Below are 57671 nucleotides of genomic sequence, written 5' to 3' on the forward strand. Positions count from 1 at the left end.
TAGCCGTTCACTTTGTACCGGCACCTCTCTTATAATAGAGGCCACACCGGCAACCGGTGGTGGTGGTAATATTCGTTATAAATGGCAAAGCAGCCCCGACAATATTAATTTTACTGATCTTACTCCTAATTACAGTGTAAACAACCAGAATTATCTTTATAGCCCAGGAGATTTTGTAGGCGAAGTATATTTTCGGCGGGTAGTAAACTCTGGTGATGGTTGTATTGATATCAGCAGCGTATCGGTAAAAATAACGGTGCAAAAAACCTCTACTTATACGCTGATATTGAATGCTAATCCTTTCCCGGTATGCGGCGAAACTGTTTATACGGCTAAGGTTTACCGGGATGTTACAAGCGTAACGTACCCTACTGAACCGCAGTACGGAGAAGCCACAGTGGTTGGTGGTACTGATGTAACCGATCAGTTTACTTTTGACTGGTGGAAAAACGACACTGAGTTAGTTCCAAGTAATAATTCTAGCCAAATAACAATAATAGCTCCGCAATCGCGGGATTATTATACTGTACGGGCAAGACCTAGTACTGTAGCCCCGGTTTGTTTCTTATATAACAACCGTCCGGATCTGGTACCAAGTAATAGAGGAATCAATGAGCTATTTTCTAACCGGATTTACCGGGGCACTCCGATTGGGTATGCCGTATCAATCGCGACTAATGTGCAGCCTTCTAATGTTGTTTGCGCGGGTGTTCCAGTTACATTCACAGCCACGCCTAGCAAAGCTAACTTTGTTAACCCAACGTATCAATGGCAGGTAAACGGTCAAAATATTCAAGGCGCAACTGGCAGTACTTTTACCAGTTCTACGCTTAACAGTGGAGATATAGTAACTGCTACCTTTACTTCTGCCGAGAACCGTTGCGACCCAATTACCTCCAACGCTATTACCATGCTGGTAGCCTCACCACAAGTGCTTTCCGGCGGTGGCAGCTATTGTGCCACAGACCAGGTAGGCGGCGTAGCTATTCAGTTAGAAGGTTCGCAATTGGGTGTAAACTACCAGTTAATGCTGGGTACTACTAAAGTATTTTTACCGATTCCAGGCGATGGTGGTCCAATTTCTTTTGGCTACCATAAATATGCCCCCGGCACTTACTCGGTACAGGCTATTACTGCTGCCGGCACCTGTGCTCCTTTTGGTTCAGTTACCGTATCGCACACTCCTGCACTTAACCACACGGTAACTATACAGGAGCCTGAGGAAACAATAATTGGTGAACCAGCCACATTTATAGCAACATCTTCAATTGCTAGCGCTGGCCCTACTTATAGATGGTACGTTATCAACTACAACGATCCAAATCCAACCTTTGTGCTGCAACCAAATGCAAAAACTAATGTGTTTACAATAAACGCAGTGCCGGAAGGAGACATAGAAGTACGGGTTGAAGTAGTAGCACCAATTGGCCTTTGTACCAATGATGCAGATGGTATAGCCTTTGCTCTTACAGGACCAATTGCCCCTTTACCAGTAGAGTTGCTGTATCTGAAAGCTACCAAACAAAACAACGATGTAGTGGCAGTAGAATGGGCTACGGCTATGGAACAAAACAGCGAAGGCTTTGAAGTACAAGTATCACAGGATGCTAAAAATTACCGTACCTTGGCCTTTGTAGCTTCTAAAGCCGGTGGCAACACCAACCAAAAGCAGGTATACACTTTCCACGACAAAGAAAACGGTAAATACGGCATTCGCTACTACCGCTTAATGCAACGCGACATAAACGGCGATGCGGAATATTTTGGTCCTAAAGCTGTGCAGATTGGGGAAGCCACTGAAAGCTTAAGTGTTTACCCGAATCCGTTCAGCAGCGAAGTAAGCTTAGAACTGAACGCTGAAGAAGCCGGTATCATGCACGTGCTGGTAACCAACGCTATTGGGGCCAAAGTACTGGAACGTACCTTAACCATTCAGAAAGGCAATAACAAACAAAGCTTGCAGTTTAAGGCTGATTTACCACTGGGCATGTACCACATTACTACCCGCCTGAACGGTAAAACCAGACACATTAAACTCATGAAACAATAACCTTAATTAAGTTTAAAACGGAAAAGGGCAGGTAAATTACCTGCCCTTTTTTTTTTCCACTCTTAATCAGCCCATTAAGATTAAACTACCCAATATTACTAAGAGCAGTAAAAAATACTACGCCCGACTTTTCTTAAAAAGTTAAATATTCATTAAACTCCTAACTGATAAGCTAGTGAAATATTCAAGCCCAAATACTTGCAAAATTTATAGAAAAGTTTAATTTTACTATATGTTAGAACAGGCTGCACAGCGACCGGTAGATGCGTATTTTGATAAGTACGCCGAAAGCCACCAAAACCCAACGAATAAACTTATTCACTGGATTTGTGTGCCCTTAATTGTCTTTAGTCTGCTGGGGTTGGTCTGGGCCATTCCGTTTCCACACTTGTCTTTTCTGGGTGAATATACCCGCTACCTGAACTGGGCTACTTTTCTTATTATTTTTGCCATTATTTATTATTTCCGGCTATCGCCGCCTTTAGCTTTTGCAATGCTGTTTGTAATTGCCATTTTTGGAGCCGTAATTGTTACCCTCGAAAAAATGCACAACGAGCAAGGTTGGCCCGAAATGTGGCAGGTGTGTTTGTTTATCTTTTTTATTTCCTGGGTTGGCCAGTTTATCGGGCACAAAATAGAAGGCAAAAAACCTTCTTTCCTCGACGATTTACGGTTTCTGCTGATTGGCCCTATCTGGCTTTGGCATTTTATTTTCCGGAAACTAGGTATTCCTTATTAACCTCCTGCCAACAAATGCACAAGATACTTAAATGCAATATTTGCGTGGATACCGTTTACCAGACGATGGTATTTACACCTGTTATTCTGGGAATACAAGTATTCTGGCCGGAACCTATTTGGTTATCTGCAAAATAGGTTCCTCCTGAATGACAGGTGTGGATTCTAAAACTAATATTTCGAACCTTAGCGTAACATCAGGCAACTAATCCAGGGCTTTTGTTCCTAAAATAATGCCTTTTTATACAAGTCTTTCGGGTTAGAATATTAAATCCGGGGTTTGGCGCGCTCGTATTGTACCGGCCAGGTTACCTGCTGCCGCAATTCGGTAGCGGCAGTTAACCCAAAGTACGGGTCGCGTAAAAATTCGCGGGCAATAAAAACCATATCGGCTTGTCCGGTCCGAATAATATGGTCGGCTTGTTGCGCCGAACTGATCAGGCCAACGGCGGCCGTCAGCATATTGGCACCATCGCGAATGGCTTGGGCAAAAGGCGTTTGGTAACCGGGGCCGGGCGTAATTTGCTGCACCGGAACATTACCACCAGAAGAACAATCTATTAAATCGACGCCAAGTGCTTTTAAGTGCCGGGCCAGTTCTACGCTTTGCGGCAAGGTCCAGGCATCATCTGCATCGCTCACCCAATCGGTAGCCGAAACCCGTACCACAAAAGGTAAATTTGCGGGCCAAACTGTTTTTACGGCTTGCACTACTTCCAGTAAAAGCCTTATCCGGTTCTCGAACGAACCGCCGTAATTATCGGTGCGCTGGTTGGTAAGCGGCGATAAAAATTCGTGGAGCAGGTAACCATGAGCCGCATGAATTTCTACTACTTTAAACCCGCAAGTTAATGCCCGCTGGGCAGCTACCTTAAAATCCGAAATAACTTTCTCGATACCGGCTAAGGTTAGTTCTACCGGCGGTGGCACATCGGTGGCTAAAGGTACAGGGCTTGGCGCGTAAACTTCTTCCCAACCCCGTTCCTCCGGACTTAAATGTTTATTACCTAACCACGGGGCACTTTTACTGGCTTTGCGGCCGGCATGGGCTAACTGAATGCCCGCTACAGCTTGTTGCTGATGAATAAAATCGACGATACGTTTCAGAAACGGTATATGCTCGTCTTTCCAGATACCCAAATCGTCGGGCGTAATCCGGCCTTCCGGCGAAACGGCTGTTGCTTCGGTAAAAACCAGCGCTGCTCCCCCAACTGCCCGGCTCCCCAAATGCACCAGGTGCCAGTCGTTGGCAAAACCATCTACGCTGGAATATTGGCACATGGGCGAAACCGCAATACGGTTCTTTAACTCAACTGATTTTATCTTTAAAGGCGAAAACAAACCGTTCATAAGCATTTTATCTTTATGCAATATATGTTTGTTTTAGTTTCTTTTGGGGGTGAAGGTTGCAGGCAAACAAGATAAATATTCGGATTTATTATATTTCAGGCTAAACGAACCATTAACATGATAAAATCTGGGGCCTGTAGCAATTGCGTTTGACCGTTAAAGCAACGTAGGAATTAAAAAATAAAAAGCTCCCCTGTAGAGAGCTTCTTACCAAAAAACAAAAGGTAATATTAAAAGTAATATTATAAAAATAGCTTTATTTGTTTTTACCAGCCGGACACCCACAACAGCTCGCACCACGTTGGCCGGCATCTGGCTTTTATCAACTTGTTTAAGCCATCAGCTGCCGAAATCCGTTTATTATTAAACCGTATTTCCCAAAATATATTGCCTTACTGCAGACGTAAATACAGGGTAATAATTTAGCTAATTTGGGCGGGTTGTTTTGTTTACACTGTTTTTAAACTGCCTTTCTTTAGATGGGTAATATTTTATCTGATAAATCTATTTACATGACAGCTATTATCCTCCCCGCTAATCTTACTATCCGGCAGGTTACTTTACGTACACGCCAGTTAGCGCAGCTAAATACGTTTTACCAGCAAATGCTGGGTTTGCAGCAAATTAGCAGCACCGTACACGAAGCAAGGTTATCTGCCAGCGGACAGGAACCGGCCCAATTAATTTTATTGCAGGATGAAGCCGCCCCTTTGCATAAACGCCGGCAGCCTGGGTTGTACCATGTAGCCTGGCTGGTTCCTAATCGTTTGGAACTAGCCCGGGCCTTAAACCATTTTATTCAGACCAAATGGCCGTTGCAAGGCTTTGGCGACCATCTGGTAAGCGAGGCTATTTATTTTGCTGACCCGGATGGTAACGGCATTGAAGTATACGCCGACCGGCCCCGCGAAACCTGGCCCATCGTCAACGGGCAAGTACAAATGGATACCTTACCGGTAGATGTACCCGGTCTGCTCGCCCAATTACCTGGCAACTTACCGGAGTGGCAAGGCTTACACCCCGGCACTTTCATTGGCCATATTCATTTACAGGTATCGTCGTTGGCGCAGGCCCGCAGCTTTTACGCCGACACCCTTGGCTTTAACGTTATGCAGGAAAGCTACCCAGGCGCATTGTTTGTTGCAGCCGGGGGTTATCATCACCACATTGGCTTAAATACCTGGCACAGCCAAAATGCAACTCCTGGCCCCGAGAACCAAACCGGCCTGGTTAGTTTTACGGTACACTTGCCCGATATCCAGGTTTTCGCCCAGTTAAAAAACAAACTAATGAATACCCAATATTTTGTTAAAGCAACAAACGAAAACAGCTTGCTGGTGCAAAGCCCGGATATGCTGACTATTAAAATAGATGCCGGGGAAAATACCACGGGAAGCAACTAAACGAAAAACCCCGGCGCAAGAGCCAGGGTTTTAAATGATATTATTAAAGATTAATTATTTAGACAAAGCCGCCTTTACATCTAAACGGCCGCCGGTTACGGTTTTACCGCTTAAAGAAGGAGTTGGTACAACACTACTTAAAATTGCATTTCTGATTTGTGCTACCGTTGCTCCCGGATGCGTAGAAGCATACAAAGCAACAGCACCGGTAACGTGCGGCGTCGCCATAGAGGTGCCATCATAAGCACTATAAGTATTATAAGCCGTTGTTGATATAATGCCTACTCCCGGAGCGCCTAAATCGACGGTTTTAGCACCATATTGCGAGAAACTACCCAATAATCCGCTTTTATCAATTGCTGCTACGGCAATTACATTAGGCAAATCGTAGTTAGACGGATAATTAACTGTTACATCGTTATTGGTACCGTTATTGCCGGCAGCAGCAATAAACATAATACCGGCATTATTGGCCCGGCTAATGGCATCATAAAGCGCCTGCGAATAGCCGCCGCCACCCCAGGAATTGTTAGTGGCCACAATATTTAAGCCGTGCTTCAATTTTAAATTAGTAAAGTAATCGATGGCCTTAATAGCACTGGCCGTAGTACCGCCTTTGCGGCCAATAAACTTACCCGAAATTAAGGTTACATTCCAGTTAACCCCAGCTACCCCAGTGCCATTCGCTTCGCCGCCAATGGTGCCGGCAACGTGGGTACCATGGTCGTCTAAAGTACCTTTGGTACCGCCATCGTAAATAGAATTATCATTCCCATCAAAATCCCAGCCGCGCACATCATCTATGTAGCCGTTGCCATCATTGTCTTTGCCGTCTACGGCATCATAAGGGTTCGTCCAGAATTGTCCGTCTAATTCAGGGTGGTTATACTGCACACCTTCATCAATAATACCAACGTAAACATTTTTAGAACCGGTTGTACCAGCAGCCCAGGCGGCTGCGGCATTACTGCCGTATTGGTTGGCCGGAGTGGTGCCGGCGCCGTACATACCCCAAAGCGAATTATTGGTAAAGTAAGTATCGGTAGCCGTGGCGGTGTGGTAATAAATATAGTTAGGCTCGGCAAATTCTATCTCAGCGCCACCTTTCATTTTATTAATAGCTTCGAAAACAGCCAGCGGCGTACGTACTACCAAGATGCCCTCTTTGTCGCCGAGGCGCTCCATGGTTTTAGTTAATATTTTCTCTGATACTTTACCGCCAATTTTAGCCAGCACCCGGGCTTTCGCTTCTTCCGACTGACCCGCTTTTAATTTTACCAGCAACTCGTTTGGCATGTGCTCCAGGGCTTGCGCTGCTGCATCCGCCGAAGAAGAACTGCTGCCCAGAACAGTAGGCTCCTCCAGGCTGTTGTTGCAACCTGCCATTACCATCATAGATAAGATGCCCGCCGCTATTACCGATTTGGCTGTAAAAGGAGTAATATTTAATTTCATAAAATATTATAGTTTATTTATTCGTGATTTTTTTTTGATACTGGGGAATAAAGCCGGAATGAGTTTATATTCTTAAAGCCTTCTGTTATGGGGAAGTGTTCTTTGGGGAGAGTGTTCTTTCGCCGAAAAATTAAACTGGTAGCCTATCTGTTCGCATCTTCGTTAAAAAGCAATTTCTCTTAATTTTGAGGTGCTACTAGCACAACTGTGTTTAGAACACAAAATGTTGCTATTATTTTTCTCACCATCATACCAGCCTTACCTCCTATCATTCTGCCTTTAACCTTATTGGGTACTGCAATTTATAGACAGAATTTCGTTATCAAAAAAATTAAATTATAATCCCTACACTATTTTTTTATGTACAATAATAATATTAAAATAATACTACAAATAGGCTACTATAAACAACAAAATATATAGCTACTTAAGCCAATATTTACTTTAATCTTGTTGCAATGCTCTAATATTTTAATTTCTTCTTAATCACTTAAATAATAATGCATCAGAACATTACGAAACAATCCAAAAAATCAGAAAAATTATTACGTTTAACCAACCTTTAAATAGGATAATTTTACACACTAATAATTAGCCTGATAGCTCATTCTCTGGCGAAGGCTAATTATAACATAAGGCAGAAATATGCTGTTTAACGGGTAAATATTAATAAGCCGCTTTTTGGTTAATAGCGCACAACTTAAAGGCTTAACTAAGGGCTTAGTTTTAATATTTTTTAAAGCTGATAAAGCAACGTGATAAACCCAATATTTAAAATATTGAAATATAACCACAACACGCCTAAACAGACCGGTTGGTTTAACTACAAGCCGGACTTTAAAATAAATAATATTTTGCCATAACCCTTTGCAAAACCGGCTCTATCTGGGTTCGAAGTTTTGGGTTGGCATAAGCTACCCAATCTACTGGTGAGGTTGTATCGAGCGGCGCATTCAGGGGCTCGCCAGCAGGATTGGTAATAATTACGCCGGCTTCCTGGCCAATGAGCGTCGCGCACAAATCGTAGGGGTGGCAAACGTGGCCGGTTTTCTGACCCGCTTTTCGCATCTTCCGGAAAAGACTTTCCCGAATATCGGCCACAAAGCGGTCGTGCCCGACTAATATTTCGTACAACTGCCCGCCACTGGAAATATATTGGTCTTCGAAAACAATGGCTTTACCTTCGGGCGCATCCGGAAATAAGGTGGCCAGCATTTCGTCTTCAATAGCCGCCAACACATCGCGGCCCGGCGGGAAGAAGCGGGCTATCTGCCCAAAGCCGCCGTACCAGGTCGGCGACTGTGAAGGCCTGATGCTTCGGGTTTCGCGGGTATTATTTTCCAGGTGCCAGGTGTAGCGGTGTGCGCCCTGTTCTTTTATCGCCCACAAAGTATCACTGAGTACACTGCGAGAAGTAGGCAATTCGGTCATTACGGCTACTTCTATATCCTGCAAGCAAGTTAAATTGCCTTTATTGGGGGCGGCTCCGGCCAGAAAAAAAGCCGAGCGCTTGTCGTACATAATGCCCCGGGTACCATCAATCGGGTCCATAATAATCCGGATGGCAGCTTGCCCGGCGGTAATATTTTCCGGCAGCACCAACCCTTCTTCCGAATCTTCGCCAATTCCTTCGGCAATCAGCACCACGCCGCCTAAAGCAGCGGCTTGGGCCCGCAGCAAAGGAACAAGAATATCTTCTACGTCTTTATCAATCTGGTAAATGGTATCATCGGCACCTTCCTGGTGCACGGCTGCCCGTTCTTCTATTGATTGTTCCCTCAACGACTGGTGTACTTTCCGGCAAACAGCCTCGCCAATCTGGCATAATACTTCCCGGATTAATTGGTGATTCATAGCTTTTGCACTTAAGTTAACAAGCCTGCAATATTACCAATCCTAAACCACATAAATTTAGGCAACACAAATTTTTACCATCCCTTTACCATCAGGCTATAAGTAGCAATATTTTAGCTTGAGGAAAAAAATATTGCTAGTTTAAACGAGTTGTTCTGTTAAAAGGCATCAATCCGAAAAAATATTAGCTTACAGGAGCAGCTATTGCGGCTGGCAAACCGGGCAGAAGTAAGTAGTACGGCCACCCACTTTATTTATTTCTAACGGCGATTGGTGTACGGGGCAGACTTGCCGCTCCAAGGGTTTTAAAGCACTATCGTCCCAGCCGCGAGCGTGAATTAAAAAGGATTTTGGGAAGTTGCCGTAGATGGCTTCCTGCTCAATGGCGGTTTTCAGTACATTTTGAATAGCCGCGTGCAAGCGTGCAAATTCGTCTGGCGAAAGTTGGTTAGCCAGTTTAGCCGGGAATATGCCGGCCTGAAATAAAACTTCGTCGGCAATCCAGTTTCCGATACCCGCTAGTATTTTCTGGTCCAGCAATAAAGATTTTATGGGCGCTTTGCGTTTTTCCAGACTAGCCTGTAATTGCGATAAGGTTATATCCAGCGCATCGGGGCCTAAACTTTTCTCCTGCCGGTACGCTTCTACGCTTGCAGCCAATCCTACCCGCCCAAACTTACGCGAATCAATAAACGCCAACCGGAAGCCGTTCTGAAAATAAAATACGATGCGGGCAAAGCGAGGCGTGTCTTCGGCATCGCGGTAGTAAGCTAAATCGCCGGTCATGCCAAAGTGCAGCACCAGGGTTTTGCCAGTGTTTAGGTTTATTAAAAAGTGCTTGCCAATGCGGTGTACTTCGGTAAACTGCGCGCCTTTCAACTCGCGTTGCAGCGTATCAAAATCGGTGGTAAGTTGCCGCTGATCTTCAACTTCCAAACTGGCAACGGTTTGGCCCAGGGCAGTTTCTTCAAAATAGCGGCGGTAGGTTTCTACTTCGGGTAATTCGGGCATAAAACAAAACTTAGTGCTTCTTAAACTACCAAAGCCAGAATAAGTTTACTATTTACCGGCGTGCTTCTCAGATAAGAGCTCTCTGAGTTTTACGAAAGTATTGTACGGCCCGGTAGCAGCGGCCATGTTTACCAACCAGGACGGAATAGTGCCGCCCGGATTTACCCGAAAAACATAATCAATTTTAATTTTATCTTTTGCTACAGGCACTACCTCCCAGGTTGCTAACGAATAAGGTACCCGCACATAGCCTTTTTTGGACGGCACATAGCCTTCTGCACTTTTGGCCTGAATTGCTAAATTTTTGGTGCCGGGAATTTCCTGATAAGAGAATTCTACGACCAGGTCACGGTTGGTAACGGGCCAAGGCATATCGGTGGTAGTGTAATAAACAAATGCGTATTGGTTTATTTTTTTTACCAGCGTCGCTTTTTCGGTGAGGTAAACCCAATCCGCGTGTCCGCTTACGTTTTGCAGCACACTAATTAAGCCTGCGGTAGTGCCGGGTAATTCGCAAACCACCCTAATTTCTTTTAATTTTTCGTTGGCAATGCCGCGCGTATAAACCGCAATGCCGTTCTCATTCTTTTTCAGTTCCCAATTATCCTGGGCAAAAACCTTTGCAATGCCCAGCCAGGTTACGGTCAGTAAAATCAGTAATCGAATGGTTATCATGAAGCTTTAACTGCAAATTTCTCGCCTATTTCCCAGGGCATTTGCGCCAGGTTATTTAAATAATAATTAAGCCCTCCTACCCCCCGCAACCAAGCGGCTATTTGGGGATAAACAGATTTAAAATCATTTTGAGGCTGGTAGCCTAAATTTTCCCGGATGGCGCTAATATCGAGCACGGCGTTTTGGGTAAGCGTATTTAAAACCAAAGGATTTAATTTAGCGCTAAATGGCACAATTTTATTTAAATCGGCCAGTAATTTTAACAAAGAAACCGGAATCGAGCAAACCTTTAATTCCTGTTGGTATACGGCCGCAAGCAATTGTAAAATAGATTGCCTTAAGTTGTAAACCGGTGCATCGGCTACATTATAGATTTGTAAAGCCGGTTGGCTGGTTTGCCGCAAAAATAAATTTATGGCGTAAGCAATATTGTCGACGTGGGTTAGCGAAGTGCTGATTTGAGCCGGAACGGGATGTACTACAATATTTCTCTTTACCATTCCGAGTAAGCGCGGTAATAAAACGCGGTCGCCGATGCCGTAAATAGCTCTCGGGCGCAGAACTATTCTTTTCTGCCCGGCTCGAATATTTTCCGCCACCAGATTATCGGCCAGCAGTTTGGTTTTACCGTAAGGACTCAGGTTGGCCGCCAATGTAGCGCTGGTTTCTTTAGCCGGCACCTGGCCAAACTGGTAAACCGAAGACGACGAAATCTGCACAAAATATTCGCAGTGCCGGGCCGCCGCCAGCACCTGCCGGGTACCTATTACATTATGCTGGTGTAAATCCTGGTAAGTGGCTGTATCGGAGGCCAGAGCCGCTGCATGAATACAAACATCCGCCCGAAATGGCGGCAACGATTGGGTAATATCGGCGGGTAAATATTCGGCAACAGCCGCCAGGTTGGGGTGCGATTTTGCTTGCCGGCCAACGGCCAGAATGGTATGCCCTTGCTCGTAAAAGTACCGGCACAAAGCAGCGCCCACGAAACCGTTCGCCCCCGTTATTACAATTTTCATTTCTTGCGGGCTTTAATGGTGGCGGCAATTTGGGCGCGGTCTATTTTGTGCTGCCGACCTTTACGGGGTACCTGCATAAAAACTACTTCGTCGGGTAAGGCTTTTCTTTCGATTTGCAGTTCACCGTAAGATATTTTATCCAGAATGTATTTGGCGGTCAGGTTTTGACTGGTTTCTACGGCCAGGTACACTTCTTCGTCTTCTTTTTCGGGCGAATAAATACCCACCATGGCAGCTTCTTCTACGCCCGGAATTTTCTTAATAGTATCTTCGTATAGCGCCGGGTAAATATTGGTGTTGCTGCGGATAATCATTTCTTTTTTCCGGCCCATGAGTAAAATATTGCCATCCGCATCTAATCGGGCTAAGTCACCAGTAGCATGAAATTCGGGCCGATTTGGAAGGTGATAATACCGGGAAAACAGTTGTTCCGAACTTACCAACAGTTCGCCGTCTTCGGCTATTTTTACTTCTACGCCGGCTACCGGTTTGCCTACCAAATCGCCAGTGCCCGTATAGTTTATTTTTTCGCGACCATCCACGGTGCTTACAAGCAAATGCTCCGTCATGCCGTAAGTAATGGTTAACCGTACCTGATCGGTACAAACGGCCGCTAACCTTTTCAGAAAGCTTTTATGTACCGGCGCCGACCCCAGCATAATGTGATTTAAAGAAGCTGGTAATTGACATCCTTGCTTCTCGCAATATTGTACCAACGGCAAAAAATCGCTAGGCGGACCAAACAGAATACTAATTTTATTCTTTTCGAAAAAATCCAGCTTTTGCCGGACATTCAGCTTGGGGTTATAAATAAATACCGGAATTTTGGCGGTAATGCCCAACAATACAAAATGCGGTAAGTAAGTAGCCAATCGGTCGTTGGGGTTGCCTTGTACTAGTTCGCTTAGTAAGTTAATGCTGCGGCTTAATGAAGTTAAAGAATGTAACACGCCCTTAGGCTCCTGCAACGTACCCGATGTATAGGTAATCAGGTAATTGTGGTTGCTTTTATCTTCGAGTAAGTTAACAGTTTGTGGGGGCGCTTTTAAGAGTTTTTGCAGTGAAGTAAACTTTTGCAGCAAAGGCAACCGGGGACCGGAACCAATAATTTTTAAGTTTTTTACCCGCGGAAAGTAAACCGGTTTATCAGCCAATTTAAAATAAGCGTACCGGAGCAGCGGATGTTCCTGCAAAAGCAGCAAACGCGTATCCACAAAAGCCCACTGGGGTTTTAACTGCGACAGTTTAGCCGCGTAAAGCTCCCGCCCCATTTCCGGATCGATGATAGCCGCCTGGCATCGAATCATCATGGTGGCGTACATCACCTTTAAAAAATCAGCCCCAGGCGCGACGGCAATAATCACGATATCGTCTTTTTGCAGGCCTAGCTTTAGGAGTTGCTGACCCAGGTGCATGCTTTCGGTTAATAGTTGGCGTGGCGTAAGGGTTTCCTGGCCGTTACACAAAATTGCTTGTTGCGTTTCCGGCTGAGCCAGCTTTATCAGCGGTTCCAGAATAGGTGAATTATACAACATTACCAAATAATTAAGCTAATCGACATACTAATTCCGGCCGCCAAACCAATAATCATTATTTTCTGACCTTTTTTTAGTTTACCCGCCTGCTCGGCCAGCGAAATACTCAATGGAATAGAAGCGGCCGCGGTATTGCCGTATTCTTCCACAATGCAATGCACTTTCTCGATGGGAATATTAGCTTCGCGCGCCAGGGCATCGCAGGAGTTTTTAGATACCTGGTGAATAAAATAATGATCAATATCGTAGCGGGTAAAGCCGGTTTTCTCCAGGCATTTTTCTATCAGGTCACCTCTCTCGCGGGCAAACACTTCGCGTAGTTCGGAGGTTTTACCCTCAAAATAATTTTTACCAGGTTCCTGCGGATACATCGAGCCGCCGCCCGGAATGACGCACAATTCCCAATATTTACCAATCGACCGGTTTTCTTGGTATATAATACCCGATTCATCTTCGCTTGCTTCTAACAAAGCAGCGCTACCGGCATCGCCCAAAGTAAAACTGGCCAGCCGTTTAATTAAATCTACTTCGTCCTGAACCTTAAATTTAATGGCATGCTGCAATATTTCGCCGTTGGTAATCAGCACCCGCCTGTAGTCGCCGCTTTTTATTAAACTAGCTCCTACTTGCAGCGCGGTCATAAAGCTGTTGCAGGCATTTTTTACATCAAAAACCGGACAGGTTAATCCTAACTTGGTCTGCACAATATTGGCGGTGGCCGGCTCGATTAGGTCGCTGCTGGCAGCCGCAAATATTAAGCAATCGATAGAATTGGGATCTACCTGGGCCAGAATTTTACGCGCCGCGCCGGCAGCCAGGTCGGAGCACTGGATTCCGGCATCGGCAAAGTAACGGTTTTTAATACCGAACAACCTTTCGAGCACACCGGGCGCCAGCAACCTTTGGTCTTGGTTTACCTGGGCCTCGATTTCCTGGCTGCTTACCCGCCGGGAGTTTGCCAGATAATTAGCGATATAACTTATTTTTACCCGGCTCATACGTTTGCTTTTAAAATTAACCGCCAGGCCCAGCGGGTACTCCGGTTAAAGCCGCCCCACTCGTCTACAAACTGCACAATAGTTTTTAAGCATTCCTGGCCAAACTTCCTTTTATAATTCTGGTTGGCCATTTTATAAACCTGGTCAGGGTTTTGTAGGCCCAACCGACCGAAGATTTCTTTTTTCACGTACATGGTGCGCATAAATAGCACATTAAATAATACCAGGTAGCTGTAAAAGCTTCTTTTTACATAGCCGGCTTTATCGGTGTAGCGCCGCAAAAACGCTTTGGTGAAATGAATGTGCCGACCTTCTTCTATGTTATGCAGCTCGGCTACTTTCTTCAGGACTGGGTAAACCCGAGGGCCTTTGCGCAGGTGGTTGCCGTATAAATCGGCCATCATTTCCACGGCCAGGCAACTCATAAACACGGCATCTACCGGCATAAACTTTACCGTAAACTGACCTAAAAAATTATGCAGGCGGGTTGGCTTAATGGGCTTGCCGTTTAAGTGGGCAATGGCCTGGGCAAACATTTCCTGGTGCCGGAACTCTTCAATTAATTCGCGCAGCAAAAATTTATACTCTACATTATCGGGCTGCAAAGTCAGGATGTAGCGGTTCATGAACAAACAGAACAAGGCTTCGCTCCAGCCATACGAATACATTACCTGTACCACTTCGTGCCGGCCTAATTCGGTTTTTTGGGTTGGAGTAAGGCTGTCGTAAAATGGTAAACCCGATAAGGAATTTAATTTTTCGGGCAGAAACTCGTCTTCGGGTAAAGCCGGAATATTCCAGGGCACAAAGGTTTCGGGTAGTAAAGGCTTATCTTTACTAATTTTAATGAGGCGTTCAACTTCCTGAACTTCCATAACTTTAACAAATAAACAGGATGGATTTTAAATAATATTTAGCATTTATGGCAGTAACAGCCCTTTGGTAAATTATCTGGTTTGTTAAGATAAAAAGGAAGTTGCTTTAACTGTATATCAGCTATTTAATATAATAAAAATAGGTGAATCTCACTAATAAAATACGGCAAGTTTTAGGTAATAATTACTTTTCATAGCGTTACAAAACCAATATAAACACTTGAATATATTGAACTTACCAAAAAATTATAAGACTTTTAAAACCAAAATATTAAACCTGTAGCTTAATTTAATGGAAGAGCCCGGAAATTAACAGTTGGTCACCTTTAGCCTAAGTGAATTCCCCTGCAATTGGTTAATAAAACCAGAAAAGCTTTCCCGAACGCAACTGATACAACACCAATTACTATTCAGAAAAGCTTTACTAAATGCTGCCAAAATATTCAGGTATCGGCTACCAAAATTCTAGTTCGAGAATAAATTATCAGAGAACGTATTGTTTGTTTTTCTGGCCCATGTAATAAGGGAAATCAGTGGGCGAAGAAATACCGTTTTCGTAGGAACCGGAAGAGCCCAAGGCCGGGGTAAAATCAAATTCCAACCATTCGTACAGGTTGTTGTAGTCATTACCGCCAACATAAACCTGTTTTTTCACGCCATTCAGTTCACTCTCGATGTTCATGCGGTACTCGGTTACCGGAATATCGCCGATGTAATAATTCTGGCCAGGCCCATTGTTGATGGTAAAAGTCTTTTTAACGGTGCCGGCTGCAGTAGCAGGCGTTCCATCGAGGTATTTAGCGTTACTAGTCGGCGTTAAAGTCACAGTTACTTTCGTGCCAACCGCCATAACCGGTACCTTGCTGTTTACATTTACAAACCGGAGCGAACCGCCAAAATAACCCCAGCCGTTCTCCAAGCTGGCACTTCTGTCCGGAATACGGCCATTTAACTTCCAGACAAAGTTTTTCACCGCGCCATTCTCACCGGTGGTAAAGAAGTCGTAGTCAGCATCATCGTTCATACCCAGGCGCAGATGGAAGGTTTTATCTTTATAGGTTACTTCTTTCCAGGCGTATATTTTCCAGCTGCCAATGGCAGGCAAGGTTAAGCTGTAGGTACCATCGTTTTTGGTTGTTCCTTCTACATAAACATTATAACCCGCCGGGTTCTCGGCTCTTACTTTTACGCCTGCCATGGGGTTACCGCGGTCATCTACGGCTTTCCCGCTCACGGTATTGGCTCCCTGACCAGGTGTATTCGGTTCAATTTTTTCTGGTTCTTCGCAAGAGGTAAAAGCAAATAGCGCCACTATATACAAAAGGAATAATTTTGCTAAAGTACGGCCAGAGGTGGGATAAAAATTAAATTCGTTTTTCATAGTTTGCAGGTTGTCTGGTGTTTTTTTTTGAATTGTATGCTGCGCTAAACCGGAAGCTGGATTAAGTACAAAAAGCGAATAGGCGAAGCGGTGGCATTAAATCAGGCTTTAAAATAGCCGTAAATAACACCACCTCTTTAAACATCCTTCACTACCTTTTTTTAGATAATAGCTTTGAAAGCTAGCTGGCAGTTATAGCGCAGTCGATAACAGGTAGCCAATAAAAATTCCGAACATGTTATTTTCTGGCAAGTGTTTTAGCCGGTTGTGGTTTGGCCTGGGCTATTTCTGAGGTAAGCATATAACCTACCTGGCCATTTAGGGTAACAATAGACCACTGATTGTTGTACTTGCGAACCACCACAATTTCGTCGGCGCTGGTTAAAGCTTTCAGTACTTCGGTGGAGGTACCCGGCTGGCGATACATTTTGCTGTTTTCGTAGCGGGCAGAAGCCAACATTTCGGTTTTGTTAGCGGCAAATACAAATGCAGTTTGTAAAGAAAGCGCGAAAATAAATACTAACTTTTTCATAGTGTTTTTTAGATTAGGGATCGGGGTTTATTATTGTTTTTGTTTTACTTTTTTGTTTACCAGAAGCTTTGTTGCACTGATATTCAATGCTTTTGCTTCCGAACAATACAAAGTTGCAACGAACACGAAGCGAATAAAAATAATACTAAACGAAAGGCGAAAAGAGCGGAATGAATGACTTAAACAGCGGGTTAACCCTGCCCAGGCTAACAACCTAAAAACAAATTTTTCTAAAAAAACTAATCTATAAACTTAACCCAGAAGAAACTATTGCTGTTGCGGCCCTGGTCGTCGGTGCAGGAGATTTTGTATTTGCCGGCTTGGGTGGGCTGAAAGAATATTTTGGCGTTAGCGGCGGTAGCTTGCAAAAATTTATCGTTGATGTACCAGTAAACCTGTTTTACCTCGTTGTGGGCGTTGCAATGCAGCATTAGTTGCTGGTTTTCGGTTCGTTCGAGTAAATATTCCATCTCGGCGGTGGGCGAGGTAATTATGGGCGCAAAATCCTGAAAAATGCGGCTGCAGGCGGGGTTATGCACCGGTATTTTCTGGTAAGGAATGTGCTCGTTTTGGTAAAAAGTAAGTAATTCGGGTGCCAAATTCGGGTAATATTTCTGCTGATAGTTGTGGTTGGGCAGACAAGAGGTGCAGTAAGCAAATTGCTCATCCTCTGAAACCGGTATTAATTTCAGGTGCTCACACTTTTGAGTTGCTGAAATTCCCGGCATAAAAGCATCGGTTACTTTATCGGGGCAAAAAATATTCTGGGGCAAACCGCTGGCCGCACAAACCTGGCGGTAACTTAAACCAGGGGGCTTCTGAAACCAACTTTCTGGACTGTTATAATCGATGGTGTTAAAAATAGAGAAAAGCAGCGGCGTGGCCGAATCGGTGCCGTTTAGTTCGGGCACCCCTTCGCCGGAAAAATTCCCGACCCAAACCCCTACGGTATATTTTTTATTATAGCCAATACTCCAGGCATCCCGGCGGCCGTAAGATGTACCGGTTTTCCAGGCTATTTTGGGCAGGTGCATGCTGTTCTGGGCATTGTGCGGCAAATCGGGGCGTTGCAATTGGGTTAAAATTTGGTTTACCATGTAAGCCGCCGCCGGCGAAATTAGTTGTTTCTGTACTGCCAGCGTATCCTGTTGCTGCCACCGGAGCGAGGAATATTTACCTCCATTGGCAAAAGCCGAAAACAAGGTTGTGAGTTCTTCCAGCGTAACATCGCAGCCGCCCAGAATCAAAGATAGACCTAATTGGTTGCCGGTTTTTTTAACTTGCGAAAATTCGGCTTGCTGCAATCTCTGCACAAACGTAGGTACGCCCAACTGGTCTAATATTTTTACGGCCGGAATATTAAGCGAGGTAGCCAACGCCTGCTCAATGGTAATATTGCCACTGTAGTTGCCGTAATAATTTTCGGGGCGGTAGCCGGCATAATCTACGGGCACATCGGTAATAATGGTTTTGGGCGTTAACAAGCCGCGGTCGAAAGCGGTGGCGTATAAAAGGGGTTTCAGAGTACTGCCCGGCGACCGGATGGCCCGCACGCCGTCTACCTGTCCGCTGTGCGTTACATCCGTAAAATCGGCAGAGCCCAGGTAAGCTTCTACGGCGTGGGTTTGGTTATTAATAATAATAACGGAGGCATTCTGAATATTTTTGTAGTGCAGTTGCTGCATGTAATTATACGTAAGCTGCTCTACTTTTTCCTGAATATTCCGGTTCAGGTTGGTTTTAATAGTAGCCTGGCTGCGATTTTTCCGAAACAAGCGATAAGCAAAATGCGGCGCTACCCGGGGCGCTTCCAGGCGCGTAGCTACCAACGGCTCGACCAAAGCATCATCTATCTCTTTCACCGGAAAAGCATTGTGCTGCTTAAAATGCCGCAGCCACTTATTCCGGAAAGCCACAATTTGCTCATTCCGTACCCCAATCCGCAACGACGAAGGCTTATTCGGAATAACCGATAAAGTTACGGCCTGGGCCAAACTCAACTGCTTCGGCGATTGTTGAAAATATAGCACGGAAGCCGCTTTTACGCCTTCAATATTGCCCCCAAAAGGTACCAGGTTCAGGTAAAGGTGTAATATTTCGGCTTTGCTGTAATACCACTCCAGTTGCAACGCCCGCAATATTTCGAGTAGTTTATGCGTGTAAGTTCTTTCTTTGGGGTATAGCAGGCGCGCTACCTGCATGGTAATGGTAGAAGCGCCGGAAGTAGTTTTACTTTGGGTAATATTTTTAACAAAAGCCCGCCCCAAAGCCACTGGGTTTACGCCGGGGTGATAATAAAAATATTTATCTTCCTTCAACAGAATCGCTTTTTCCAGCACCGGGTTTATTTCATCGGCTTCCAGCTTCATCCGCCATTTATCATCCCGACTCAGAAAAGCATTAATCACGCTGCCATCGGCGGCCGTAATAACCGGCGAAAAAGAAATATTAAGGCGGAGGGGAAAAAGATAATTCAGCAAGGTTAAGCTTAGGCTTACTATTAAGAGTAAACTTAAACCGTAACGGAATATCCGCAGCCAAATCTTGTTAGGCTTGCGAAAGCGGGTAAAAACAATTTGCGCTTCGGAAATATTCCACCAATTCATACTCTTTAATAACGGCTGTACTGCTATTTAATATTTCCGGGGGGATTTTATTCTTAGCATATTCTTTGCAAAAATTGCGAATGGCGCCAGTTTAGCGAAGCGTAACTGGTGTCTGTTGATAAAAGGAAGTTTTGGACAGCCGGAAGTCAGAGACTTCCTTTCATTTTTACACACCAGTTACGCTTCGCTAAACTGGCGCGAGCGGGCGAGAATATTACAAAAATTGCCACTCTTTAAACGTAGCCGCCTGGCCCTGGTACGTACCGGCATTATCGTAAATATTCCAGAGAATTGCGTCTTTTATAATAAACCTTTTGCCGTTACTGGATATTCTTACGCCGTTGTAGTCCGAAATATATCCTTTGCGTTTTGCCTCGGCCAGCATGGCTGCCCGTTCGGCAACTGCCACCGGTTCGGCAGAAAGCCGGGAAGGCATCTGGATGAACTGCGGCCAATCCATTTCCCAGAGGCGCTGGGCCGTTTGGTTAGCATAATTAAATATTGGGTCGGGTTGGGTGCCGTGCGAGAGCAGCACAAAAGGCGCTTTGTATAATTTTTCGGCTAGTTCTTCCGGGGAATATTCACCTTCTAATAAAGACTTACCGGTTACAGATGCAAAGGAATCAGCGAGCAATTTGCTGTGTTGGATTATTTCTTCAGAGAGCATTATAAATTATTCAAAAGCGCTGCTAGCGGCGTTAAACAGCTAAAAATAAGCACTTCGGCGGCAAATTGACAAACCACTGGTGAAATATTCCTAATAAAGCCTTAAAATTGCCTTTTCAAAACTAGTAACGGAGCAATGGCGCTGGCCTACAAAAGAATTGTTGTTAAAATTGGCTCAAATGTGCTTACCCAGGATAATGGCATGCCCGATTTGGCCCGCATCCAGCACCTGGTAGCACAAATTGCGGCCCTCAAAAAAGCCGGGAAAGAAGTAATTGTGGTTTCGTCGGGGGCCGTAGCTTCGGGCCGCAGCCTGATTCGGGTTTCGGAAAAAGCCGATGCCGTTACCAGCCGGCAGTTACTGGCTTCGGTGGGCCAGGTAAAGCTCATTAATACGTACTCCGAACTGTTAGGCCAGCACGATTTAATTTGCGCCCAGGTACTCGTAACGAAAGAAGATTTCCGCGACCGCGTGCATTACCTGAACATGAAAAACTGTTTCGGGGCCTTGCTGCAAAACAATATTATTCCCATTGTAAACGAGAACGACGTTATTTCGGTAACCGAGCTAATGTTTACCGATAACGACGAATTAGCCGGACTCATTGCCTCGATGCTGAACGCCGACGCCCTGCTGATTTTAAGCAACGTAAACGGCATTTATAACGGCGACCCCAAAGCCCCCAACTCCGAAGTAATCCAGGAAATTGGCCAGGACACCACCGGTTTTTCTTCTTTTGTAACTACCCAGCGCTCGCAGTTTGGCCGGGGCGGCATGATAACCAAATGCCACATGGCGCATAAAGTAGCCCAATTGGGCATTGCGGTGCACATTGCTAATGGCAAAACCGAAAATATTCTTTCTAAAGTTTTAAACGAAACAGAAATAAATACCCGCTTTGTACCGAACAAAACAGCTTCGGGCAAAAAGAAATGGATTGCCCACTCCGAGAGTGCGGCCAAAGGCGTGGTGCAAATAAATGCTGGGGCTAAAACCGCGCTCACGGCTCCTAAAGCCACCAGTTTGTTGCCGGTAGGTATCGTTAAAATTACCGGCGAATTTCAGAAAGGTGATATTATTAAATTAACAGACGAACAGGATAAACTCGTAGGCCAGGGCATTGCCGAATACGGGTCTGATAAAGCCCGCGAGCGCATTGGCCAGAAAAACCAGAAGCCGCTAGTGCACTACGATTATTTATTTTTGAACGCCGAAATCAGTTAAACATGGATTTACAACCTATATTCCAGAATACCCAAAAAGCCAGCCGCGGCCTCGGCTTGTTAGCGCCCGAAAAGGTGAATGCAGTTTTGCAGGACTTAGCGGACGCCGCCGTGGCTCAAACTTCCTTTCTACTCGCCGAAAACGAGAAGGACCTGGCCCGCATGAACCCGGCCGATCCGAAATACGATCGCCTGAAATTAACCGCTAATCGTCTCGCCGATATTGCTAACGACATCCGGAATGTAGCCGGTTTAACATCGCCGCTAGGTAAAATATTACTGGAAAAAGAACTGCCTAATGGTTTGCAAATTTCTAAAGTGAGCGTGCCGCTGGGTGTGGTGGGCGTCATTTACGAAGCCCGGCCTAATGTTACGTTCGATGTATTTGCGCTTTGTTTTAAAACCGGTAACGCTTGTATTTTAAAAGGCGGCAGCGATGCAGCGGCTTCCAACGCAGCTATTATTTCGGTTATTCACGGGGTACTAACCCAGCATAATATAGACACTAATATTGTAGCCTTACTCCCACCCGACCGCCAGGCCACCGAAGCGCTGCTCCAGGCCATTGGGTACGTAGATGTGTTAATACCCAGGGGCAGCCAGGCTTTAATCGATTTTGTGCGGCAAAACGCCAAAGTACCCGTAATCGAAACCGGGGCCGGCATTGTACATACTTATTTCGATGAAACTGCGGATTTAACAAAAGGCCAGGCCATTGTTGCCAATGCCAAAACCCGCCGCGTAAGCGTTTGTAATGCCCTGGATTGTTTGCTGGTGCACCAGAACCGCTTACCCGATTTGCCGGCGCTAACGGCTCCGTTAGCAGCTAAAGCAGTAGAAATATTCGCCGACGAAGCGGCTTTTGCCGCGCTGCAAGGTACTTATCCGGCAGAATTATTAAAGCCGGCCCAGGCAGAACATTTCGGCACGGAGTTTCTAGCGATGAAAATGGCTATAAAAACCGTAGCGAATTTTAGTGCAGCGCTGGAACACATTGCCAACTATAGTTCTAAACACAGCGAAGCTATTATTTCGGAAGATGCGGGTAATATTCAACAATTCCTGAACAGTGTAGATGCCGCGGCGGTTTACGCCAATGCGTCTACGGCTTTCACGGATGGCGCTCAGTTTGGCTTAGGGGCCGAAATTGGCATTAGTACGCAAAAATTGCACGCCCGCGGCCCGATGGGTTTAGAAGAACTAACCAGTTACAAATGGCTGGTGCAGGGCAACGGCCAGGTAAGGCCGGCGTAATAAATTAGTTTAGCCCTAAAAAAATTAATCCCGAACTGCTTTATTAAAAGAACAGTATATAGTGGCTGATGAAATAATGTTATTTTTGCCGGATGAAAAATACTTATTCCGCTTTGAGTAAGCAGAAAGAGGTTGTGCAGATTGTTCGATTCCTAATAGTAGGTGTAGTTAGCGCTATTTTTGACCTGCTTTTATTCGTTTTATTAAACGATTATTACAAAGTTAATTATTTACTGGCTGGCTTTATATCTACTTTATTTGCCATTCTGTTAAACTATTATATTTCTAAAAAGTGGGTTTTCAGCAGCGGCAAATATTCGTCGCGGGTAGAATTTATTGCTTTTATGGTGTTTTCCGGCATCGGGGTGGTGCTTAATTCCATCCTGATTTGGCTGTTTGTAGAACACTTACTGCTGGAACCTACCCTGAGCAAAGGTTTGGCGATTGGCATTGTAGCCGTCTTTAATTTTATAACCAAAAAAATGTTTGTGTTTAAAGGTTAAGTAAATAAATATTCAGAATAATCTTACCGCTTACATAAATACAGAAGCGCCCTGCTTGTTTTTACTAAACAAGCAGGGCGATTTCTTTTAGCTCAATAATTAATACCAAACTGAGATGAATCAATACGCTTTGAAATAAAGGCCATACCACCCACCGCGGTCATTCTGAAAGAATCTTATTAGCAGATAGCCAATAAGATTCTTTCAGAATGACCGCGGTGGGTGGATACTTGGTTGAAATTATTTTGCTGTTTTTAAGGCGCAATTCCTATTTAACAGTGGTATTAATATTTGAAATCTCTAAAAGTAAGACCCATAGCGGTTATTTACCGGACATATCATACAGGTTTACTTTCATGTCTATGGTTTCGAAGCTATCCTGTTTTTGGCCCATGGTATCAAACTGGGCCTGAATCATCCGCAAGGTTTTGAGTTTATCGTGGTAATACCAGGCGGGCTGACCCTCTATATCGCCAATTTTATTCATGGCAAACTTATTATAAATTACCCAAACCCGCTTTTTACCCGTTAAGCTTTTAAAATCAGGTTGTAAATTCTGGAAATATGCGGCGTAGCTGTCCGAAATTGCCCGTACATCCCGGCCAATAATAGCCTCGAATTTTAACCCGTAAGCATTTTTATAAAAGTTGTAGGCCGGCCAGGTATTCCAGTAAACATAAACGGTATCGCCGGGTTGGTAGTGCTCGTTAATGTAAAGCAAGGCTTCGCGCTGATACGACTTTTTATAATCGCCGAAAAAAGCCGGGTTTATGGCCTGCCGGGCAGAATTGGCGAAGGGACCGGCTAATAATAAAATGGGCAACGCGTATTGCCAGAATTGCTGCCGTGCCGGTAAAAGTTCTACCAAATACTGGCAGCCCCGCGCAATAAACAAAATAAATATTGGCGCTAAATATACCGTTAGCCTATCAAAGAAAGGATATACTTCTAAAGCAGAAGCAAACAGGTGTAAACCAACGGGCAATACCATTATCAGGAAAGCTTTTTTGTCGAGTTTAAAAAAACGGAACAAACCCAACCCTAAAAATATTAAAGGCAACCACGCCATGCGGGCCAGTATGCGCAGCACCGCATTATATTCGAAATGCAGGCTATACCACGACAAACCCAGCGGATAATGCAGCGCAGCAAATACTTTTTGTATTAACCAACCAATAGCAGCCGGCGACAAAGGCATAAAACCACCGTAAGTTCTAAACCAGATAGTGAGCCAATCGGAACCGGCGTGCTTGTAAGTAAATAAAAAGTAGTTTACCGCAAAACTTACCAGCCATAACCCAGACGGAATAAGCGAACGGAAAAGAGCCGGCCAATCTTTTTTAAGCAAATAATATAGCCCTAAACCCATGCCGATGCCGGCAAATAAGAAAATAGCGGTATACGAACACCAGATAATAACTACCCCAGCCGAGCCCCAAAACAACAGCGCACCAATGTGCTGGCTTTTATGGAAACGGATGTACAAGTAGAGCACCAGAATAGCTGCAAACAGCTCAAAACCGTATTGTTTTATTTCTACGGCGTGATAAACCAGCGGTGGCGCCAAAGCCAATATTCCCAACGCTACAGTTACACCCAAAGGCTTCAGAAAATAGCGGGCTACGGGCAAAAACAAGAATAACGAAGCGATGCCGCTTAGCAGTGGTATTAACCGCAGGGCCATTTCGTTGGTACCAAACAGCAGCACACTGGTTCTTGCCAGCCATAAAAAACCAACGGGCGCTTTTTGCTCGTAATCCAGGTAAGGTGCCAGCAACTCCCCGAAATTCATTTTAATTAAGCTGGTAGCCAAATAAATTTCGTCGATCCACAAAGAGCGGTTATCCCAAAAGTGAAAAACCCGCAACCCTATACCCAACAGGAGCAGCAGAATTACCGGCGTGGTAAATACCGAACCAACTTTAGTATTTTTTGTAGCAGTGGCTGGTTTATCAAAGGCAGTGTGCAGTGTTTTTGTATTTAGGGCAAGGTTTTTCAAGGGAAAAAACGAATAATTAAAAAATAAATTTAAATATTAACTAATTACAATATTAAGATAAAATATAATGTACTAAAAACAAATCAGCCCCGAATCTACACATTATTAACTTAATACCTGACCAAAAGAGAGCTAAACGGCTTTTAACGGCAGATGTTTAAACTAAACCCAAACGCTTAGTTGCTTAACTGTAAGCTACCAGTTAGGTAATAATTACCTACAAAGCAGTCAGCTTTCAGGTTTAAAGATTACTTAATAGCAAGATTATTGTCAGGCTCATTTCCCAAACATATAATTCTTCTGATATTTTTTAGAAAAGCTACATAAATATATAAATTCTTTAATATATTTGAGAACTTATTTATAGAACCAACGTTTAACCTGAAATTAAAATCTTATAAACTTAAACTGCTTTTAATATATTTCCAGAAAATAAATTAGAAGTTTATTGCGAAAAATTTATAGTTTTATATAATATTTAGATAATTAGTAAATGGCGGAGGCAACAGGGTTGGATTGGAACAGGATTAAAGTGGTGATTTTTGATGTAGATGGCACCCTTTATACCCAATCGAAACTGCGGAAACAGATGCTGGGATCTTTGCTCTGGTACTATGCCTGGCGCCCCTGGCGGTTGAACGAAATGCGCATGCTGCAGCATTTCCGGACGGAGCGGGAGAAAAGAGCCGGCGATTGCGGCGGCGATTTAGCTAATGCCCAATATAAATGGTGCGCCGAAAAAGGCAATTACCCGGTATCCAAAGTAAAACAGGTTGTGGACTACTGGATGCTGGAATATCCTAATAAATACCTGGCTGCTTGCACCTATCCGGGTACCCAGGCTTTTTTCCGGGCTTTACGCGAAAAAAATATTCAAATAGCCATTTACTCTGATTATCCGGCGCACGACAAGTTAGCCGCCATGGGCCTGCAGGCCGATTTAATCGTAAGTTCTACCGACCCCGCCATAGACCGGCTTAAACCCGACCCTAAAGGTTTGCTTTACATTACCCAGCAGCTGCAAGTACAGCCCGAAGAATGTTTGTTTATTGGCGATCGGCCGGAACTGGACGGCGCATGTGCCCAAAACGCAAATATGCCTTACCTGATAGTAGAGAAAAAGCCATTTGCCCAATTCGATTTTTACCATAACCTCTTGAATCAAATAAATTTATCTTTTACTGCTTTAACTTATGAAACAAGCCACTCCTCTTCCTAACGCCGATGCGACGCTAGTGCTGCAGCCCGCCGGCTTTAAAGAATATATTACCATAATGCGGCCGGACCATTGGTTCAAGAATATTTTTATGCTGCCGGGTATGCTGTTCGCCTTTTTGGTCTACGACACTACCTTTGATTTAACTTTATTGGTGCGCATTGTTATTGGCATTGTAAGTACCTGCTTAATTGCCTCGGCTAATTATGTTATTAACGAGTACCTCGATGCCGAATTCGACCGCTATCACCCGGAGAAGCGCAAGCGTACGGCCGTGATAAGTGTGCTGAACCCACTTTATGTTTACTCAGAATATTTCTTTTTAGCAGCTATTGGCTTTACGCTGGCTTACTTTATTTCGCTGGAATTCCTGGCGCTGGAGGCTTTCTTGTTGTTTATGGGCGTTATGTATAACGTGCGGCCTTTTCGTACCAAAGAGCGGGTTTACCTCGATGTATTGTCTGAATCGGTAAATAACCCTATCCGGCTGGCGTTAGGCTGGTTTATTTTTGTACCAATGCACCTGCTGCCCGAAAGCTTGCTGGACCCATCATGGGTAATTATTCCGCCTTCGAGTATTATTCTGGCTTATTGGATGGGCGGCGCCTTTTTAATGGCTACTAAACGCTTTGCCGAGTACCGCTATATCAACAACCCCGAACTGGCTGGTTTGTACCGCAAATCGTTTAAATATTATACTGAGAACAGCCTTTTAATTTCGATGTTCTTTTATGCTTTAACTTCGGCTTTTTTCCTGGGGATATTCTTAATTAAAAACCGCATCGAGCTTTTAATCAGCTTTCCTTTCTTTGCGTTGCTGTTTGCCTGGTACCTGGCCATTGGTTTGCGCAAAGATTCGGTAGTGCAAGGCCCCGAAAAGCTGCACAAAGAAAAATGGTTTATGCTTTACGTAGTGCTGTTTACCGTATTGCTTATGGCTTTAATGTACATTGATATTCCGGGCCTGAGCTGGTTCCTGAAACAATCTTTCTAAACCAGTAAAACAGCTAAATAACAGCAACGCCTCCCCAAGAACTAAATTTGGGGAGGCGTTGCTGTTTAAGACCCAACCAAGCACCAACTACGCTACCTGCATGGTTAATTTTGGTTCCGGCAAAGGTACTGTAACCGCCCTGGGCAGCGTAACCACAAACGTACTACCAACTCCTTCGGTACTTTTAATTACCAGAGTTCCCTGCAAACTTTCTATAAATTCTTTACTGAGCATAAGCCCTAAACCGGTACCTTTTTCGCGGGCAGTGCCCAGGGTGGTAAAGCGATCTTTCGTAAACAATTTGGTTAAGTTGGCCTGCGAAATTCCTTTACCGTTATCGCTTACCACTAAAGTTATATTATCGTCGGTTGCTTCACCCGCCGATACCTTTATCTCGCCGCCTTCAAAAGTAAACTTAACGGCATTCATCAGCAGGTTGCGCAACACAAAATTCAGTTGCTCTTTATCGGCCAGGGCTACGGCTTGCTCATCTACCTTATTTACGATACTGATGTTTTTCTGCTTGGCTTGTGAAGCAGCCAACTCAATATTTTCCTGGGCCAGTTGCTGCAAATTTATTGGCTGCAACGCTATATTTTTTTCCGCTATCTGGGCCCGCGACCAAATTAGCAGGTTATGCAGCATGTTCATGGTTAAGTCTACATCTTTGCTGAGTAACTTAAAAACGGGCTGCACTTCTTCGGCCGGCAGGTGGTGGCTTTGTACCAAATCGAGCACGCCTTTAATAGAACCAAACGGGGTTCGTAAATCGTGGGAGATAATCGAGAATATTTTATTCTTAAATTGATGATGTTTTTCCAGTTGCTCGTTCTGTTCCTGTAATTTCAGGGTTTGATCGGCCAACGCGTTTTTCTGACGACTTATTTCGGTATGCTGGCTCTGCAACAAGCGGTTAGCTTCCTGTAGCTTTAAAGACGCTGCTTTCAGGCGTATACGGCTCCGGTAAAATAACAAAAGTAAAAACAACATAATGGCTACCAAAATCACCCCAAATAGCAAGGTTATTTGCTGTTGTTTAATTTCATGCGCCTGCCGTCTCTGTTCGGCTTTCAGGTTTATATTTTCGATTTCTTTTTTTTCGGTTTCGTAGCGCGTAGCCAGTTCGGCGGCGGTTCTTTTCTGGCTTTCTAAATCCAGTTGGTTGTCGTGTTCTACAAAAACAGTTAAATATTTATGGGCTTGGGCGTAATTTTTATTCGCAACAAATAAGGTTTGGAGCAACTCGGCCGAAGCGGCAATTTTCTTACTAGATTTGGTTTCTAAAGCCCAGTCATAACTTTGCTGGGCGTATTGCAATGCTTTGGCGTTATTGCCAATGGTCTGATAAATTTGGGCGATGCTTTTCAGCACACCTGGTTTGCCTATTTTATTCCCTATTTCATCGGCTAATTTTAAAGACCTGAATAAATAAGGCAACCCTTGTTCGGGTTTAGGCAAGTTCAGGTATACTGTGCCTATGTTCTGCAAACTAATAATCAGGCTGCGCTTGTTATTTAATTTTTCTTGTATCTGCGCCGCCTTATTAAAATAGGCTAAAGCCTTGGTATACTGTTTTTCTTCTTCGTAAATATTGCCCAGGTTGTTATAAACTTTGCTAATGCCTACCTGGTCGTGGGTTGCCTGGGCCAGCCACAACGATCTGTTATAATTAGAAACTGCCCGTTTGGGGTCTTTGGTTTTATGGTACAGGCTACCCAAACTATTATAAGCGGTAATCAGGATGGCGGTATCGGCAGTTTTCTCACCAATATTAAGCGCCTGGTAATGCAATTGCATGGCCTGGTCAAACTCGCCGCGTACCAGGTGCGCGTAGCCAATCAGGTTCAGGGCTTTGGCCTTGCCGGGCAGTAAATTGGCTTTTGTTGCTAATGCTTCGGCCACGCTGGCGTAAGCTAATCCTTTATCAATATCAGATAAATAATATTCTTTGCTTATAGCACATTGGAGTTCTACTTTCACCGAATCGGATTGGGCGTTATCTAAAGCGGCCAGCAAACTATCAGTTTTCGCTTGCTGTGCTTGTGCCACCGAAGCCCAAATAAACATTAACAAAAATAAAATTTTTCTCATAACACAAGCACTACCTTACCGTAACGCATGAAACAAATATAATCACCAAAAACGCAAAACAAACTTATTATTCAGCAATTTATACAAAATTTTTACTTTATTAATTCAAGTTCATTTAAAATATTAAAATATAATTATTTTATATTTACTTAAAACGAAAAAGTTGCACTAATTCGTTAAAATTGCAAGTAGCTTTAATAATTATGACTAATAATTATTTATAATGAGTTGAAGATTTAGAACTAGTAGCAAACAGTGTAATATACTATTTATAGCTGCCGCACTATGTATACTTAAAACACATAATATTTTAATTGCTCTAAAAAATAAATACTCCTGCGCTGAGTTATTTTTATGTACCGATAAAATCTTAGCTATGAAAAAAATATTTGCATTAGCCACACTAACACTTCTGTTTATTTCGGTTGGATTTGCCCAAACTTTGGTAGGTATTAAAGCCGGCGGCAGTATTACCAATATTACCCTAAATCAGCAGTATAAAAACTTACTTAACGTTAGCGCCCAAAACCGCATTGGCTACCAGTTAGGCTTATTTGCCCAAAGAGCTATTAGCGAAAATATTTTCATGCGCACGGAGCTGGCCTATAGTGTAAAAGGGTATAAATCGCACGATAAATTAACCAATCGGGAAGGCCGCGTAGGCTTTAATTACATTAGTTTACCCTTGCTGCTAGGCTATCAGTTAAACCCGAGTTTTTCCGCTTTTTTGGGTCCGGAGATTGCAGCCTTAGGGCCGGTTCATGCCGGCTCTGGTGGCCGCCGCAACAGGTTAGATATTATTTCTAATTACGAAAAGCTTGACTTAGGCCTATCGGGCGGTATAATGTACACTTTAGCGCCAAAGTTGGGGCTGGATTTACGGTATACTTATGGTTTAAGCAAAATATTAATAACCGATTTAACTGATGCGCAAGGCAACCGTACGGGACAGGCTAATCAGAAAAATAATAAAGCGTTGAGCCTTAGCGTAAATTATTATTTGCGCGGCCGGGTTTAATATTTGCCTAGTTAATCTGGGTTAAGGGTAGCTACTATTAGCTAAAAACTAATTTTACGTAGGTTTGCTTACAACACGGCTATTCTGCCCCAAACGGAACAATATGTAAATGTTGTTTGTACTAGTTGCAGGATTATGCTTAAACAAAAAGGCTTAACGCAACATGAAAAATAAAGAGCTTTTCGACAGAACCGTTAAAATATTGGTTAATGCTTACCTGAATAATACGCTGGTGCATAATAATTGCGGCGCCTGTGCAGTAGGCAATATAATAGCGGCCAATATGCAAATAAAATACGATTCTTATTTAAAGTGGATTGGTCGACAATTGGCCTGGTCTACAGTTTTCGTAACCATGCCGTTTAAATCTGAACAAGTGCAGCGCCCCTGGGCTTACAACGGCAGCGCCAAAGAACAAATAGATGCTACCGGTTATTCGTGGCAGGAACTGGCCTTAATAGAAGCGGCGTTTGAAAGCGCTCCCAAAAACACTACTCCCGACGAACGTATGTTTAACGGCTTAATGGCCGTAGTAGATGTTTTGGGCCAGATTCATGACCTGAACGAAGAAACCAAACAGGCAACCAAAGAATTATTCTTAAAGGCATAGTTAACTTCTAAGCAATATTACAAGCCTGCCGGTATCCGGATTATTTCCAGAACGCCGGCAGGCTTTATTTTTTATCGCTAATTAATCTACTATTGCAGGGGTGCCTTGAGTTGGTTTAATATTTTTTCAAAATACAACTCCCTTTCTTTAAAGCTGATTTTTTATTTGCACAAAAGGGTATATTAAGATTCCCCCTTTATTCCGCCCATTACTGCATAAAATGTTATTCGTGCCGTTGGCTCCGAAGTATTTGTTAGCGCTACCTAATGCCCAAAACAGCGCAATTGGCTTATTTGCCAGATTATTTTATCTTCTTTTGCTACCCGCTATTTAAATTTTTATATGGCTTTGCTATTTCTTTTCTTTAAAGAGAACAAATAAATAGCAATAAAAAATTAATAAAGTTCGAATAATTCTGATTTAAGCATTTTTAATTATCTTAATCCAATATTTGTAATTATATTACTACTTAGAATAAAAGTAAATACCGTGTACAATTCAGAAGAAAAAGCCACTTCCGTAACAATAGATGATATTGAACTGAAACGCTTGCAGATACTCCAGGATTATAATATTTTAGATACACCCGCCGAGCGGGAATTTGACGATTTAGTGAGCTTAGCCGCCTACATTTGCGATACGCCCATTGCGCTTATTACCTTGCTTACCCACGATAGGCAATGGTTTAAAGCCCGCATTGGCGTGTCGCTTGCAGAAACACCCCGCTGCCATTCTTTTTGCCAGTATGCCATTGAACAAGAAGACATTATGGAAATACCGGATGCGCTTCAGGATATTCGTTTTTTCCAAAACCCCTACGTGTTAGGCAACCCCAATATTCGTTTTTATGCCGGATCGCCGCTGGTAAACGCCGATGGCTATAAACTGGGCACTTTATGCGTAATCGATAAATATCCGCGCGAACTAACCGAACCACAAAAAATGGCTTTAGGAACGTTGGCAAACCAGGTGGTAGCGCATTTAGAGCTGCGACTAAAAATCAGGAAGCTGGAAGCAGAAAACAATTATTTACAGGAACAGGTTAAAAACTAAGCGTTTAAAGGTTGTAGTTCTCGCGTAAGTAATTATTCTTTTTCGGGCTCTACAATCCACCAGTCGTTGCCAAAAGCATCTTTAAAGCCGGCTGTAAACCCATATTCCTGCGTGTGAGGTTCCATTAAGCTGGTAGCGCCCTGCGCCAATGCTTTTGCGTAAGTTTCCGGTACCTGCGCTACATAAACATACATGCCCGCCGGTTTTTCCTGCCACTGCTCTGTCGCATCGGCAAACATGATAACCGCCTCGCCAATGCGTAACTCGCCGTGCCTTATTTTATTATTATCGGCTGGTACCAGTAATTGTTCCGTGGCATTAAAAACAGTTTTCATAAACTGCAGAAAAGCACTGGCTTCATTCAGAATCAAGTAAGGCATTAGGGGCAAATATTGGGTCGGAATATTCATGGAAATTGGCTGAGGTTTTGGTAATGCATTTAATGGTATAAAAACTTATTGTGGGCGGTAGAACCGCGGCTTATGTAAACGAAAGCATTAATTAGCAATATTTTTACTTAACGCTTACTTTTCATGGCCGGTACAACTTTAATATTTTCAGCTTCCAAAAGCGTTTTATATTCGTCTGATTCCAGCGGGTAAATGGCAATTTTACCTTCCTGGTTGTAATGTGCGCCCCAACCATACCGCTTGGTTAAAGAAGATGCGCGCATACAAGGATGCCCTTTAGAGAACAACTCCTGCCTAATTTTTTCGGCATCGGTTTCTAAAGTTGCTGCCGGAATTTCCTTTTGCAATACAAATACCTGGTAAACTAATTCTTCGTGGTTGTAGGTATAAGGTTTTGCGGTGAGCAACTCATACTGGAAAACATGCACCGGCTTGTTTTTAGTTTTAGTCACCGGTATTTCGCTTTTACTTACCGGACAATCGACGGCTACTTTAATTAAGGTGTTGGTATAGCTCATATTTTAAAATAAAAGAGTGCCATAATATAGGTAAATTGTTGCTGCTAGCACACTAAATTTAAAACAAGTAAAACCAGCTATTATTACCACTCCGGAACATTCCTTAAAAATATAGGCTGTAGGCAGCAGAATTTTACCTATAAAATATTCTTATTCCTTTAGTTAAGGCCGTTATACTTACAGGCAGTAAACCTTTTTAAAATGAAACCAAGCCTTGCGCCCACTTTATCCCAAATTATTTATGCCAATGCTGCTATCAAAATTTTGTTGGGGCCAGAGCCAACGCCCGAAATAATTAACCTTTTAAGAAATACCGTATATGGTACGCACGGTCCCCGTTACCAACACACCGGGCACGAAAATAAAATTAACCACATTCTAAATCCTTTTTTCTTTCAACTATTAAAAGACGAGCAGGTAATTGGTACTTACTGTCTCTCGCAACGGCGGGTAAAAATTGCAACCGGCGAAGCCCTTAGCTTTTACGGCCGCTACTTTTCCATAGCCCCCCAATATAAAGGCCAGGGCTACGGCAGCCTGTTAAAAAAAGAAGCCATTGCTTATATAGAACGCACCACAACGCCACCCTTCTTCTTTTATTCTTACATCGAAGAATCCAATCAGCGGTCGCTGGCCATCTCCAAAAAAGACGGTTACCAGCCCATCGGGACTTTAGAAGCCGTACTTTTTAGCCGACTTTACCCGCAACAAGATGCCAGATTTAGTCGCCTATCATCAGATAAATACCCTGATATGCTTTTGCAATTGCAAACAACTTACCAGGATTATACTTTGGTGCAGCTAGACCGGGTATTTTACGAGCAGAACTATTTCGTTTTAAAAGAAAATGGCGAAATAATAGCCGGCGTGCAAGCCAACCCAGTGGCGTGGCACATTGTGCATATGCCCGGCCTTACCGGCAAAATTGTGATGCAAGTTTTACCCTACGTACCCGTTCTAAACCGTCTGATTAATCCACGAAACCATCAATTTTTAGCCTTAGAAGCTGTATATGTAAAACCAGGCCACGAAAAAGCGTTATTAATTTTATTAGAAAGTACATTAGCGTATTTCGGCTACACCTCGGCGTTGCTGATGCTGGATGTAAACTGCCCCTTGCGCCAGCAATTAAAAAGCTTAGGTCACCTCGGCCTGATGCATGCGCTTAACAAAAGCATTTACACCCAGGTTATGGTTAAAACCCGAGGTATAACCCAAAAAGAAATAAAAAGCTATCCCAAACAGCCTATTTATGCTTCGGCTTTTGATTTTAGCTAGCTCTCCGCTGCATTTACTTTAACAACCAGCCCCGTAACTTTGCGGCTTTTCAGAATAGTGCCCTTCATTTTTTGTCAAAAAAAATAAAGTTAGTTTCAGCAGGTGCTGTTTCTGCTACTCGTTTGCATTCAGAATCTCGTAACCAATTGGTTTAAAAGCATAATTATTAGACATTTCTGCCGAACATGCTGTCATGCCCACAATTAAATCCATGTGGGCTTCTAATATTACATAATCGCCGGCTTTGCTTTTAGGCGGACGCACCGCAATTTTACCGGTATCGCCATCAACGGCCACGTGCATGAAAATATTAAAGCAAACCGGAATTTCATCCGGCCTGATGCCATACTCTTTTAAGGCTTCGCACAAATTACCAAAGCAGCCGCGGTGCGGTTGGGTATGCCCATAAATAATCCGGAAAGTATCGGCACTGCAGGGCGTAAGCAAAAAATCGTGGCGGCCTACGGTATCTTCTACCATATGAAACATAACGTTGCTCCGGTTAGAATAAAATGGGTGCCCCTTGGTCAGGAATATGGTATCGGCGTAGTCTATGGTCCGGCCCGATGAGAGGTACTCGGCTTTATCGTGCAGGTTATAGCAAATAAAATCCGAAACCTGTTCGCCTTCTATGTCATAGACTTTAAGTTGCTGCCCCTGGCGTAAGATAAATGAAACGCCGCTACGCGGCGGTATAATGTTTGGCTGTTGCATGGTTTATTTGTAGAGGACATTGCCAGCTTTGGTCGTATTGCCGGCCGCTGTATTGGTAAACTTCCGATGCGGTACCAAAGTCTTTTAGCATCGGGTTAATAGAACCGGCATAACTTTCATCTCGTTTTCGTACAATATTTTGCATTTTGCCGTATTGGTCTTTTTGCCGCATTTGTTCAAACTGGGCATGCGGATTAAATACCAACGTTGGATACCGGAATTGCCGGGCGCGCCGGCTACTACCCGGGTGCAACCCAATTATAAAAAAGGCTTCTTCTTTTAAGCTAAAACTAAAATCCGGTGAATTTGGGTCGGAGTTCACCCGCTGGTCAAACCCGTATTGCTGCGCGTCTAAATTGGCTAAAGATTGTAATCGTTGCCACAACAAGGTATCAAACAAGGCTTCATTCGCCATTTCGGGACCTTTAAAAATAACCGCCGCGCTATGGAATAATTCCGTTGAGGCCCGGTAAGTATCTACAAAACTGTATAAAAAATTTAAAATCGCTATATCGTCTTTGGGGCAAGCCAAATGCTCTACCACTAAAAATTTTATTTGTTGCCGGCTCACAGCCGCCCGCGCTGCTACGCAAGGGAAATCTTTATTTAATAAGTATTCTTTATATTCTTCAATTATATCGCAAGCATCCATCTCTACTAAGTACTATTTATGTCTTAGTAAAACCTTTACGAACCGTAAATGAATATCGTTATTAAAGATGGGTAATAATTACTAGTGGGCCGCCGTAGAAATACTTAAGTTTAAAGATAAAATACCCCTTACAGCCTTTATTTAGTTGTTATCCTGCTTCTTCCGCATATTCTTTTATTTCAAAAATATTTAATTAGTATTGGTCCATATTTTTTCTAACAAATAAAAATGCAAAGTTCCTGGTTTAAAATTTACCTAAATCCGATACTTAAAAAACTATTAGCATAGTGCTCTATTTTACTGATTCTAGTATTACATAATAGCGGTTGCCCGGTTCAGAACAGAGCTAATAACGCCTGCAGAAGTTCAACACCAGGAACCTACCTCACCCTCATTACCCCACCCCCACCATACGAATGATACTCCGCATTATACATAGCATCGGCACCAACGGGGCCTAACTGGAAATTGCCTTGGGTAACGGCGCGGACCTGGTAGTAGAAATATTGGGGTTTGGGGCGGGCAGTGGCGTAGAGGTTAATGCGGTCGTCGCGAATATCGGTGTAGTCGGGTACGTCAGGCTTCTGGTCGTTCAGCCAGTTAAATTCACGTTCGGTTAGCAGGCGCGGGTTCTCAATTTCGAAGCCGGCGGGTAGCAAATCGGTAATAGCTACATTGGGCACGTTGCGGCCGTCGAGCGATTGCAGCGCAATGCGTACCACCACCAAATCGTTTTGCTTAACGGTGTTGTTCTGGATTTCGCGGCCATTGCGGTCGAGAAAGGTTCGGCGTACCTGCAGGAAATTATCTTCGGGCTTATAACTGCCGCTCTGGCTAATGCCTTCCACTTCCCAGAAATAATACAGCGTGCCTTTGCCGCTGGTCTGAATATTTATACTGCCTCTATTGAGTTTATTCGCCAGCGAAACATCTTTGCCCGAGAAGGAGCCAATATTTTTGCCGCTTTGAGTAATTTTGGCGGTAAGGTTACCTTGGCTGCGGCGGGCCATTTTACCCAAAGCCATGAGGGCAAAAGCCCGTTCCTGGGTGTTGTACCAGCGCGTAGAACGCAATTCCTGCGATAAATGCCGGGCCAGCGTGCCAATTTGTGCGTTATCCGGGTCGGCTTCAAGCAAACTGTTTAGGGAAAGCGCCATATCGCGGGTAACCGAGTAAAAGCTGCCGTTGAGGGCACGTAAGGCACTTTCGCCGGTAAAGCTGCGGGGCAATAGTTGGTTAAAACTTTCGCGGCGGCCCGAAAGGGCGTAAGTACTGGCGAGCAAATACCGGGCATTCAACGAGAGCAGTTCGGGTTTGGCTTTGTAGTAGTTCATGGTAGCCCAGTCGGGTTGTTGGGCCAGGCTGAGCACGTAAAGCGAATACGTATTTTCGTGGGCGGCAATAAATTTGCTTTGTACCTGCCGACTAGCGTTGTAGAAACGGTATTCTTCCATGCCCTTGGTTTTTACTTTGCGCTGCAGGTAAGTCAGGGCTTTATCCAGCACGGCGTTGTTTACGGGGTAACCAGCTTTGCGGGCTTCGAGCAGGAAATGACTGGCGTAGGCGCTGGTCCACCAATCGGTATCAGTGCCGCCGGGCCAATAGGTAAAACCGCCGTCGTACTGTTGCATGGCTTCTATTTTAATAATGGCTTCTTGTACTAAATAATTGGGGTTGTACGTGCGGGCATTCCGGTCCTGCTGCAGCGATTTGGCTAAATCGGAATAATATAGGAGCGGGAAAGCTTTGGAAATGGTTTGTTCCAGGCAACCGTGCGGGTATTGCAGCAAAAAAGTAATATCGTCGGTGAACTGGGCAATCGGCGAACTGCTTACTACCAAACGTGAAGCGGTTGAAGCCGGAATAAAATCGTGCGCCGGGCTGATAACTGCATTGGCCCCATCCTTTAAAGAACCAGCGCCGGTGAGTTTAGTTAAAGGCGCAATAGGCCGCACGGTAATATCGGTCTGGTTACTGAATTTTTCGCCGAGCGCATTTACGCCTACCGTTACGGATGCCTGCCCAATGCCCGCACTGGCTACTAATTTATATACCACCTGGGCTTCGCTATTGGGCTTAAGCGTTGCCGATTGACCCGCCGCACCCACTACCCGCAACGGACCGGTGGTGGTAATATTACTGTTGGCGGTAGCATTTTTAGCAGTGGTATTACTGAGGGTTACCGGCACCAACAAGGTATCTTTCGGGCTCACAAACCGCGGCAAGGCTGTACTGATAACCACCGGGTCCGAAACGCGCATAATTTTATCGGCGGAGCCAAAAGCATTTTCTTTGTAAGCCACGGCCATGATGCGCAAAGCGCCCGAAAACTCCGGAATTGTCACGTTTACTTTTGCTTCGCCGTTGTTATTCGCTTTCAGGTGGCCGCTCCACACCGAAACCAGCTTTACCCGTTTAGAAGTAAGCGGATTAATGCGTTTGGCCAAATCGAAACCGTCGCCGCCAAAACTGGAGCGGCGGCCGGTAAGCTCCGGGAACAGGAAGGGGTATAAATCGTAGGCGTTTACTTCCAGGGCGCGTTTCTGGTAAAAATAGCCGTGCGGGTCGGGCGTTAAATAGTCTTTCAGTTGCAGAATGCCTTCGTCTACTACGGCCAAAGTTACTTCAGCACCGGGCGCGGTCTGCACACTTACCGGCTGCACCCGTTTCGAGCGCGATACCTCCGGCGCGGTAATAGCAACCTCCAATTCTGTATTCTTTTTCGTAACCGATAGTGGTACAAAGCCCCGGGCAATGGTAAGCGGCAAGGTATTGTCTTTTATTTGCCGCAGCGCCGTGGCCGTAATGTACATCGTGGGTAAATATTCGTCTTTAATGGGTAGCGTGAGCGAAGCGGCTTTCTTATCGGTTTGAAGGTAATGATAACTCATTACGCCGTCGCGCTCTACGGTTACCAATATTTTGCCGGCAAAAGGCGCTTTAAATAATATTTTGGCTTCTTCCCCGACTTCATACGACGTTTTATCCAGCGAAATATCTACTTCACCTTCGTTGTTTACTTCAAACGAGGTACTTTCGGTATCGCCCCAGCCGTAGGCGTAGAACTTTTGGGCCACGTAGTTAAAAGCGCCCGGCCGCATTACCCTAATTTCGTATTCGCCGGAAGAAACCGGCGTAAAATTAAAGGTGGTGCCGCTGGCCGGAATAGTTAAAATTTTGCTGCTGATAATGTTTTCCTTGCGCTGCGATTTGTAACCGTACCGCTCCACGGACCGCTCAATGACAGATTCGTAGGTAAACCGCACCAGTTGCACCCGTACCGGAGCAGTGATGGGTTTACCGCTTTGATTAACCGCCAGCAACGGAATGCGCATGGCTTGCCGGGTACTCACGTATTCATCAAAATTTTTAATGCCGTAAAAAGCGGCCTGCGTGCTCACCTCGAACTTGCTCAGGCGGTTTACCGGTCGGCCGGTTTCATCGAAAACCGTGGTGTACACAGCGCCATCCAGCAGACCAATATCCTGGTAGCCGGTAAGGACAAACGTTTCCCGGCCCTGCCCCTGCGCATCCGTTTGGCCCTGGCGTACGCTATTCTGAATATCTACCGATCCGGCCGTTACAATATCAAAGGTATAATCAGGGTGATTTTTCGGTTCAAAAACCTTCTTTTTCAGGCTAAGCTGCAGTTCGTAATTACGACCAACCGCCGGCGGACCAAATAAATTATACGCTGTAAAGCTGGCTACTAAACTATCCGGGGCTTTAAAAATGGTCTTGTTGAGGGTAGGCGTTACTTTCAGGCGGTCGGGCATAAACTCTTCCACGCCAATTTTACTACTGTTTAGCAGCACATCGTTGCCCGAATAAACCTCTAAAGTATAAGTACCGGTTACGGTAGTCGTGGGCAGCTCGAACGTAAATTCGCAAGCACCCTGGGCGTTTAGTTTACCTTTCAGGCTCCGGAATTCTTTGCCGGTAGGCAGCAGCATTTTTATTTTAACCGGCAACCCTGCTACGGTTTTCCACTCCGGTGTCCGGATAACGGTATTTACATGCACCACATCGCCGGGGCGGTACAGGTTGCGGTCGCCGTAAATGAAAGCATCGTACGGAATACTGTTCAGGCGCTTGCCGCCCACTTCAAACCGCGAGGTATTTACCTGGGTCTGGCTGTAAGGCAAATACGTAAAATCCTGGCCCAGCCGCGCAGTAATCATGCCTACCTTAAAATCGGGAGCCGTTTTGTCTATGTCGGTAAAGCGAGCTACGCCGTCCTGGTTGGTGGTGGTTTTATAAATTACCTGGTTGCTGGTACTGATAAACCGCACCTCAACATTAGATTGTACTTTGGCATCCCGGATAGAGTTCGCAAATACCAGCACCTCGTTCCGGCCCTGCTTCGCAATTAAACCAATATCCGAAACCGAAATAATTTTAGAATCGCCGAGCCATTTTTTATCGGTGCTGGTAACCGTGAGTACGTACAAGCCTTTGAATTCGCTGTCGAAATCCAGGTCGTTCAGGCTTAAATTCAGGAAGTAGGCGTTGCCTTGTTTTTGCAGACTTTTGGTGTCGTACTCGCGCTCAAAAATAGTGTTGCCGTTGGTTTCGTCTACCGGGTAATAGCTCCACTCGTTGTATTCGTCGGCTTCTTCGTCGTAGTGGCCGTTGTACTGCTTGCCTTCGCGCAATACCCGCAAAATATTGTTTTCGTAAACCCGGCCAATGCTTACTTTCAGGCGCGGCACCTCAACTACGTTCAGGGCAATATTTCGGGCACCCTGGCTGCTCAGATAAATGCTTTTACTATTTACAAAACTGATGCCCGCCCGCACCGCCGCAAACGAAACCGAATGGGTGTAATCCTTGCCCAGTTTAGCACCTTCCAGGCCGGTCAGGTTTTTAGAGATGGTTAGGGTGTAGGTATTGGCCTGCGGAATAGCGCCTTTCAACACAAAACCGCCTTCCTGTTCTTCCAGGCTAAAACTTACCCGCGGTTCTAATTTTATCTGTTCGTACAAATTATCCATGCGCACGGGTTGGGTAGTAGCCACAAAAATCTGTTCCTGCCCCTCCACCACGCTGGCCGTTACTTCCGATACCTGCAAATATTGCCGGCTAGGCAGTAATATTTCTTGCTCCAGTACTTGGTTGGTGCGGTACGCGCTGCCGGGTGTAGTTAAACCAGAACTGATTTTAACCCGGATGGGCGTGGCATCGCGGTTGGTATTAACCACATTTTTTAACTTAACCGCAATGTTTTTGCCATTTGCCGTTACGAGTTCTACGGGTACTTCTTTAGCACCCTGGTACACATGCAAATTATTTTGTAAGGCGGTTAAAGTTACCGGGTAATTAAAAGTCAGGCCCAAACGAGCTTCCAGTTGGTTAATATTGTTATCACTTTTGGTCCAGTAAGCTTTGGCATCGGCTAAGTTCAGGTACGGCGTATGGAACCGAAAAATCTTATCGGTAGCAATTTTATATTTTTTCTCGCTGTGCCGCAGGAGTTCGGGGGATAGTTCGGCCTGAAAACTGGTGCTAGGGGCAAAAGGCTGCAGCGGTGAGAAAACCAGTTCGTTCGGGGCGGTCCATTTATACCGGCCTTTTACCACGGGCGTAAAGTTCAGATAGTTTATTGTATCCCATTCTTGTAAACGCGCTTCCGACACCAAGGCTTTATCGAAGGTAAAAACCAGGTTTTGCTCTTGTTCAATCTCTTCGGTAAAGTTTTTATGTTCTACCCGAAGTTCGTCACTTTTACCCCGGCAGCCTGCAATCATACAGGTTAAACTAAGTAGCGAAATTAATAAAAGCAGGGTAGCGGAAAAGGGTTTACGGACATCCATAATTTAGTTGGAGAGGGTAAAAAGGCCGGATTTGCTGTTTTAAATGTAGAAATATTCTGGATTTAAAACGTGGAGAAGGTATACTTTATTTCTGCTATATTTATTGCTAATTTAGGTTTGGACACAAACCAAAGGACGTACTTATTTTAGGAAATTGTATAAATCCTGAAGCATTATTTTTCGTAAATTCGATTAAATGTTGGTTGAAAAATGAAAACAGAGTCATATAATATTTCACTAAGCTTTAAGCAAATTCTTGAATTGGTTCGTCAATTACCTAAAAGCCAGAAAATTAAATTATCGAAAGAACTAGAGAAAGAAGCTGTTGACACTAAACTTTCTAAAATACTTAATGCTTTTCGTACTGAAGACTTGTCACCAGATCTTATCGACGAAGAGGTGGAATTAGTAAGACAGGAACTTTATGCTAAATCCAAGAAAGATTAAAGTAATATTTGATACCAATATTTGGATTAGTTTTCTTATTGGAAAAAGATTAACCTCCTTAAAGCAGTATATCTCTACAGGCTTTATTCAGATAATTCTGACAGAACAGCTGATTATGGAGATAGAATTAGTGACGCAAAGACCAAAACTTCAGAAATACTTCAATCAGGAACTTGTTCAGGAATTACTATCACTACTCGTGACTATTGGTAAAGTTTATAAAATAAAGCCAAAGTACAGCTTAAGCAGAGATGCAAAGGATAACTTTCTACTGGACTTAATTGACCGTTCGAAAGCAGATTACTTAGTTACTGGCGATAATGACTTACTAGATTTAGGCAAATTCGGAACAGCCATAATTTTAACACCTAAGAAATTCGAAGAAGTTCTACAGTAAAGTCCAGCTCTAAGTATGCTATTTCAGGAGTCAAAATCTAGATTATTCAGGATTAATAAATTCCATTGAGGAAAGTTATTATTTCACCGGCACCAACCGGATAGCCTGACCGCCGCTAGCTTTCAGAACTGCCTTTATACTGTTCTTATTATTTACTACCTGCCTGGTGCCTTTTACGTGCGTACGGGTTTTAATTGCTGCGCCGCCGTCTTCGTAAATTTCAGCGGTATATTTCTTTCCTTTCTCCAGAAACGTTAGTGGTATTTGCAGGGTGCGGGCACTGTTGTTGGTGATGGTGCCAACGTACCACTCATCACCACTCCGGCGGGCTACGGTTATGTATTGCCCGATTTCGCCTTGCAGCACTTTGGTTTCGTCCCAGGTGGTGGGCATGGTTTTCCAGAAGGTTAGTTCGGGTTCGCCTTGGTAGCGGCTGGGCGTATCGTACCAGTACAGCCATTGCAACGGACTGAAATAAACCACCGGTAAAGCCAACTGGTGCGTGGGTGTTGTTTTTAGTACCCGCCCTTTAAAGCCAAATTCTTCGCGCTGAAAATAACAAAAAGTATAATCGGCGGGGCCGGCCAGGAAGCGGGTAAAAGGTAAAATAGTATTATGCGTGGCGTCCGGAAATTCTTCGTTACCCCGAATGCCTTCCTGCGTCATGAGGTTGGGATAAGTGCGGCTGAAACCAGTTGGGCGGTAATCGTCGTGAATATTAACCATTAAATTGTACTCGGCGCATTTTTTTACGGCATCGTGCAACCAGGTAGTCCAGCGGTGGGAGCCGGTATGCACAAAACCGAATTTAATGCCCGCTACGCCCCAGCTTTTGTACAAAGGCAAAATAGCGTCTAGTTGCCGTTCCAGCGCCCGGTGGTTCACGTACAGGAAAACCCCGATATTTTTGCTTTTGGCGTAGCGGATGGCTTCCTGTAAATCCAGGTCGTTGTTAGGGTTGCGGCGCGGGTCTACGTTTACCTTGGTAGCATCCGAAGCTATTTCGTTTTCGTGGCCGTACCAGCCGGCATCAAAATGAATATAGTCCAGGCCTTGCTGTACGGCAAAATCCACGAGAGATTTAGCCCCAGCGGTAGAGAGTGTTGTTTCGCGAATTACTTTACCTGGTTTAAGCCAACTGGTATTTTTTAGTTGGGATGGTAGATTCAGATTCAGAAATATAGCGTTATTTTGGAGTAAATCAGTTGCTTTTTCGGCTACCATAATTACCCGCCAGGGCGTAGCAAAAGGAGTGGTTTCGAGTACCGTATCGTCCAGTTCGCTTACCAGTACATTGGGGGCTTGCAAGGCCAGTTTCATGCGGGCATAGTTTACCATGGCAGCTTCGCCTACGCTGGCATATAATTTATTCGGTAACACCAGGGTAAGCGGCCGTTCGGTGGTTTCCTGCCACTTTTCTAAAGGTTGTAGTTTATATTCGGCCTGGGAGTGCGTAGCCGTATAAGCTTGGGTGCCGGCTGGTAAAACAAATTGGGTTGCTTCGCCGGTGATGTGAATATTTTGCCAGGCGAGTTGCTCCGGAAAACGGTAACAAAAGGCCAGCCCTTCGTTATAGGCCCGCACCACTACCTGAAAATAGCGGTTTTGCTCAGCAGTAGGCTTCACATCCAGCACCAGTTCGCGGTAGTAATCCCGGATTATATTTTGTTCGCCGTAAACGGGTATCCAGGTAGTATCATGCGCAGCCGTATGGGTTTTTATTATTTGCAGATCTTGCATAACCCGGGGCATATTTTTTAGCTGCAATTGCAACTTGCTATTATTTATTACGGCTTTCCCGGCGTAAGTTAAAGAATAGACTAAGCCATTTTTATCGGCGGTTTGGGGCAAGGAAAAAGTTGCCACCAGCTTGCCATCCGGCGATTTTATTTCGGCTGTTGGAGCGGCGGTTTGCGCAAAATTAATTTGGGGTAAAAATAAGATTAGCCACAGGCAAATAATTTGAGAGCCAATAAACCGGGCAGCATTATATGGGGGAAGCAACAGAAATAATGGCTTTTTTATCATGCCGGCCAAAATAAAAAATAAAACGGTAATTAACAGCTTTGTCATCGCACTTACTATTCCTGCCAATTTATTCCAGGTACAGCCAGTACATCGGGGCTTAAAGGTTATTTTTTAATAATTATAGAAACGTGCTGTAGAATTAGTATGCTTTAATCTTGAATCGTAGGCCGCTTTCCTTTATTTTACGTTTAAAGATGGTTCCGGGCCAATGCTGCTGTGGTTTCACCTCCTAACCTTCACCAATAATTATGAGCATTAAGCTTTTTACCATCGGCGACAGCGTTGCCCAGGGATTTATGTCGGGAGCGGCGGCCCGCACGGATTTAAGTTTTTCTACGCTGCTTGCCCGTAAGCTGAATTTAACCGATTACCAGTACCCAATTTGGGAGGCGGGCGGCTTGCCTTTAAACATGGAAGATGTATTGCGGGCTTTAAATAAACGGTACGGCAGTAATATTAGCGGGCTGGAGTGGCTAACTTTTTTACCGACGGTGAATAAGGTAATTGATACCAGCGAAGAATATTACGAGCGCGGACCCGGGCGGGCCAATTTACCTTATCCGGGTAAAGTAAATTATTTCCATAACGTAGCGGCCCGGGGTTTCGACGTAACCGACTCCTGGAAAGTAACGCCCGAAGTAGCTTGGAATAATATTCAGAACGCCGTGCCGCAAAAGGGCGACGACCAATTTTTGGCCGTGGCCGATGCCTCGCTTTACCGCACCGCCCTGAAAGTTTTAAGTCCGGCTTTAACCCGCACGGCTACCGGCGCTTTTAAGCAAAATTTTTCGCAGTTAGATTGGCTGAAGTATCATAGCCAGAAAGAAGGTGTAGAAAATGTATGCTTGTGGCTGGGCGGCAATAATGCGCTGGGCACCATCGTGGATTTACAAATCAGGCAAACGCCCGGCGACAAAAGCCCTATTACCAAAACCCACAACGAAAAAGTAGCCAATCGCTGGAACCTCTGGCATCCTACGGATTTTGCCGTGGAATACGAAGAAATGCTGCAGCGGGTGCATACCATTATGAGTAATCAGTCTGAACAAACCGACTGGAAGGTATTTCTAGGCAACGTGCCGCTGGTAACCATTGCGCCGCTGGCCAAAGGTGTTGGCCCCACCACCCACATTCCGGGCAAAGGCACTTATTATAAATATTATACCTACGTACCCTTCGACGAAGATTTTGCCGTAAAAACCGGTCGCCATTTAAACTTGCAACAGGTGCTGCATATTGACGATTGCATACGCGAGTACAATATTATTATTAACCGCCTGGTAACCCAATTTAACCAGTTAGCCGGCGGCAAACCGCGTTATTTTGTGGTAGATATTGCGAGTGCACTAGAAAATATGGCCTGGAAACGGAACGATGCGCAACCTACTTATGAATTCCCGGAATATTTTAAGTTTGTTTACCCCAAAGTAGATACCAAATATTACCACGCCGACAAAGAAGGGCAGTTAAAGCAGGGCGGCATTTTTAGTCTGGATGGCGTACACCCCTCGGCTATTGGGCAAGGCCTGGTAGCTACCGAATTTATAAAAGTAATGCGCGCCGCCGGCTTAAACCAACTCACCCCTTTTACCGACCAGGAGTGGTCGCAAATATTTAAAAGCGATACTTTGTACTCCCGGCCTATTTCGCTGATGGGTGAAATTTATGAGCATACCGATTTGGCAGAATTTCTGGTAAAGGCAATCCGGTTTTTACACCGGTAAGTGCTGTGAGCGGTTAATTATAGAAATGGCAGAAAGAGGGCATAAATTAATAAGCCGCAAGAGGTAAAAATATAAGCCATAATTAATGCGCCGCCTACCCGACGTTCATCAGAACTTTCATTTTTATAATCAATTAAGGTTTGTTCTATTTGGTGTTGCCGCAACTTATACCAGCCGTACACGCCCACCGGAACAGTTACGCCCAAAAAGAATACAATAATGCGGTTAAGCCATTTATCCTGCCATAACAAGGCGCCTAATTGGTTATTCACTAACTGAATAAAAATAAAGTACACCGATATAGAATTAAGAATTAACAGCAGTACTAACGTGAAATAGGCCGCGCGTTCGGCACTGGCAGAAATTGGCCCGGCGGTGTTATTTGCTTCCCGGATGCGGTAATAAAAATAATAGAAGAAGTTAAGCATTGGCAATATTGTACGGTTATTGGGCCACTAAACAGCGTATTTCTAACGGTTATAATTGCTAATCGGGTTTTATAGAAGAAACGATGCTGCAAGTGCACCTACGTTTAAATGCAGCTAAATGGTTAGGCAACAAAAAAGCCCGGATAAACCGGGCCTTCCGCTTTCTTTTTCATAGTATATCTTGACCAGGGCAGGTACATTAACCAAGAACTTAGCAACCGTTAATTCAACTTTACCATGTTCTTAATATTTCTGGCTAATGCTGTTACAAAGATGTACCGGCCAATTGCCTAAATCAATTTTATTTGGGTAAGCGACCGGATTTTACCGATGAACAAACTAAAATCTGTCTTGAACAGCTACTAATGCTGGTTTACCTAATAATGAAGTTGTTTAGTATTTCTGTTTCGAACAGATTTTGGTGCCATTGGTGGTGTTATCACCACCAATTCGAAAGCTTCTGCCAAACTACTTGCTGGTGCCTCCGCAGCAAGGGCAAAGGTTCTTCCAATTTAATAATGCTAAACAGCTTCAATTTAATATTTGATTAGTCGAGCGACTCACAGCAGTTAAATATCAGCTACAAGCTCAGAAATCACCCAAAATATTTTAAGGCAAATTTAAGTCCGTAATGGCTTGGTAAACCTGCGCCCGGAATTTATCGCTGAGATTGCCGTAGCTGTTGGGGGTTTTCTGGGTGTATAACAACGCTACAATGCCGTTGGTGGGGTCTACCCAGTAAGTAGTGCCAAAGTAACCGCCCCAATCAAAACTGCCTTCGGGTATGCCAAACTTAGCCGAACTTTTGGCTGTGGTAATGCCAAAGCCTAAGCCAAATTTATTATCGCCCTGATTTACTTCGCCAATCTGGTTGGTAGTCATTAGTTTTACCGTAGCCGGGCCAAGTAATCGTTTGCCATTGTATTCGCCGCCATTCAGGAGCATCTGCAAAAATATAGCGTAATCGTAAGTCGTAGAAGATAAGCCGGCTCCACCCGAAAAATAGGTCCCTTTAACATTTGGATAATCCGGTCCTGCACCTAAGCGAGCTTTGGCTTTTATCGTGTTTTTGCCGGCATCTTCGGCGTACAAAATAGCCAAGCGGTTATGTTTTTCGGCGGGCAGATAAAAGTAAGTATCTTTCATACCCAGCGGTTCGAAAATCCGCTTCTGAAAATACACGTCCAACGGCTGACCCGATAATATTTCGATGAGATAACCCAGTACATCCGTGCTCAGGCCATAGGTAAACCGTTCGCCGGGCTGGTGCATTAAGGGCAAAGTGCCCAAGGCATTCATGGCATCGGCGAGTTTAGCGTTGGGCGTACCAATTCCGCTGGAGATGTGGTGTTTGGCGTAAATAGCACTGGCTTCTTTGGTGCCTATAGCGGGATAACCAATGCCCGAAGTATGGGTAAGCAACTGCCGGATGGTAACTTCCTGGCGCGCGGGCACGGTGGTAAAACTGCTGTCTTGGGGGTTAAATTTAGCCAGTACCTTTGGGTTGCGGAAAGCTGGAATATATTTAGAAATGGGCTCGTCTAACAAAAACTTACCTTCTTCATAAAGCATCATCAGGCCAATACTGGTAATGGCTTTGGTTTGGGAAGCAACGCGCATAATGGCATCGCGCTTCAGCGGCGTTTTGGTATCTGTATCGTTCAGGCCAACGGCTTTGTGGTAAACAATTTTGCCGTTACGCGCAATCAGGGCAATAGCACCCGGCACATAATTTTTAGCTGCATATTCTTCTAAAACCCGGTCCAGGCGCTGCAGCCTTTCGGTGCTCATACCCACGGTTTCGGGCTTGGCTTCCTGTAATACCGGTGTTTTAATTTTTTGGGCATAGGTAAAAATAAAACAGCACGAAAAAACCAGCGAAAGTAAAATGTGGCGCATAAGCTATTATTTATTTTGATTAGCTAAAGATAGTAAGCCTAACAGAAATAATTAGCAATATATTACTAGCTCCCGGTATTTAGCTAATAATACAATTTACCATTCCAACCCTGACCGGTTAAAATTTTGAAACTGCTGCACCGCTAATATTTATACTGCAGAATATACTAGCCTTAAAAAATTAAAGAAAATTTTATACGCCAGGCAACGGTTTTAAAATGTTGCTTGTCTTACGGGCAAAACCGCTAATAATGGCAAATACTGTAAAATTTAAAATACCATGATGCATATATAAAAGCTTTAAAACACAACCCGCTCTCATACTAACTAACCTTAAAAATAAAACTAATGAAAAAAACACCTTTAATGCTGTCGTTAACCTTAAGACCACTAACGTGGCTGCTGGGCTTTACTTTGTTGTTGGGCGCCTGTCAAGAAGACCAAATATTGCCCCGCGAAACGCCAACCAACCAAAATCCCGGAGATACCAACAACCCTGCGGAGCCGGGTAACCCCGTAGAACCAGGCACGCCCAATAACCCGAATACGCCGGTCGATCCCAATAATCCGGGTAATGGTCAGCCCGATCCGGGGCAACAGCCCAATCCTATGCCCACCGGTAAATTTGTGCAGCTAAAATGGTCTGAACTGGATTTCCAACGCGTAGATTATGATAACAATAATTTAATTACCCGCTACGTGAGCCAATACAACTCCAGCCAAGGCAGCAATGCCGTTACAAACTTTACCCAGGAGTTTCATTACGATGCCAATAAGCGGCTAGTGAAACAAACAAGTAATGTTTATGGCAACATATTATTTTTTTACAACGGCAACCAGCTCGAAAAAGCGATGGAGAACGATAAACTAGATCGACCGCTGAAGGAATATTATTTTACTTTCAGAACAGACGGCAAATTAGAATCGCGGTTAACGTATAAAGTAGACCTGAACAATAATAAAACAGAATATCAGAAGCAGGTTTATAAATACGATACGCGGGGAAACCTGGTAATTTTGGAAGATTATTTTAAAAATCCTGCTACTAACCGGCTGGAGCTTTCTACCAGGTTCTTTTTCGAGGATTTTGACGATAAAAAAGCGGCCATTCCTTTCTTGGCCACATACCCGTACCTGCCGCAGTTTACGGCCTGGGTTAATAACCCCAGAGTAAAATATGCCCGTAATAAAGATGGCTACGAACTGTCGGGGCGGGAACGCTACGGTTACACCTATAATACTGATGGTTTTCCAGGCAGCCAAATCAGGTCAACGGTTATTGGCAATGGCCGTCCGGATGTAACTTTTACCGGTAATTATATTTATAACTTTAACTAACAGGTTAAAACGTACAATCTGTTACGCTAAAGCATAATTCAAATATTTAAAGCACAAGCAGCAATCATCGCCGGCTTGTGCTTTTTATTATATTAAACTCTCTAAAATATTCCTTCTGTTTCGATAAGTGTTTTATATAGCTTTACCTGACGTTACGCAACAATTGTGGGAATATTAATTCTTAGCATCTCCAATTCAAACCTGTCATTCAGGAAGAAACTATTTGGCTGCCTGCTAAATAGTTTCCTCCTGAATGACAGGTTTGGGTTTCTTGAACCTATACTTTTTAAAATATTGTGTAACATCAATTACCTAATATAAGGATCAAATAAAAATTACTGCTAGAAAACGTCACTTCTACTCCCTGAATACGCTTGCTTTTCAAAGCATAATATTATTAGCTCCTGTTCAGAATATAATCTTTATGCAGGTATATTTTCTGCTTCAAATATTCTGTAATAAGTTATCTTTGTGTTCCCCAAAGAACGCACCGCTGCTGCATGACACTGAAAGAAACCATTATCCAGGAAGCACTTACTCTTTTTCAACGCGAGGGCCTGGAAAATATATCCGAATCTTATCTGCTAAACAAACTGGATATTTCGCAGGCTACTTTCCGCGAAATTTTCAAGAGCATTCCGGATTTAGTAAACCAGGTAATAGAATATGATTTACAGGTACAACGGAACGAACACGTAAAACTATTAAGCAATTCGCCGAATGCGGTAGAAGATATTATGCGTTTGCTGGTGCAAGGTATAAACCAGGTAAAAAGAATAAATCCGTTGTATTATTTGCACCTGCAGCAAAATTTCCCGCAAGCCTGGCAAATAGGTATCGCGCATTTATACTCTTATTCTTACCCGCAAATTCATGGCATTATTAATAAAGGCGTTTTAGAAGCTAATTTCCGGAAAGATATAAATATACCGCTGGTTACTAAAATTATTATGGAGCAACTCAATATGCTGCTTAATCCGGGTTTGTTTCCGCCTGAAAGGTATAATTTAGCCGAGGTATTCCGGAGCATTTTTTTGTATTATCTGCGCGGTCTATGCACCGATATTGGGGCCCGCCAAGCCGAGAACTTTTTTGCCCATAACCAGATTTAGCCTAATACCAATAACCATAAAAAAAGCCGGTTGATAAGTCTTTAACTTACTAACCGGCTTTTAATTTATTGTTACTTATTTAATTTATCGAAACGCGTACTTTTTGGGTAAATTCCCGTAGGGCAGTTTTAAAATCAGTGCTGTGGTCTTGCATGTGGTTCAGAATCCAGATGGCGCCAAATACGTGGGTGAGCTGCTCGCCTTCGTCGGCGCCTTCAATTTCAAAATCCGGCTGTTGTTCTTCCAGCAGCTGTTCCTCGGCGTGCCGCAACGACTCTATGGTTTGCGTTTCTACTAACTTTTTAATAGCTGGTATTTTCATAAGCTTAGTTCAGTTTGTTAATTAGGTTTACCACGGCTTCTTCTTTGCTGGCCGCTACGGTATCTACCAATGTACCGTTTTTAAACACCGCAAAAAAAGGCAGGTTGGTTACGCCGGCGGCTTTGCGGGCTTCCGGGCTTACTTCAGCGTTTACATCTAAAAAGGCAATACCGCTAAACTGCTCGTTATCGGACATACGCTTGAACTTAGGCGAAAACAAACGGCAATTGCCGCACCAGTCGGCGTAATATTTAACTACTACTTTTTCGTTTTGCGCCAGAATATTATTAAAATCAGAATCGGTTGCTTGAATAACTGCCATAATAATTTATGTGTTTGTACTTAACAATTTGGCCGCAAAATTAAGAAATATTTATAAGATGCGCTATAATACCGCAAAATGCACAAACATAATTGCTTGATATTAAATGTATCTTAACAAATAAATATTCTAACAAAGATAATATGCAAGCAATGCACCTCTGTCGCGCGTAGCGCTAACGGTTTTGTTATGCGTAGAGTTAGCGCAGCGCTCTACGCATTTTTAGGAAAACCAATCTCCGATTGGCGTATCTGGTTATTAAAAATTAAGAAGTACCAGACTTAGTAATTTGCAGTAGAAGTGGCAAAATAAAGACGAGCTTGATTTATTAAACAGCAGATACTTGGAGCGTATCGTATGGGCATTACCAATATCTATAGTTAATATGTAAAGTTTTCTGTTATACGCCAATCGGGAGATTGGCTTTCCGGAAAATGCGTAGAGCGCTGCGCTAACTCTACGCATAACAAACTGTTAGCCTATCCGCTACGCACTTTTAAGAATATTTGTACGCCTATGAATAACGCTTTACCATGCGCTTGCAGAAGCCTTAACTATTGCATCTGTAAACTTCTGCGACTGCGGCGACTCAGGCTTTCCAGAATAGTTTGGCGTTTGAGTTTAATTTGCCAACTGCCAATTGCTGCATTCGCTTTAAAACCCACGGCCTTAAAACCCGGCGAGGATTGTTGTAGTTCGGCGAGCGTTGCCGGCGCAACCTCCTGCCCTACCGTTCCGTGGCATTTAAGACAAGCGGCCTGGTTTATAAAAACACCTTTGGTATAAAGTATTTCGGTTTGCCCGCTGGTTTTTACCTGCGCCGAATCCGGCGAATTTACAGGCAGTTTCTGACCGGTACGGGCTACCGTAATGTTATATTTTTGGGCAATGGCTTGAACTTCGGGGTATTGCTGGGGCGGGTAATTTTTAAGGGCGGCCACAGTGCCACCGGCTTCAAATGCAGCAGTAAGGCGTACGTGCAGCAAACTATCGGCAATATTAACCAGGCTGTCGCCTATATGCCGGGCTTGGGCTTCTACCTGAGCGGGTGTGATGCGTTTAACTTTGTGCATTTCGGCTTCCGCTTCCAGTTGCTTCCGTACGGTTAAAGGCTCGGGCCGGTAAAAGAGCAGGAAGCCCAGTAACAATGCCAGAAAAATAGCCGCCGCCCAGATTATTTTACGCATACCATTTAATATTTTAGTAATAAGGCTGCAAGTTAAAAAGCCTGCTCTGATTTAGACTAAAACCCGCCTAATATTCGTATAGCAAAAACCTATTCTGCTGCAAAGCAACTTATAAGCAAACACAAATGTTATTTATTATCTTTGTAGTTTAAACCCAAGTTTTGAAGAAATGTTAGATAAGTTAGAAGCGATAAAAGAGCGATTTGAGGATGTCAGCCAGCAGCTCATTCAGCCGGATGCCATGAGCGATATGAAAAAGTACAAGGCGCTGAACAAAGAATACAAAGACCTCGAAAAAATCGTTATCGAATATAAAAAATACCAGAGCCTGCTCAGCAATATTGAAAATGCCAAGCAGGTAATTGCCACTGAAAAAGACGAAGAGTTCCGGGAAATGGCCAAAGAAGAACTCGATGAGCTATTGCCCCAACAGGAAGAAATGGAAGAGCTGATTAAAAATTTGCTGATTCCGAAAGACCCCAACGACAGTAAAGATATTATTATTGAAATTAGAGCGGGTGCCGGCGGCGACGAGGCATCTATATTTGCCGGCGATTTACACCGCATGTACTCGCGCTTTGCCGAAAAACAAGGCTGGCGCATGGAATTAATTGATGCCCAGGAAGGTACATCGGGCGGTTACAAAGAAATTATCAGCAGTATTTCGGGCGAAGATGTGTACGGCAAACTTAAATTCGAATCGGGCGTGCACCGGGTACAACGCGTACCGGCTACCGAAACTCAGGGCCGTATTCATACCTCGGTAGCCAGCGTGGTAGTATTACCCGAAGTAGAAGAATTCGATATTGAACTGAATATGAACGATATCCGGAAAGATTTATTCTGTGCTTCCGGTCCGGGTGGTCAATCGGTAAACACGACGTATTCGGCGGTGCGTTTAACCCACCTTCCTACGGGTATTGTGGCCCAATGCCAGGATCAGAAATCCCAATTAAAAAACTTTGATAAAGCCCTGAAAGTATTGCGCTCCCGGGTTTATGAAATGGAACTAGCCAAGAAAAATGAGGAAGAAGGTGCCCAGCGTAAAAGCATGGTGGGTGGCAATGACCGCTCCGATAAAATCCGGACGTATAATTACCCGCAAGGCCGCGTAACCGACCACCGCATTGGCTACACCGTTTATAACCTGCCTATTGTAATGGATGGTGCTATCGATGATTTTGTAGAAGAATTACGGATTGCCGAAAGCGCCGAAAGACTGAAAGAAGGCGTAGCGTAGGTTGATTGTTGGATTGCTGGATGGTTAAATTGTTGAATTGTTAGATTATTTAATGTTGTATAATGCCAATAACTAACAACTAATTACTAACAGCTAATAACTAACCTCTAAATGGCAAATGAATATTTAGATGATACGCTTCACGAATTGGGCCTGATTACGAAAAAAGTACAGGCCGAATTCGGAAGACTTTCGGCGGAGCAGCTAAACTGGAAACCCGCCGAAAGCGCCTGGAGCATTGGCCAGTGCCTCGATCATCTAATTAAAACCAACCACCAGTATTTTCCTATATTTGAAGCCGTTAGCCAGGGCCGGAAAAAGAAAACTATTTGGGAAATGTTGCCGTTACTGCCGGGTTTCTGGGGTAGAATGCTGCTGAAAGGATTAGCCTCTACGAGCAAAAAATTCAAAACGCCCAAAATATTTAAGCCATCGGCCAGCCGTATTCCGGATAATATTGTGGCCGATTTTGTGCGGCACCAGCAAGACCTAACCCGGCGCATAAAAGCTACCGAACAGGTTGATCATGCTAAAACCATTGTTACCTCGCCGGCCAGCCCAATTATTACGTACAGCCTGAAAGATTGCGTAAATATTTGTGCCGTACACGAAGAACGGCATTTTTTGCAGGCTAAGCGGGTAATGAAACAAAAAGATTTCCCGCATAAGCCCATAAACGCGTAAAACAGCCATTTACCCCTTACTTCTATTTGTGAAATACCTGCTTTCCATATTTTCCTCTTTTCTGGTGCTGTTTTCGCTGTTTTCCTGTGAGCCGGAAGAAGAAATCCTGACCCGCAACCCACAAGCAAACCTGCAGTTTTCTACTGATTCTTTAATATTTGATACCGTATTTGTAAAAACCGGCAGCGTTACCAAACGGGTTTACTTGTATAACTTCAACAAAAATGCCGTTGAAGTAGACGAAATAAAGTTAGGTGGCTTGGCGAACTCGGCTTACCGGGTAATTATTAACGGCGTAGAAACACCAACTGCCCAAAAGGTGCGCATCCGGGGCAACGATAGTTTGCTGGTTTTGGTGAAAGTTTTCATCGAGCCCGAAAACCGCAATAATCCTTTTCTGGTGAAAGATTCGCTGGTTTTTTCCCAAAACAACAACGTGCAGGATGTTAAGTTGGTAGCCTACGGGCAGGATGCTTATTTTTACCGGGATCAGGAATTAGATTGCAACACCGTTTGGAAAGCGGATAAACCGCATATTATTTACGACCGCGTAATTGTAAACAAAGGCTGTACGCTTACCATTGAGAAAGGTGCCCGCATTTACGCCCACAAAAACGCCGGTATTTTGGTAGATGGCAGTTTGCGCGTGGAAGGTACGGCCCAGGAACGGGTTGTTTTTACCGGCGACCGGCGCGAACGCTTTTACGAAAATATTCCGGGCCAGTGGAGCGGCATCCGGTTTTTCACCAACAGCAAAAATAACGTAATTCAGTACGCTGATATCCGGAACGCGCAGGTAGGTATTTGGGCTGGCAGCCCCGATCAAAACCCCAATACCTACGAAATAAAACTGGAGCAGTGCACCATCCAGAATATGTATACCATCGGCATTTTAAGTTATACCACCGATATTCAGGCCATTAACACGCTTATTACCAACTGCGGGCAACACGCGGTAGCCGGGTTTGGCGGCGGCACTTACGATTTTAAATATTGCACCATTGCCAATTACACGCCCGAGTTCCGGCGCGACACGCCTTCTTTTGCCTTTACCGACCGCATTGTACTGGATAATGGCCAAAATATTGATTACCCGGTAAAACTTAGTATGGTAAACTCTATTGTGTGGGCTGGTACCCGGGGAGGTAAATTAACCGATGAAATATTGTTTCTGAACCAAAGTGCTAGCCCGCTGGAAATAGCGCTTACGCATAATATACTGCAAACCGAACGTTATAGAAGCCTGCTGGAGCCAACCAATATTATTAACCAAGATCCCAATTTCCGGTATACGCCCGAAAGCCCCCGCAACAATATTCCTTATGATTATAGCCTGGATACCTTGTCGGTGGCAAATGGAGCAGCCCGTTCTTTACCTGCTGTAAAAGCAGATATAAATGGCCTGCTCCGCGACAATCAGAAACCGGATATTGGGGCTTACGAACGCCTTAAACCTTAAACTATGCATTGGTACCAGAAAAGTATTCGCCTGCCCGTTCTTAAACGCGGTTTTCATTTAATTACCGATTTAATTGTAGCCGAATTACCCGAACTGGAAAATATTAATGTGGGTTTGGCGCATGTTTTTATCCGGCATACCTCGGCCAGCCTTACCATTAACGAAGACGCGGACCCCACCGTACGCCACGACTTTGAAAGCCATTTTAACAAGATGGTACCGGAAAATGCCCCTTACTACCGCCACAACTCCGAAGGCCCCGATGATATGCCGGCCCACTTAAAAGCTTCTTTGCTGGGCAGTTCCGTAACCGTACCCATTACCAACGGGCAACTAAACCTGGGTACCTGGCAAGGCATATATTTTTGCGAGCACCGTGATCACGCTACCCGTCGCTGGCTGGTAATTACGTTGCAAGGCAAATAATTAGGGGTTAATTATAGCATTTTAAGCAATATTTAATAATTTAGAATATTCAAGAAAAGCAGCAATCCTGTTTTGTTGCCGTATTTACAAAATCATTACTGCCGGGAGCGCAGTTACAGGCAGGTGAGAATATTAAAGAATTCAGCCCAGCATGAAAAATTCAGGCAGCATCACCTTACTTATTCTTGTTTTGTTTTCTTTGCTGGTAATAGAGGCTTGCCAGAAAGAAAGCGAAAAACCAGACGCCTTACTACAAGAATGGCAGGTGGTAAGCATGCGGCGGCCCAACAGCGCTTCGCAGCAATATCCGGTTAAACCTTATATTCTTCAGTTTAAAAAAGATAAAAGTTTAACGTTTAAGCTAGATGTAAATAATTGCGATGGGGCTTATACTGTAAGCCAACCCGGGCAGATAAAAATAGAACGGCTAGCATACACCGAAATTTGCTGCGACTCGGATATGGCTCAGGAGCTAGCCTCTCTTTTACATCACGTAAATACTTACCAAATTCAGGCCGATATATTAACGCTAAACGGTTTGGGCGAGCTAAAGCTGAAACGAATAAAATAACCGAATATTCTTAGCTTCTTACTGCGTTTGCTCCTGTAGCACCAATATTTTTTTGGTAACTACGCGGCCGTTTTTCAGAATTACTTTGGCGTAATAAAGGCCACTGGCTAAACCAGCTAAGTTCATCCGCAGCAAAGCATTTTGCGGTATGCCGGAACGGATGGTCTGCCCCAGATTATTTATTAATAAAATATTTTCTACTTCGTAATCGGCGGGCAACTCTATGTTGGTGAACTGGTGCGCCGGATTGGGGTAAATGCGGGGTTCACTGGCGGTAACAAATATATAAGCACGCTTGGTTTGGGTGTTGGAGAAAGCACCGTTTTTTACCGTTAAGGTTACGGCATATCGTCCCGGCTCGCTGTAGTAAACCGTTGGGTTTTGGGCCAAAGAAGTAGCCGGCGAGCCACCCGCAAAAGTCCATTGCCACTCGGTAGCCCGTAACCCAATAGAATTATCGTAAAACTGAACAGTAGCCCCGGTAACCACCACCGAATCGGTAACACTAAAATCGGCTTGTAACGGTACTGCACAACTTACGGCATTGAGCAAGCCGGGCCGGGCCGAACTAACCATTGCTTGCATATAAGCC

49 protein-coding genes (2 of these 49 running past the window's edge) are annotated in these 57671 nt (G+C 44.2%); 22 read left to right on the forward strand and 27 right to left on the reverse strand.

Features of this window, described 5'->3' with window-relative positions; all coding sequences use genetic code 11:
- Together F0145_RS13145 and F0145_RS13150 are read left to right on the forward strand one after the other, a co-directional pair.
- On the forward strand, positions 1 to 2050 hold the 3' end of the coding sequence (locus F0145_RS13145; protein ID WP_150088876.1) for a T9SS type A sorting domain-containing protein. The gene continues 2972 nt to the left of window position 1, outside the view; only the last 2050 of its 5022 coding nucleotides appear in the window; the start codon falls outside the window, past its left edge; it ends in the stop codon at positions 2048 to 2050.
- Positions 2051 to 2282: 232 nt separating this feature from the next.
- Positions 2283 to 2789, forward strand: a complete 507-nt coding sequence (locus F0145_RS13150; RefSeq protein ID WP_150088877.1) for an Mpo1 family 2-hydroxy fatty acid dioxygenase — start codon at positions 2283 to 2285, stop codon at positions 2787 to 2789.
- A gap of 266 nt (positions 2790 to 3055) precedes the next feature.
- Here F0145_RS13150 and F0145_RS13155 read toward each other — a convergent pair whose 3' ends face one another.
- Positions 3056 to 4138, reverse strand: a complete 1083-nt coding sequence (locus tag F0145_RS13155; RefSeq protein ID WP_150088878.1) for an NADH:flavin oxidoreductase/NADH oxidase — start codon at positions 4136 to 4138, stop codon at positions 3056 to 3058.
- A 479-nt stretch (positions 4139 to 4617) separates the two neighbouring features.
- Here F0145_RS13155 and F0145_RS13160 point away from each other — a divergent pair, with 479 nt between their 5' ends.
- A complete protein-coding gene (locus F0145_RS13160) occupies positions 4618 to 5541 on the forward strand; it encodes a VOC family protein (RefSeq protein ID WP_150088879.1) in 924 nt (307 codons plus the stop codon).
- A gap of 54 nt (positions 5542 to 5595) precedes the next feature.
- Here F0145_RS13160 and F0145_RS13165 read toward each other — a convergent pair whose 3' ends face one another.
- The 12 genes from F0145_RS13165 to F0145_RS13220 form a co-directional block, all read right to left on the reverse strand.
- Complete coding sequence (locus F0145_RS13165) at positions 5596 to 6996, reverse strand: S8 family peptidase (protein ID WP_150088880.1); 1401 nt, start codon at positions 6994 to 6996, stop codon at positions 5596 to 5598.
- Between the two features lie 837 nt (positions 6997 to 7833).
- Entirely contained in the window at positions 7834 to 8850 is a 1017-nt protein-coding gene (locus tag F0145_RS13170; RefSeq protein WP_150088881.1) for an inositol monophosphatase family protein, read from the reverse strand.
- A gap of 201 nt (positions 8851 to 9051) precedes the next feature.
- Complete coding sequence (gene mutM, locus F0145_RS13175) at positions 9052 to 9861, reverse strand: DNA-formamidopyrimidine glycosylase (protein ID WP_150088882.1); 810 nt, start codon at positions 9859 to 9861, stop codon at positions 9052 to 9054.
- 48 nt (positions 9862 to 9909) lie between these two features.
- The gene (locus F0145_RS13180) at positions 9910 to 10536 is read right to left on the reverse strand and encodes an START domain-containing protein (RefSeq protein WP_150088883.1); all 627 of its coding nucleotides are present in this window, start codon (positions 10534 to 10536) and stop codon (positions 9910 to 9912) included.
- Complete coding sequence (locus F0145_RS13185; protein WP_150088884.1) at positions 10533 to 11555, reverse strand: NAD-dependent epimerase/dehydratase family protein; 1023 nt, start codon at positions 11553 to 11555, stop codon at positions 10533 to 10535. The genes F0145_RS13180 and F0145_RS13185 overlap by 4 nt, the downstream gene beginning before the upstream one ends.
- Positions 11552 to 13090, reverse strand: coding sequence for a class I adenylate-forming enzyme family protein (locus tag F0145_RS13190; RefSeq protein ID WP_150088885.1), 1539 nt, complete (start codon positions 13088 to 13090; stop codon positions 11552 to 11554). The genes F0145_RS13185 and F0145_RS13190 overlap by 4 nt, the downstream gene beginning before the upstream one ends.
- Positions 13090 to 14088, reverse strand: coding sequence for a 3-oxoacyl-ACP synthase III family protein (locus tag F0145_RS13195; protein WP_150088886.1), 999 nt, complete (start codon positions 14086 to 14088; stop codon positions 13090 to 13092). The genes F0145_RS13190 and F0145_RS13195 overlap by 1 nt, the downstream gene beginning before the upstream one ends.
- Entirely contained in the window at positions 14085 to 14963 is an 879-nt protein-coding gene (locus F0145_RS13200; RefSeq protein WP_150088887.1) for a diiron oxygenase, read from the reverse strand. Before F0145_RS13200 ends, F0145_RS13195 begins: the two co-directional genes overlap by 4 nt.
- A gap of 484 nt (positions 14964 to 15447) precedes the next feature.
- Positions 15448 to 16344: a carboxypeptidase-like regulatory domain-containing protein gene (locus F0145_RS13205; RefSeq protein WP_150088888.1), complete on the reverse strand. Its 897-nt coding sequence runs from the start codon at positions 16342 to 16344 to the stop codon at positions 15448 to 15450.
- A gap of 238 nt (positions 16345 to 16582) precedes the next feature.
- The gene (locus F0145_RS13210) at positions 16583 to 16876 is read right to left on the reverse strand and encodes an SH3 domain-containing protein (protein WP_150088889.1); all 294 of its coding nucleotides are present in this window, start codon (positions 16874 to 16876) and stop codon (positions 16583 to 16585) included.
- 239 nt (positions 16877 to 17115) lie between these two features.
- Positions 17116 to 19482: a penicillin-binding protein 1C gene (pbpC, locus tag F0145_RS13215; RefSeq protein WP_150088890.1), complete on the reverse strand. Its 2367-nt coding sequence runs from the start codon at positions 19480 to 19482 to the stop codon at positions 17116 to 17118.
- A gap of 214 nt (positions 19483 to 19696) precedes the next feature.
- Entirely contained in the window at positions 19697 to 20149 is a 453-nt protein-coding gene (locus F0145_RS13220) for an MEKHLA domain-containing protein (RefSeq protein ID WP_150088891.1), read from the reverse strand.
- Between the two features lie 135 nt (positions 20150 to 20284).
- On the opposite strand from F0145_RS13220, the gene proB reads away from it, so the two are divergent.
- The 3 genes from proB (at position 20285) to F0145_RS13235 (ending at position 23129) form a co-directional block, all read left to right on the forward strand.
- Complete coding sequence (gene proB, locus F0145_RS13225) at positions 20285 to 21373, forward strand: glutamate 5-kinase (protein ID WP_150088892.1); 1089 nt, start codon at positions 20285 to 20287, stop codon at positions 21371 to 21373.
- 2 nt (positions 21374 to 21375) lie between these two features.
- Positions 21376 to 22626 (forward strand): glutamate-5-semialdehyde dehydrogenase, encoded by a 1251-nt coding sequence (locus F0145_RS13230; RefSeq protein WP_150088893.1) that lies wholly within the window; start codon positions 21376 to 21378, stop codon positions 22624 to 22626.
- A 92-nt stretch (positions 22627 to 22718) separates the two neighbouring features.
- Positions 22719 to 23129 (forward strand): GtrA family protein, encoded by a 411-nt coding sequence (locus tag F0145_RS13235; RefSeq protein ID WP_150088894.1) that lies wholly within the window; start codon positions 22719 to 22721, stop codon positions 23127 to 23129.
- 322 nt (positions 23130 to 23451) lie between these two features.
- On the opposite strand, the gene F0145_RS13240 is transcribed toward F0145_RS13235, so the two are convergent.
- Complete coding sequence (locus F0145_RS13240) at positions 23452 to 25128, reverse strand: glycosyltransferase family 39 protein (protein ID WP_150088895.1); 1677 nt, start codon at positions 25126 to 25128, stop codon at positions 23452 to 23454.
- 493 nt (positions 25129 to 25621) lie between these two features.
- On the opposite strand from F0145_RS13240, the gene F0145_RS13245 reads away from it, so the two are divergent.
- Both F0145_RS13245 and F0145_RS13250 read left to right on the forward strand, forming a co-directional pair.
- Positions 25622 to 26347, forward strand: a complete 726-nt coding sequence (locus F0145_RS13245) for an HAD family hydrolase (protein WP_150088896.1) — start codon at positions 25622 to 25624, stop codon at positions 26345 to 26347.
- Entirely contained in the window at positions 26322 to 27338 is a 1017-nt protein-coding gene (locus tag F0145_RS13250; RefSeq protein WP_150088897.1) for a UbiA prenyltransferase family protein, read from the forward strand. The genes F0145_RS13245 and F0145_RS13250 overlap by 26 nt, the downstream gene beginning before the upstream one ends.
- Positions 27339 to 27425: 87 nt before the next feature.
- Here the strand turns inward: F0145_RS13250 and F0145_RS13255 are convergent, their stop codons facing one another.
- Positions 27426 to 29429 carry a tetratricopeptide repeat-containing sensor histidine kinase gene (locus F0145_RS13255; protein ID WP_150088898.1) on the reverse strand — a complete coding sequence of 668 codons (2004 nt, stop codon included), beginning with the start codon at positions 29427 to 29429 and terminating at the stop codon, positions 27426 to 27428.
- A 376-nt stretch (positions 29430 to 29805) separates the two neighbouring features.
- Here F0145_RS13255 and F0145_RS13260 point away from each other — a divergent pair, with 376 nt between their 5' ends.
- The 3 genes from F0145_RS13260 (at position 29806) to F0145_RS13270 (ending at position 32110) form a co-directional block, all read left to right on the forward strand.
- On the forward strand, positions 29806 to 30447 hold the full coding sequence (locus tag F0145_RS13260; RefSeq protein WP_150088899.1) for a porin family protein: 642 nt from the start codon (positions 29806 to 29808) through the stop codon (positions 30445 to 30447).
- A gap of 163 nt (positions 30448 to 30610) precedes the next feature.
- Positions 30611 to 31057: a hypothetical protein gene (locus F0145_RS13265; RefSeq protein WP_150088900.1), complete on the forward strand. Its 447-nt coding sequence runs from the start codon at positions 30611 to 30613 to the stop codon at positions 31055 to 31057.
- A gap of 489 nt (positions 31058 to 31546) precedes the next feature.
- Positions 31547 to 32110 carry a GAF domain-containing protein gene (locus F0145_RS13270; RefSeq protein WP_190277547.1) on the forward strand — a complete coding sequence of 188 codons (564 nt, stop codon included), beginning with the start codon at positions 31547 to 31549 and terminating at the stop codon, positions 32108 to 32110.
- 32 nt (positions 32111 to 32142) lie between these two features.
- Here the strand turns inward: F0145_RS13270 and F0145_RS13275 are convergent, their stop codons facing one another.
- Positions 32143 to 32520 carry a VOC family protein gene (locus F0145_RS13275; RefSeq protein ID WP_150088902.1) on the reverse strand — a complete coding sequence of 126 codons (378 nt, stop codon included), beginning with the start codon at positions 32518 to 32520 and terminating at the stop codon, positions 32143 to 32145.
- A gap of 107 nt (positions 32521 to 32627) precedes the next feature.
- A complete protein-coding gene (locus F0145_RS13280) occupies positions 32628 to 33038 on the reverse strand; it encodes a DUF6157 family protein (protein ID WP_150088903.1) in 411 nt (136 codons plus the stop codon).
- Positions 33039 to 33239: 201 nt separating this feature from the next.
- Between F0145_RS13280 and F0145_RS13285 the strand changes: the two genes are divergently transcribed.
- Positions 33240 to 34316: a GNAT family N-acetyltransferase gene (locus tag F0145_RS13285; protein ID WP_150088904.1), complete on the forward strand. Its 1077-nt coding sequence runs from the start codon at positions 33240 to 33242 to the stop codon at positions 34314 to 34316.
- A gap of 114 nt (positions 34317 to 34430) precedes the next feature.
- On the opposite strand, the gene F0145_RS13290 is transcribed toward F0145_RS13285, so the two are convergent.
- The 3 genes from F0145_RS13290 to F0145_RS13300 all read right to left on the reverse strand — a co-directional run bounded on the left by F0145_RS13290 (position 34431) and on the right by F0145_RS13300 (position 41429).
- On the reverse strand, positions 34431 to 35030 hold the full coding sequence (locus F0145_RS13290; protein ID WP_150088905.1) for a DUF1989 domain-containing protein: 600 nt from the start codon (positions 35028 to 35030) through the stop codon (positions 34431 to 34433).
- Positions 34999 to 35682 carry a guanitoxin biosynthesis heme-dependent pre-guanitoxin N-hydroxylase GntA gene (gene gntA / locus F0145_RS13295; protein ID WP_150088906.1) on the reverse strand — a complete coding sequence of 228 codons (684 nt, stop codon included), beginning with the start codon at positions 35680 to 35682 and terminating at the stop codon, positions 34999 to 35001. The genes F0145_RS13290 and gntA overlap by 32 nt, the downstream gene beginning before the upstream one ends.
- Positions 35683 to 36062: 380 nt before the next feature.
- Complete coding sequence (locus F0145_RS13300; protein WP_190277548.1) at positions 36063 to 41429, reverse strand: alpha-2-macroglobulin family protein; 5367 nt, start codon at positions 41427 to 41429, stop codon at positions 36063 to 36065.
- Between the two features lie 276 nt (positions 41430 to 41705).
- On the opposite strand from F0145_RS13300, the gene vap15 reads away from it, so the two are divergent.
- Positions 41706 to 41942, forward strand: a complete 237-nt coding sequence (gene vap15, locus F0145_RS13305) for a type II toxin-antitoxin system VapB15 family antitoxin (RefSeq protein WP_150088908.1) — start codon at positions 41706 to 41708, stop codon at positions 41940 to 41942.
- Positions 41920 to 42339, forward strand: coding sequence for a putative toxin-antitoxin system toxin component, PIN family (locus tag F0145_RS13310; protein WP_150088909.1), 420 nt, complete (start codon positions 41920 to 41922; stop codon positions 42337 to 42339). Before vap15 ends, F0145_RS13310 begins: the two co-directional genes overlap by 23 nt.
- Positions 42340 to 42417: 78 nt before the next feature.
- Here F0145_RS13310 and F0145_RS13315 read toward each other — a convergent pair whose 3' ends face one another.
- The gene (locus F0145_RS13315) at positions 42418 to 44412 is read right to left on the reverse strand and encodes a glycoside hydrolase family 97 protein (protein ID WP_223816040.1); all 1995 of its coding nucleotides are present in this window, start codon (positions 44410 to 44412) and stop codon (positions 42418 to 42420) included.
- A 203-nt stretch (positions 44413 to 44615) separates the two neighbouring features.
- On the opposite strand from F0145_RS13315, the gene F0145_RS13320 reads away from it, so the two are divergent.
- The gene (locus tag F0145_RS13320; protein WP_150088910.1) at positions 44616 to 46091 is read left to right on the forward strand and encodes a hypothetical protein; all 1476 of its coding nucleotides are present in this window, start codon (positions 44616 to 44618) and stop codon (positions 46089 to 46091) included.
- A gap of 17 nt (positions 46092 to 46108) precedes the next feature.
- Here F0145_RS13320 and F0145_RS13325 read toward each other — a convergent pair whose 3' ends face one another.
- Positions 46109 to 46519, reverse strand: coding sequence for a hypothetical protein (locus F0145_RS13325; protein WP_150088911.1), 411 nt, complete (start codon positions 46517 to 46519; stop codon positions 46109 to 46111).
- A gap of 609 nt (positions 46520 to 47128) precedes the next feature.
- Positions 47129 to 48418 carry a serine hydrolase domain-containing protein gene (locus F0145_RS13330; RefSeq protein ID WP_150088912.1) on the reverse strand — a complete coding sequence of 430 codons (1290 nt, stop codon included), beginning with the start codon at positions 48416 to 48418 and terminating at the stop codon, positions 47129 to 47131.
- A gap of 348 nt (positions 48419 to 48766) precedes the next feature.
- Between F0145_RS13330 and F0145_RS13335 the strand changes: the two genes are divergently transcribed.
- Both F0145_RS13335 and F0145_RS13340 read left to right on the forward strand, forming a co-directional pair.
- Positions 48767 to 49756 carry a hypothetical protein gene (locus tag F0145_RS13335; protein WP_150088913.1) on the forward strand — a complete coding sequence of 330 codons (990 nt, stop codon included), beginning with the start codon at positions 48767 to 48769 and terminating at the stop codon, positions 49754 to 49756.
- 500 nt (positions 49757 to 50256) lie between these two features.
- Complete coding sequence (locus F0145_RS13340) at positions 50257 to 50868, forward strand: TetR/AcrR family transcriptional regulator (RefSeq protein WP_150088914.1); 612 nt, start codon at positions 50257 to 50259, stop codon at positions 50866 to 50868.
- Positions 50869 to 50947: 79 nt separating this feature from the next.
- On the opposite strand, the gene F0145_RS13345 is transcribed toward F0145_RS13340, so the two are convergent.
- From F0145_RS13345 to F0145_RS13355, 3 genes are all read right to left on the reverse strand, one after another.
- Positions 50948 to 51190 (reverse strand): DUF6952 family protein, encoded by a 243-nt coding sequence (locus F0145_RS13345; protein ID WP_150088915.1) that lies wholly within the window; start codon positions 51188 to 51190, stop codon positions 50948 to 50950.
- A gap of 4 nt (positions 51191 to 51194) precedes the next feature.
- Positions 51195 to 51512 (reverse strand): thioredoxin family protein, encoded by a 318-nt coding sequence (locus F0145_RS13350; protein WP_150088916.1) that lies wholly within the window; start codon positions 51510 to 51512, stop codon positions 51195 to 51197.
- 554 nt (positions 51513 to 52066) lie between these two features.
- Positions 52067 to 52699 carry a c-type heme family protein gene (locus F0145_RS13355; RefSeq protein WP_150088917.1) on the reverse strand — a complete coding sequence of 211 codons (633 nt, stop codon included), beginning with the start codon at positions 52697 to 52699 and terminating at the stop codon, positions 52067 to 52069.
- Between the two features lie 169 nt (positions 52700 to 52868).
- Here F0145_RS13355 and prfA point away from each other — a divergent pair, with 169 nt between their 5' ends.
- From prfA to F0145_RS13380, 5 genes are all read left to right on the forward strand, one after another.
- Complete coding sequence (gene prfA, locus F0145_RS13360) at positions 52869 to 53939, forward strand: peptide chain release factor 1 (RefSeq protein WP_150088918.1); 1071 nt, start codon at positions 52869 to 52871, stop codon at positions 53937 to 53939.
- Positions 53940 to 54050: 111 nt separating this feature from the next.
- Positions 54051 to 54623, forward strand: a complete 573-nt coding sequence (locus F0145_RS13365; RefSeq protein WP_150088919.1) for a DinB family protein — start codon at positions 54051 to 54053, stop codon at positions 54621 to 54623.
- A gap of 28 nt (positions 54624 to 54651) precedes the next feature.
- Complete coding sequence (locus tag F0145_RS13370) at positions 54652 to 56082, forward strand: hypothetical protein (RefSeq protein ID WP_150088920.1); 1431 nt, start codon at positions 54652 to 54654, stop codon at positions 56080 to 56082.
- A 3-nt stretch (positions 56083 to 56085) separates the two neighbouring features.
- On the forward strand, positions 56086 to 56508 hold the full coding sequence (locus F0145_RS13375; protein ID WP_150088921.1) for a secondary thiamine-phosphate synthase enzyme YjbQ: 423 nt from the start codon (positions 56086 to 56088) through the stop codon (positions 56506 to 56508).
- A gap of 151 nt (positions 56509 to 56659) precedes the next feature.
- Positions 56660 to 57079 (forward strand): META domain-containing protein, encoded by a 420-nt coding sequence (locus F0145_RS13380; RefSeq protein WP_150088922.1) that lies wholly within the window; start codon positions 56660 to 56662, stop codon positions 57077 to 57079.
- An 18-nt stretch (positions 57080 to 57097) separates the two neighbouring features.
- Here the strand turns inward: F0145_RS13380 and F0145_RS13385 are convergent, their stop codons facing one another.
- On the reverse strand, positions 57098 to 57671 hold the 3' end of the coding sequence (locus F0145_RS13385; protein WP_150088923.1) for a M43 family zinc metalloprotease. It continues 932 nt past the right edge of the window; the window shows 574 of its 1506 coding nt (coding positions 933-1506); its start codon lies beyond the right edge, outside the window; its stop codon occupies positions 57098 to 57100.

Origin of the sequence: Adhaeribacter rhizoryzae (assembly GCF_008629685.1) — a bacterium.
Lineage (GTDB): Bacteria > Bacteroidota > Bacteroidia > Cytophagales > Hymenobacteraceae > Adhaeribacter > Adhaeribacter rhizoryzae.

Coding starts and splice junctions, on each gene's coding strand:
- F0145_RS13265 (WP_150088900.1), top strand. CDS start 30,611: ATGAAAAATAAAGAGCTTTTCGACAGAACCGTTAAAATATTGGTTAAT.
- F0145_RS13150 (WP_150088877.1), top strand. CDS start 2,283: ATGTTAGAACAGGCTGCACAGCGACCGGTAGATGCGTATTTTGATAAG.
- vap15 (WP_150088908.1), top strand. CDS start 41,706: ATGAAAACAGAGTCATATAATATTTCACTAAGCTTTAAGCAAATTCTT.
- F0145_RS13315 (WP_223816040.1), bottom strand. CDS start 44,412: ATGACAAAGCTGTTAATTACCGTTTTATTTTTTATTTTGGCCGGCATG.
- F0145_RS13290 (WP_150088905.1), bottom strand. CDS start 35,030: ATGCAACAGCCAAACATTATACCGCCGCGTAGCGGCGTTTCATTTATC.
- F0145_RS13365 (WP_150088919.1), top strand. CDS start 54,051: ATGGCAAATGAATATTTAGATGATACGCTTCACGAATTGGGCCTGATT.
- F0145_RS13255 (WP_150088898.1), bottom strand. CDS start 29,429: ATGAGAAAAATTTTATTTTTGTTAATGTTTATTTGGGCTTCGGTGGCA.
- F0145_RS13160 (WP_150088879.1), top strand. CDS start 4,618: ATGGGTAATATTTTATCTGATAAATCTATTTACATGACAGCTATTATC.
- F0145_RS13155 (WP_150088878.1), bottom strand. CDS start 4,138: ATGAACGGTTTGTTTTCGCCTTTAAAGATAAAATCAGTTGAGTTAAAG.
- F0145_RS13200 (WP_150088887.1), bottom strand. CDS start 14,963: ATGGAAGTTCAGGAAGTTGAACGCCTCATTAAAATTAGTAAAGATAAG.
- F0145_RS13300 (WP_190277548.1), bottom strand. CDS start 41,429: ATGATTGCAGGCTGCCGGGGTAAAAGTGACGAACTTCGGGTAGAACAT.
- F0145_RS13325 (WP_150088911.1), bottom strand. CDS start 46,519: ATGCTTAACTTCTTCTATTATTTTTATTACCGCATCCGGGAAGCAAAT.
- F0145_RS13285 (WP_150088904.1), top strand. CDS start 33,240: ATGAAACCAAGCCTTGCGCCCACTTTATCCCAAATTATTTATGCCAAT.
- F0145_RS13205 (WP_150088888.1), bottom strand. CDS start 16,344: ATGAAAAACGAATTTAATTTTTATCCCACCTCTGGCCGTACTTTAGCA.
- mutM (WP_150088882.1), bottom strand. CDS start 9,861: ATGCCCGAATTACCCGAAGTAGAAACCTACCGCCGCTATTTTGAAGAA.
- proB (WP_150088892.1), top strand. CDS start 20,285: ATGGCGCTGGCCTACAAAAGAATTGTTGTTAAAATTGGCTCAAATGTG.
- F0145_RS13250 (WP_150088897.1), top strand. CDS start 26,322: ATGAAACAAGCCACTCCTCTTCCTAACGCCGATGCGACGCTAGTGCTG.
- F0145_RS13355 (WP_150088917.1), bottom strand. CDS start 52,699: ATGCGTAAAATAATCTGGGCGGCGGCTATTTTTCTGGCATTGTTACTG.
- F0145_RS13275 (WP_150088902.1), bottom strand. CDS start 32,520: ATGAATATTCCGACCCAATATTTGCCCCTAATGCCTTACTTGATTCTG.
- F0145_RS13195 (WP_150088886.1), bottom strand. CDS start 14,088: ATGAGCCGGGTAAAAATAAGTTATATCGCTAATTATCTGGCAAACTCC.
- F0145_RS13260 (WP_150088899.1), top strand. CDS start 29,806: ATGAAAAAAATATTTGCATTAGCCACACTAACACTTCTGTTTATTTCG.
- F0145_RS13185 (WP_150088884.1), bottom strand. CDS start 11,555: ATGAAAATTGTAATAACGGGGGCGAACGGTTTCGTGGGCGCTGCTTTG.
- gntA (WP_150088906.1), bottom strand. CDS start 35,682: ATGGATGCTTGCGATATAATTGAAGAATATAAAGAATACTTATTAAAT.
- F0145_RS13170 (WP_150088881.1), bottom strand. CDS start 8,850: ATGAATCACCAATTAATCCGGGAAGTATTATGCCAGATTGGCGAGGCT.
- F0145_RS13180 (WP_150088883.1), bottom strand. CDS start 10,536: ATGATAACCATTCGATTACTGATTTTACTGACCGTAACCTGGCTGGGC.
- F0145_RS13350 (WP_150088916.1), bottom strand. CDS start 51,512: ATGGCAGTTATTCAAGCAACCGATTCTGATTTTAATAATATTCTGGCG.
- F0145_RS13320 (WP_150088910.1), top strand. CDS start 44,616: ATGAGCATTAAGCTTTTTACCATCGGCGACAGCGTTGCCCAGGGATTT.
- F0145_RS13380 (WP_150088922.1), top strand. CDS start 56,660: ATGAAAAATTCAGGCAGCATCACCTTACTTATTCTTGTTTTGTTTTCT.
- F0145_RS13245 (WP_150088896.1), top strand. CDS start 25,622: ATGGCGGAGGCAACAGGGTTGGATTGGAACAGGATTAAAGTGGTGATT.
- prfA (WP_150088918.1), top strand. CDS start 52,869: ATGTTAGATAAGTTAGAAGCGATAAAAGAGCGATTTGAGGATGTCAGC.
- F0145_RS13280 (WP_150088903.1), bottom strand. CDS start 33,038: ATGAGCTATACCAACACCTTAATTAAAGTAGCCGTCGATTGTCCGGTA.
- F0145_RS13330 (WP_150088912.1), bottom strand. CDS start 48,418: ATGCGCCACATTTTACTTTCGCTGGTTTTTTCGTGCTGTTTTATTTTT.
- F0145_RS13220 (WP_150088891.1), bottom strand. CDS start 20,149: ATGCTCTCTGAAGAAATAATCCAACACAGCAAATTGCTCGCTGATTCC.
- F0145_RS13165 (WP_150088880.1), bottom strand. CDS start 6,996: ATGAAATTAAATATTACTCCTTTTACAGCCAAATCGGTAATAGCGGCG.
- F0145_RS13230 (WP_150088893.1), top strand. CDS start 21,376: ATGGATTTACAACCTATATTCCAGAATACCCAAAAAGCCAGCCGCGGC.
- F0145_RS13375 (WP_150088921.1), top strand. CDS start 56,086: ATGCATTGGTACCAGAAAAGTATTCGCCTGCCCGTTCTTAAACGCGGT.
- F0145_RS13310 (WP_150088909.1), top strand. CDS start 41,920: ATGCTAAATCCAAGAAAGATTAAAGTAATATTTGATACCAATATTTGG.
- F0145_RS13345 (WP_150088915.1), bottom strand. CDS start 51,190: ATGAAAATACCAGCTATTAAAAAGTTAGTAGAAACGCAAACCATAGAG.
- F0145_RS13235 (WP_150088894.1), top strand. CDS start 22,719: ATGAAAAATACTTATTCCGCTTTGAGTAAGCAGAAAGAGGTTGTGCAG.
- pbpC (WP_150088890.1), bottom strand. CDS start 19,482: ATGAATTGGTGGAATATTTCCGAAGCGCAAATTGTTTTTACCCGCTTT.
- F0145_RS13335 (WP_150088913.1), top strand. CDS start 48,767: ATGAAAAAAACACCTTTAATGCTGTCGTTAACCTTAAGACCACTAACG.
- F0145_RS13340 (WP_150088914.1), top strand. CDS start 50,257: ATGACACTGAAAGAAACCATTATCCAGGAAGCACTTACTCTTTTTCAA.
- F0145_RS13190 (WP_150088885.1), bottom strand. CDS start 13,090: ATGTTGTATAATTCACCTATTCTGGAACCGCTGATAAAGCTGGCTCAG.
- F0145_RS13210 (WP_150088889.1), bottom strand. CDS start 16,876: ATGAAAAAGTTAGTATTTATTTTCGCGCTTTCTTTACAAACTGCATTT.